Annotated in this window: 51 protein-coding genes and 6 pseudogenes (1 of these 57 running past the window's edge); 19 read left to right on the plus strand and 38 right to left on the minus strand. The window is 61.7% G+C overall.

Annotated features, from left to right (window positions below; all coding sequences use genetic code 11):
- On the plus strand, positions 1–224 hold a 224-nt coding region (locus C0Z16_RS19880), incomplete at its 5' end, for a transposase (protein WP_208638624.1).
- Positions 225–587: 363 nt separating this feature from the next.
- Here the strand turns inward: C0Z16_RS19880 and C0Z16_RS19885 are convergent.
- A pseudogene (locus C0Z16_RS19885) lies at positions 588–884 on the minus strand (type II toxin-antitoxin system PemK/MazF family toxin); the annotation flags it as partial.
- A gap of 381 nt (positions 885–1,265) precedes the next feature.
- Here C0Z16_RS19885 and C0Z16_RS19890 point away from each other — a divergent pair.
- Positions 1,266–1,415, plus strand: a complete 150-nt coding sequence (locus tag C0Z16_RS19890; protein ID WP_102633973.1) for a DUF3563 family protein — start codon at positions 1,266–1,268, stop codon at positions 1,413–1,415.
- An 86-nt stretch (positions 1,416–1,501) separates the two neighbouring features.
- A pseudogene (locus C0Z16_RS38815) lies at positions 1,502–2,099 on the plus strand (alpha/beta fold hydrolase).
- Positions 2,100–2,135: 36 nt separating this feature from the next.
- Here the strand turns inward: C0Z16_RS38815 and C0Z16_RS19900 are convergent.
- From C0Z16_RS19900 to C0Z16_RS19950, 10 genes are all read right to left on the minus strand, one after another.
- Positions 2,136–3,365: an NAD(P)/FAD-dependent oxidoreductase gene (locus tag C0Z16_RS19900; RefSeq protein ID WP_102633834.1), complete on the minus strand. Its 1,230-nt coding sequence runs from the start codon at positions 3,363–3,365 to the stop codon at positions 2,136–2,138.
- Between the two features lie 790 nt (positions 3,366–4,155).
- Complete coding sequence (locus tag C0Z16_RS19910) at positions 4,156–4,533, minus strand: BON domain-containing protein (RefSeq protein ID WP_102633836.1); 378 nt, start codon at positions 4,531–4,533, stop codon at positions 4,156–4,158.
- A gap of 30 nt (positions 4,534–4,563) precedes the next feature.
- A complete protein-coding gene (locus C0Z16_RS19915) occupies positions 4,564–5,709 on the minus strand; it encodes a porin (protein ID WP_102633837.1) in 1,146 nt (381 codons plus the stop codon).
- Between the two features lie 137 nt (positions 5,710–5,846).
- Complete coding sequence (locus C0Z16_RS19920; protein ID WP_102633838.1) at positions 5,847–7,472, minus strand: 3-(methylthio)propionyl-CoA ligase; 1,626 nt, start codon at positions 7,470–7,472, stop codon at positions 5,847–5,849.
- 50 nt (positions 7,473–7,522) lie between these two features.
- A complete protein-coding gene (locus tag C0Z16_RS19925; protein ID WP_102633839.1) occupies positions 7,523–7,879 on the minus strand; it encodes a Rieske (2Fe-2S) protein in 357 nt (118 codons plus the stop codon).
- 32 nt (positions 7,880–7,911) lie between these two features.
- On the minus strand, positions 7,912–8,478 hold the full coding sequence (locus C0Z16_RS19930; RefSeq protein WP_102633840.1) for an RBBP9/YdeN family alpha/beta hydrolase: 567 nt from the start codon (positions 8,476–8,478) through the stop codon (positions 7,912–7,914).
- An 18-nt stretch (positions 8,479–8,496) separates the two neighbouring features.
- Positions 8,497–9,345, minus strand: coding sequence for a TauD/TfdA dioxygenase family protein (locus tag C0Z16_RS19935; protein WP_102633841.1), 849 nt, complete (start codon positions 9,343–9,345; stop codon positions 8,497–8,499).
- 10 nt (positions 9,346–9,355) lie between these two features.
- Positions 9,356–10,336, minus strand: a complete 981-nt coding sequence (locus C0Z16_RS19940) for a quinone oxidoreductase family protein (protein WP_102633842.1) — start codon at positions 10,334–10,336, stop codon at positions 9,356–9,358.
- 107 nt (positions 10,337–10,443) lie between these two features.
- Positions 10,444–11,766: an MFS transporter gene (locus tag C0Z16_RS19945; RefSeq protein ID WP_102633843.1), complete on the minus strand. Its 1,323-nt coding sequence runs from the start codon at positions 11,764–11,766 to the stop codon at positions 10,444–10,446.
- 156 nt (positions 11,767–11,922) lie between these two features.
- Positions 11,923–12,978 carry a BKACE family enzyme gene (locus tag C0Z16_RS19950; protein WP_102633844.1) on the minus strand — a complete coding sequence of 352 codons (1,056 nt, stop codon included), beginning with the start codon at positions 12,976–12,978 and terminating at the stop codon, positions 11,923–11,925.
- A 243-nt stretch (positions 12,979–13,221) separates the two neighbouring features.
- Here C0Z16_RS19950 and C0Z16_RS19955 point away from each other — a divergent pair, with 243 nt between their 5' ends.
- The gene (locus tag C0Z16_RS19955; RefSeq protein ID WP_102633845.1) at positions 13,222–14,223 is read left to right on the plus strand and encodes an AraC family transcriptional regulator; all 1,002 of its coding nucleotides are present in this window, start codon (positions 13,222–13,224) and stop codon (positions 14,221–14,223) included.
- A gap of 91 nt (positions 14,224–14,314) precedes the next feature.
- On the opposite strand, the gene phaC is transcribed toward C0Z16_RS19955, so the two are convergent.
- The 12 genes and pseudogenes from phaC to C0Z16_RS20025 form a co-directional block, all read right to left on the minus strand.
- Positions 14,315–16,057 carry a class I poly(R)-hydroxyalkanoic acid synthase gene (phaC, locus tag C0Z16_RS19960; protein WP_175130631.1) on the minus strand — a complete coding sequence of 581 codons (1,743 nt, stop codon included), beginning with the start codon at positions 16,055–16,057 and terminating at the stop codon, positions 14,315–14,317.
- 14 nt (positions 16,058–16,071) lie between these two features.
- Positions 16,072–16,542, minus strand: a complete 471-nt coding sequence (locus C0Z16_RS19965) for a MaoC family dehydratase (RefSeq protein WP_102633847.1) — start codon at positions 16,540–16,542, stop codon at positions 16,072–16,074.
- Positions 16,543–16,624: 82 nt separating this feature from the next.
- Positions 16,625–17,140, minus strand: a pseudogene (locus C0Z16_RS19970) (electron transfer flavoprotein subunit alpha/FixB family protein); the annotation flags it as partial.
- Between the two features lie 101 nt (positions 17,141–17,241).
- On the minus strand, positions 17,242–19,044 hold the full coding sequence (locus C0Z16_RS19975; protein ID WP_102633848.1) for an acyl-CoA dehydrogenase: 1,803 nt from the start codon (positions 19,042–19,044) through the stop codon (positions 17,242–17,244).
- Between the two features lie 212 nt (positions 19,045–19,256).
- On the minus strand, positions 19,257–20,261 hold the full coding sequence (locus C0Z16_RS19980) for an AraC family transcriptional regulator (RefSeq protein WP_102633849.1): 1,005 nt from the start codon (positions 20,259–20,261) through the stop codon (positions 19,257–19,259).
- A gap of 519 nt (positions 20,262–20,780) precedes the next feature.
- A complete protein-coding gene (locus C0Z16_RS19995) occupies positions 20,781–21,071 on the minus strand; it encodes a hypothetical protein (RefSeq protein WP_102633850.1) in 291 nt (96 codons plus the stop codon).
- 601 nt (positions 21,072–21,672) lie between these two features.
- Complete coding sequence (locus tag C0Z16_RS20000) at positions 21,673–22,401, minus strand: cytochrome c biogenesis CcdA family protein (RefSeq protein WP_102633851.1); 729 nt, start codon at positions 22,399–22,401, stop codon at positions 21,673–21,675.
- Positions 22,401–22,787, minus strand: coding sequence for a thioredoxin family protein (locus tag C0Z16_RS20005; RefSeq protein WP_102633852.1), 387 nt, complete (start codon positions 22,785–22,787; stop codon positions 22,401–22,403). Before C0Z16_RS20005 ends, C0Z16_RS20000 begins: the two co-directional genes overlap by 1 nt.
- Positions 22,788–22,864: 77 nt before the next feature.
- Positions 22,865–23,308, minus strand: coding sequence for a GDCCVxC domain-containing (seleno)protein (locus C0Z16_RS39735; protein ID WP_455430265.1), 444 nt, complete (start codon positions 23,306–23,308; stop codon positions 22,865–22,867).
- Positions 23,309–23,362: 54 nt separating this feature from the next.
- Complete coding sequence (locus tag C0Z16_RS20015) at positions 23,363–23,956, minus strand: HvfC/BufC N-terminal domain-containing protein (RefSeq protein ID WP_244201284.1); 594 nt, start codon at positions 23,954–23,956, stop codon at positions 23,363–23,365.
- Positions 23,957–23,979: 23 nt separating this feature from the next.
- A pseudogene (locus C0Z16_RS20020) lies at positions 23,980–24,540 on the minus strand (DUF692 domain-containing protein); the annotation flags it as partial.
- A 26-nt stretch (positions 24,541–24,566) separates the two neighbouring features.
- On the minus strand, positions 24,567–25,034 hold the full coding sequence (locus tag C0Z16_RS20025; RefSeq protein ID WP_146014326.1) for a response regulator: 468 nt from the start codon (positions 25,032–25,034) through the stop codon (positions 24,567–24,569).
- Between the two features lie 879 nt (positions 25,035–25,913).
- On the opposite strand from C0Z16_RS20025, the gene C0Z16_RS20035 reads away from it, so the two are divergent.
- Positions 25,914–26,186: a hypothetical protein gene (locus C0Z16_RS20035; protein WP_102633856.1), complete on the plus strand. Its 273-nt coding sequence runs from the start codon at positions 25,914–25,916 to the stop codon at positions 26,184–26,186.
- 262 nt (positions 26,187–26,448) lie between these two features.
- On the opposite strand, the gene C0Z16_RS20040 is transcribed toward C0Z16_RS20035, so the two are convergent.
- Both C0Z16_RS20040 and C0Z16_RS20045 read right to left on the minus strand, forming a co-directional pair.
- Positions 26,449–27,009: a PAAR domain-containing protein gene (locus tag C0Z16_RS20040; protein WP_407070681.1), complete on the minus strand. Its 561-nt coding sequence runs from the start codon at positions 27,007–27,009 to the stop codon at positions 26,449–26,451.
- A gap of 43 nt (positions 27,010–27,052) precedes the next feature.
- The gene (locus C0Z16_RS20045; protein WP_102633975.1) at positions 27,053–27,364 is read right to left on the minus strand and encodes a DUF4148 domain-containing protein; all 312 of its coding nucleotides are present in this window, start codon (positions 27,362–27,364) and stop codon (positions 27,053–27,055) included.
- A 419-nt stretch (positions 27,365–27,783) separates the two neighbouring features.
- Between C0Z16_RS20045 and C0Z16_RS20050 the strand changes: the two genes are divergently transcribed.
- Positions 27,784–27,963 carry a hypothetical protein gene (locus C0Z16_RS20050; protein WP_175130633.1) on the plus strand — a complete coding sequence of 60 codons (180 nt, stop codon included), beginning with the start codon at positions 27,784–27,786 and terminating at the stop codon, positions 27,961–27,963.
- A 46-nt stretch (positions 27,964–28,009) separates the two neighbouring features.
- On the opposite strand, the pseudogene C0Z16_RS20055 reads toward C0Z16_RS20050, so the two are convergent.
- A pseudogene (locus tag C0Z16_RS20055) lies at positions 28,010–28,229 on the minus strand (hypothetical protein).
- Positions 28,230–28,963: 734 nt separating this feature from the next.
- Between C0Z16_RS20055 and C0Z16_RS20060 the strand changes: the two are divergent.
- Positions 28,964–31,723 (plus strand): UPF0182 family membrane protein, encoded by a 2,760-nt coding sequence (locus C0Z16_RS20060; protein ID WP_102633857.1) that lies wholly within the window; start codon positions 28,964–28,966, stop codon positions 31,721–31,723.
- 81 nt (positions 31,724–31,804) lie between these two features.
- Here the strand turns inward: C0Z16_RS20060 and C0Z16_RS20065 are convergent, their stop codons facing one another.
- Positions 31,805–32,581 (minus strand): maleate cis-trans isomerase family protein, encoded by a 777-nt coding sequence (locus C0Z16_RS20065; protein WP_102633858.1) that lies wholly within the window; start codon positions 32,579–32,581, stop codon positions 31,805–31,807.
- 312 nt (positions 32,582–32,893) lie between these two features.
- Between C0Z16_RS20065 and C0Z16_RS20070 the strand changes: the two genes are divergently transcribed.
- The 9 genes from C0Z16_RS20070 (at position 32,894) to C0Z16_RS20110 (ending at position 42,991) form a co-directional block, all read left to right on the plus strand.
- Positions 32,894–34,096, plus strand: a complete 1,203-nt coding sequence (locus C0Z16_RS20070) for a branched-chain amino acid ABC transporter substrate-binding protein (RefSeq protein WP_102633859.1) — start codon at positions 32,894–32,896, stop codon at positions 34,094–34,096.
- Positions 34,097–34,121: 25 nt separating this feature from the next.
- On the plus strand, positions 34,122–35,021 hold the full coding sequence (locus tag C0Z16_RS20075; protein ID WP_102633860.1) for a branched-chain amino acid ABC transporter permease: 900 nt from the start codon (positions 34,122–34,124) through the stop codon (positions 35,019–35,021).
- A 3-nt stretch (positions 35,022–35,024) separates the two neighbouring features.
- Positions 35,025–36,833, plus strand: a complete 1,809-nt coding sequence (locus C0Z16_RS20080) for a branched-chain amino acid ABC transporter ATP-binding protein/permease (protein WP_102633861.1) — start codon at positions 35,025–35,027, stop codon at positions 36,831–36,833.
- Positions 36,821–37,552 carry an ABC transporter ATP-binding protein gene (locus C0Z16_RS20085; RefSeq protein ID WP_102633862.1) on the plus strand — a complete coding sequence of 244 codons (732 nt, stop codon included), beginning with the start codon at positions 36,821–36,823 and terminating at the stop codon, positions 37,550–37,552. Before C0Z16_RS20080 ends, C0Z16_RS20085 begins: the two co-directional genes overlap by 13 nt.
- 57 nt (positions 37,553–37,609) lie before the next feature.
- Entirely contained in the window at positions 37,610–38,083 is a 474-nt protein-coding gene (locus tag C0Z16_RS20090; protein WP_102633863.1) for a ferritin-like domain-containing protein, read from the plus strand.
- Between the two features lie 97 nt (positions 38,084–38,180).
- The gene (locus tag C0Z16_RS20095) at positions 38,181–39,026 is read left to right on the plus strand and encodes an urea carboxylase-associated family protein (RefSeq protein WP_102633976.1); all 846 of its coding nucleotides are present in this window, start codon (positions 38,181–38,183) and stop codon (positions 39,024–39,026) included.
- A gap of 96 nt (positions 39,027–39,122) precedes the next feature.
- Positions 39,123–41,174 carry an elongation factor G gene (fusA, locus tag C0Z16_RS20100; RefSeq protein WP_102633864.1) on the plus strand — a complete coding sequence of 684 codons (2,052 nt, stop codon included), beginning with the start codon at positions 39,123–39,125 and terminating at the stop codon, positions 41,172–41,174.
- A 138-nt stretch (positions 41,175–41,312) separates the two neighbouring features.
- Positions 41,313–42,557: a D-amino acid dehydrogenase gene (locus tag C0Z16_RS20105; protein ID WP_102633977.1), complete on the plus strand. Its 1,245-nt coding sequence runs from the start codon at positions 41,313–41,315 to the stop codon at positions 42,555–42,557.
- Between the two features lie 182 nt (positions 42,558–42,739).
- The gene (locus C0Z16_RS20110; protein WP_102633865.1) at positions 42,740–42,991 is read left to right on the plus strand and encodes a hypothetical protein; all 252 of its coding nucleotides are present in this window, start codon (positions 42,740–42,742) and stop codon (positions 42,989–42,991) included.
- A gap of 96 nt (positions 42,992–43,087) precedes the next feature.
- Here the strand turns inward: C0Z16_RS20110 and C0Z16_RS20115 are convergent, their stop codons facing one another.
- A complete protein-coding gene (locus tag C0Z16_RS20115) occupies positions 43,088–43,963 on the minus strand; it encodes a VOC family protein (protein ID WP_102633866.1) in 876 nt (291 codons plus the stop codon).
- A gap of 486 nt (positions 43,964–44,449) precedes the next feature.
- Here C0Z16_RS20115 and C0Z16_RS20120 point away from each other — a divergent pair, with 486 nt between their 5' ends.
- The gene (locus tag C0Z16_RS20120) at positions 44,450–46,240 is read left to right on the plus strand and encodes a Rieske (2Fe-2S) protein (protein WP_175130635.1); all 1,791 of its coding nucleotides are present in this window, start codon (positions 44,450–44,452) and stop codon (positions 46,238–46,240) included.
- Between the two features lie 40 nt (positions 46,241–46,280).
- On the opposite strand, the gene nirD is transcribed toward C0Z16_RS20120, so the two are convergent.
- From nirD to C0Z16_RS20160, 8 genes are read right to left on the minus strand one after another with little or no spacing between them, the layout of a single operon-like run.
- Positions 46,281–46,601 carry a nitrite reductase small subunit NirD gene (nirD, locus tag C0Z16_RS20125; RefSeq protein ID WP_090811477.1) on the minus strand — a complete coding sequence of 107 codons (321 nt, stop codon included), beginning with the start codon at positions 46,599–46,601 and terminating at the stop codon, positions 46,281–46,283.
- A gap of 1 nt (position 46,602) precedes the next feature.
- A complete protein-coding gene (locus tag C0Z16_RS20130) occupies positions 46,603–46,971 on the minus strand; it encodes an SUF system Fe-S cluster assembly protein (RefSeq protein WP_102633867.1) in 369 nt (122 codons plus the stop codon).
- Positions 46,972–46,979: 8 nt separating this feature from the next.
- Positions 46,980–47,435, minus strand: a complete 456-nt coding sequence (gene sufU, locus C0Z16_RS20135) for a Fe-S cluster assembly sulfur transfer protein SufU (protein ID WP_102633868.1) — start codon at positions 47,433–47,435, stop codon at positions 46,980–46,982.
- Positions 47,432–48,685, minus strand: coding sequence for a cysteine desulfurase (locus tag C0Z16_RS20140; protein WP_102633869.1), 1,254 nt, complete (start codon positions 48,683–48,685; stop codon positions 47,432–47,434). Before C0Z16_RS20140 ends, sufU begins: the two co-directional genes overlap by 4 nt.
- Positions 48,682–50,007: a Fe-S cluster assembly protein SufD gene (gene sufD, locus C0Z16_RS20145; RefSeq protein ID WP_102633870.1), complete on the minus strand. Its 1,326-nt coding sequence runs from the start codon at positions 50,005–50,007 to the stop codon at positions 48,682–48,684. Before sufD ends, C0Z16_RS20140 begins: the two co-directional genes overlap by 4 nt.
- On the minus strand, positions 50,004–50,795 hold the full coding sequence (gene sufC / locus C0Z16_RS20150) for a Fe-S cluster assembly ATPase SufC (protein ID WP_102633871.1): 792 nt from the start codon (positions 50,793–50,795) through the stop codon (positions 50,004–50,006). The genes sufD and sufC overlap by 4 nt, the downstream gene beginning before the upstream one ends.
- Before the next feature lie 29 nt (positions 50,796–50,824).
- Positions 50,825–52,273, minus strand: coding sequence for a Fe-S cluster assembly protein SufB (gene sufB / locus C0Z16_RS20155; RefSeq protein ID WP_102633872.1), 1,449 nt, complete (start codon positions 52,271–52,273; stop codon positions 50,825–50,827).
- On the minus strand, positions 52,270–52,773 hold the full coding sequence (locus C0Z16_RS20160) for an SUF system Fe-S cluster assembly regulator (protein WP_102633873.1): 504 nt from the start codon (positions 52,771–52,773) through the stop codon (positions 52,270–52,272). Before C0Z16_RS20160 ends, sufB begins: the two co-directional genes overlap by 4 nt.
- A 301-nt stretch (positions 52,774–53,074) precedes the next feature.
- Here C0Z16_RS20160 and C0Z16_RS39740 point away from each other — a divergent pair.
- Together C0Z16_RS39740 and C0Z16_RS20170 are read left to right on the plus strand one after the other, a co-directional pair.
- A pseudogene (locus C0Z16_RS39740) lies at positions 53,075–53,195 on the plus strand (IS6 family transposase); the annotation flags it as partial.
- A gap of 76 nt (positions 53,196–53,271) precedes the next feature.
- On the plus strand, positions 53,272–53,796 hold the full coding sequence (locus tag C0Z16_RS20170; protein ID WP_102633874.1) for a hypothetical protein: 525 nt from the start codon (positions 53,272–53,274) through the stop codon (positions 53,794–53,796).
- Between the two features lie 510 nt (positions 53,797–54,306).
- Here the strand turns inward: C0Z16_RS20170 and C0Z16_RS20175 are convergent.
- Positions 54,307–55,377, minus strand: a complete 1,071-nt coding sequence (locus tag C0Z16_RS20175; RefSeq protein ID WP_102633875.1) for an NAD(P)-dependent alcohol dehydrogenase — start codon at positions 55,375–55,377, stop codon at positions 54,307–54,309.
- 35 nt (positions 55,378–55,412) lie between these two features.
- Positions 55,413–57,671, minus strand: the 3' portion of a protein-coding gene (gene car, locus C0Z16_RS20180) for a carboxylic acid reductase (protein ID WP_208638635.1). The gene runs 1,296 nt beyond the window's last position; 2,259 of the gene's 3,555 nt are visible here — the last part of the coding sequence; its start codon lies off the right edge, out of view — the gene reads right to left on this strand; the stop codon is at positions 55,413–55,415.

Below are 57,671 nucleotides of genomic sequence, written 5' to 3' on the forward strand. Positions count from 1 at the left end.
TGGACCGCCTGGGCGGACACATCCAGATCGCGTTCCTGCCGCCGTACGCGCCGGACATGAACCCGGTCGAATACCTGTGGGCCTGGCTGAAGCGCCACGCACTGGCCAACTACTGCCCCAACGATCTCGGCGAACTGCACGCGAGCGCCCGCAACAAGCTCAAGAGCGCTCAAAAGCGGCCTTCGATCATTGCCGCTTGCTGGATGCAGGCTACGCTGTGGTGACGTCATGAATTATGGAAGTCTCAATAGTGACCGCGTTTTGAATCGATTGCATGACCATCAAATACGCTTGTTGACCGCCCCCGGTGGGACGACGAGGCAGTGCTACGACCAGTGCACGTCGAAGTGCTTTCGACGGAGAACGACCAGTACCACGGCGAATGTTTTCTGGAACTGACTAACGAGGGCTGGATCGTGAATCCTTCGGTGCGATAGCAGCCCACGCAGCGTTAATGCGCCGTGCGACTTCACCAGAAATGAAGCGAAGTGCCGACAACAAATTGAAGGTCGTGGCGGTGCGAATCGAGCCGCAGACCGAGCACAGGCTGCTGCTCGCGGAGACAACCGGCCGCAAGCGGTCCTTCTTTGCCAGATGTGCAGGTTGTCCGACATCGTTTTATCGGCAATTGCGCCTTCTTTCTTTACCAGGCGCACCTTGTCTACGGCCCGGATCAGGTCCAACAGGATCAACCCGTGCTTTCGTTTGAACGTCACTGGGATGCGGAAAGGCGCCGAGCGTCCCTTCGAGGTCATCGGTGCCACGATGACCGTTCGCAGGTGGTCGTGCATTTCAGACGGCGACACCACAACACAGGGCCGTGTCCTTTGAATTTCGCTTCCCAATGTCGGATCAAGCGCGACGAGCCAGACGTTGCCGCCGATAGATTCGGACCCCAGGTCAGATTCGATGGCGTCTTGGGCATTTCTTAATCTACGCGGATGACTGAAACTGGTCACCATCACGCAGCACTTGGCGGCCGATTCAGAAAAGTCCCTGCCACCATCAAAGCAGTCTTCCGGTGCCACTCACCAATGCAGAGTGTCTGGCCATAAGTGTCTTTCAGAATGAATGCGTTGGCGCGTACCCGACACTTCGTATGGGCCGATTGCGGGTAACTTCGACGAGAGCCGCACGGCGCAAGGCATCCGCAAAACTGGCGCGAAAGATGCAAAGTAATCGACTCGCGCGGATCCACCCAACGCTCCGGGAGTCCGCAGCATCACACGCCACTGGAGGACAGGATGTTGATATATCTGATTTCGATGGGTCATGTTTTATTCGCATACCTAAATGAGTGCGTCGGGATAGTCCTGAATCGTGCAGAGCACGGCCGGCGCGATGCATATCTCGCGTCTTGCGCCGATATCTGCGAACTCGAGCGGCGCATGCGCGCGATCGAAAGTGACGCCTGATGCACATCTATCGAACTCGGACAAACGATACGGAATTCCGACATGCCGAGCTTGACTTCCAACAATGAGCGCACAGCTGTCATCGCTTGCATTGCTCCGGGGCTGGCGCAAATCAATGGCGTGCGCTCGATGAATTGCTCGATAGGCGCTATGCACTGATTGCGCCTGAGCATTACAGCTGCGACAGCGTCGGACCGTGGAGCGGTGAGCGCGCGTTCACACTGGCGGACGAAGCAGCGCGCACGGTCGAAATAATCGAACAGCAGCGCAGCAAGATACTCTCGTCGGCCATTCGTATGGCGGCGGCGTCGCTTTGCGCGCGGCGCTCGAACGACCGCATGGCGTGGCGAGCATCACGGTGTACGAGCCTTCGGCATTCCATCTGCTCAAAGGGATGGGAACACGCGGCGATTTCCGAGCACTGATTCACGAGCCGACGCCCCCGAGCGCCTACGCGAAACTTCGCATTCCGACGCTCGTCACGCGCGGCGAGCACGCGCCGGCGCCGACGCGTCTAATCGCGGAGACCTTGCCCTCGCTGATGCCGGCCGCGAAGCTGCTTGTTGTGCCCCGAGCAGGGCACATGGGACCGCTCACACGCATGCGCAGGCCGTCAATGCGGCGATCGCGCGGCATATCGGCGAGTGGGACGAGACCGCGGTCCGACGCGCTGCGGGTTTATAGCATGTGTTACCGTCTCGCGGCGGACCGGTGGCCGTGTCACCCGTTGATCGGCGGCGGCGCCTGCACAATCGGAGCCGCCGCGCTGAAAAGATCGGCGCGGTTGCCTGTGCGGGGCGGATAGATCCGCTCCGTGTTGATGACGCGTTTGACGTTTTTCGCTTGCTGCCCCTGTGCCGCGAGCCTGCGCTCCCAGCCTTCGGTGTAGACCGCGCCCCAGGGGCCGAGGTCCAGAATCGTCGTGTACCAGTCGATGTCGAGCGGCAGCATCGGCAGACCAAGCAAATCGCAGACGACGTTGTGTCCCGCGAAACGCCCCATCGGCCTGCTGTGCTGGCAGGACATGACGGACTCGTGCCTGCCGTCTTCGAACAGCGCACGCGCCACGTCGCCGGCTGCGAAGACGTCGGGGACACCTTCTACGCGCAGGGTTTTGTCGACCGGCACCCGCCCAAGCGCATCGCGCTCGACGGGAATGCAGCGTGTCAACGGACTGGCATGCATGCCGCCACACCAGATAATCGTCGATGCGTCGATGCGCTTGCCGCCCGCGAGCGTCATCCCCATGTCGTCGATCTGCTCGATCTCAACGCTGGTCATCATCTCGATGCCCAGTTGCGTCAATGCCTGCTCGATGACCGGTTGTGCGCCGCCCATCGCCATCGCGATCCGCGGCGCACGCTCGATTAGCATGACGCGAACCTCGCGCTCACGCAGGCGCTCACCGCTAGCTGCCAGGAAGTCGCGCACACGGTGCGGCAACTCGGAGGCGACCTCCACGCCCGTGAGGCCTGAGCCGATAACGACGAAGGTCAGGCTTCCAGCACCGTGTGAATGCACCATTGCGAGGAGCCGTCGTTCGAGGCGTTCGGCGCCTTCGTATGTATCGACGTTGAACGCATGGTCCGCGAGCCCCCGAATCGGCGCATCGGCAAGGCGGCTTCCCGATGCCAGCACGAGCTTGTCGAAAGTTAGCGGCGTGGTGCGTCCGCGGACGCTCACCGTGACCTGTTTGCCGGCGACATCGATGTCCGTTGCGGCGCCCTGGATCCATTGCACGCCGACGGGGCCTAGCACATCGCTCAACGGTACGAGCGTCGCCGCGAGATCCGCTTCGTAGTTGCGCACCCGGATGCTGTGGTGCGCGTGAGGGTTGACCATGACGACTTCAACCTGATTGCTCGCACCTTGCTCATCGAGCTTGCGGGCCGCGCCGATGGCGCTCCACAACCCCGCAAAGCCACCGCCGATCACGACGATTCGTTTCATGGCCGCTCCTGACCAGAGATGTTTGCGCGGCCGATTTGCCCGATGAGCGGCGCCGCAACGCGGATGAGATGAGCAAAACGCAACTCGCCACGAAGCAAGATATGAAGGCGGGGGCAGCCCGATGATCGTGTGAACCTATCGCAGTTGATATGGTAGGACATCGAAAGGGAAACGCGAAGATTGCTGAACGGTAACCACTGTCGGCGAGTCGGTGGACATGCGATCCGTGCTTCTCGCGGTTTTCGAATCGTGGACTCGCCATAGCTTGTTTAATTTGAGTCTGCGGATCTACCAACGGCGTTGCAGTCACTGTGACCGCTACGTTTTCCGATTCCGGCAATAGCCCGGCAAATGCAGCAATTCCCGTCGCGCATATCGCAACGAATGCGATAGCGCCAATGACGACGATTGCGTTGTTGCACGTTCGTTTCGATTCAACTTAGTACTACAGCCGTAGATACGGCAGAGGCACGCCACCGCGTCGTCGGTAATGACATTGGTGGGCGCGGTATTGACGTCGACGCCGCCTCAATGAAACGGTAAAAAAACTCCGAAATCCGCAGTGCACCTGCCTCACCCACGGATTACATCCCATGCGGCTCCCCAGCGAATGCGGCCACACGTATCTGACTCCATCGCAACGCTGCGCGGGCGAATTGTGGCTCACATCTCCAGGCGACTTCAGAGATGTCCGTATCGCTGCCTTAGTCCACGTGTTTTATGACAAAGTAGTACGAGGGATTGTTATATTGGACTCCTCGCGCCTGATCCCCCGATGCGTGAACTCTTTTTACATCCCGCCGAACGGCGTTTGCACCGTGAGCTTGTTGGTCACCGAAGTCACCTCAGGAACACCCTTCACGATCTCCGCGATCTGATTGATCTGGGAAGCGTCGGTGACTGTGCCGCTCAGCGTCACCGCGCCGCCTTTAGCGACGACGCTTATATTGCCGGCGCTGATCTCCTTGTGCTTGCCAATCGCGGCATATACCTGCCGACGCAGCGCGCGATTGGTTTGCCTCGAGCTGACGGGGGCGGCTGCGCTAGCTGACATCGCGGGTGCGCCCGAAGGTGCACTAGCCGTCTTGCCCGACTGCGGCCATGCGTTGCTCGACGCGGCCAGAATCAATATGGCAATCGCCAACGCGCGTGCCCGAATGCTTTTCATCGAATACTCCAGTTGTTATAGGTGACGTAATCAGAAGGTATGGCGGATGCCGACCATGGCCGCCGTGGTGGACACGCCAGGCGCGACCGGGGCGCCATAGACGACGGTCTGGTTCATGGTCCCCCTGTTGTTGACATAACCCACCTGCGCGTAAGCCTTGGTGCGCTGGGACAGGTTGTATTCCGCGCCTACCGCGAATTCACCGGAATGGTTCGCCGAGTTGTTCTTGTCTTTCAGATAGTAGTACCCGGACGTGATCTTGAAACGCGGATTGAACTGGTAGCCAAGGCCCCCCGAGATCATTTCGAAGTCCGCGGTGTTGTTATGGGCGGGGTTTTTGCCGGCGCCGTACGAGGCCGACACCGAAAATCCGGCGATGGTGTACATCGCACCGAAATAGTAGAAACGGTTGTTCGCAAGCCCGGTCGCAGGGATAGCGGGCGCCGCCGGGTAGGTGATCGGGTACGGGTTGGTATCATGGCCGTTGTAGTACACCGCGGACAGATTCAGACCGTAGTTCGAATACTTGAGCACGGCCGACTCGCGCGTGCCGCCCTGGAAATGACCGGCGACGCCGCCCGGCGCGTACTCGAGCGCGAGCGACGCGCCATGGAATTTCGGCGAGTTGTAGACGAGCGCGTTGCTGTCGTACAGCGCGCCGATCGGCGCGTTTGTGCTCGTGCCTGGCCAGCCGGCCGCCTGATTGATGCCCAGCCACGCGGTTAGAATACTGCCGAAATACTGCGCGCCGCGGACGTCGGTTTCCGCCATCGCGTAGATCATCGGAATGATCTGCCGGCCGGCGTCGAAGGTACCGAACGGCCCCGATGCGCCGACCGTCGCGAACTGGTTGAAGATCGCCGTGACGCCCGGCGTGTCGGATAGACCGAACTTGCCGTTCGTGGTGTTGAATGCCCCCTGCAGCTTGAAGTTGATCTTGTATCCGCCGCCGATGTCTTCGCTTCCCTTCACACCCCAGAAGCTCGAATAGATACCGCCGTCCTTCAGCTGATAAATTTTGCCCGTGTTCGGCGCGTGCGGCAGAAAGGTAGCCGCCGATGTGCTCTGATACAGCAGCCCCGTATCGACTACGCCATAAAGCGTCACTGACGACTGCGCATGAGCTGCGGTGGCAAAAATGGCCAACACGATAGCGCTGATTGACTTCAACTTCATTGTGTCTCCTTCGCGTCCGGCGGTGGCGCCAAAGCCGATGCTGCGGTCGCTTCGAATGATTGGTGGTTTTGTGTGCGCCGGGCGTACCAGGTCGCGTTGCTGCGTGAATCGAACTGCGTTGCTGCGAGGGCCGCGCGTCAGGGCAGGTAGTAGTTGCCGAACTGATCGCGTAACTGGTTCTTCAAGACCTTGCCTGTTGCGCCGATAGGCACCGTGTCGACGAACACCACTGCATCGGGAGTCCACCAGCGTGCGACCCGGCCGTTGAAGAAGGACAGCAGTTCGTCGCTGGCCAGCTCGCTGCCCGGCTTTTTCACGACCAGCAGCAGCGGCCGTTCGTCCCACTTCGGATGCCGTGCGGCGATACACACTGCAGTCGAGACTTCCGGATGCAGATAAGCGACGTTTTCGATCGCCGCCGAACTGATCCATTCACCGCCCGACTTGATCACGTCCTTGCTGCGATCGGTGATCTGCATGAAGCCGTGCCGGTCGATCGTCGCGATGTCGCCGGTCGGAAACCAGCCGTCGCACAATGGCGACTCGACGTCGGCGCCGAAGTACTGCTGCGTAACCCAGTGACCGCGCACCTGCAGATCGCCGGCGCTCTCGCCGTCCCACGGAAATTCATTACCGTGGGCGTCGACGATCCGCATGTCGATGCCGAACAGCGCGCGTCCCTGCTTCGCCTGGATCTTGTACTGATCGTCCATCGGCAGCGACTGCTGATGTGCCTTGAAGCTGCAGACCGTGCCGATCGGGCTCAATTCGGTCATGCCCCACGCGTGCAGTACCTCCACCCGATGGCGCTTCTGGAACGCCTCGGTCATCGCGGTCGGACACGGCGCGCCGCCAATCACCGTGCGTCGCATCGACGAGAAGGTCCCGCCCATTGCATCGACATGCGTGAGCAGTCCCTGCCACACGGTCGGCACGCCGGCCGACAGCGTCACGTGTTCCGTTTCGATCAGTTCATGGAGCGACTTGCCGTCGAGCGCCGGCCCCGGAAACACCAGCTTCGCGCCGACCATGCAGGCGATGTAGGGCAGTCCCCAAGCGTTCACATGGAACATTGGCACGACCGGCAGGATTACGTCGCGCGCGGAACAGTTCAGCGAATCGGGCAGCGCCGCCGCGTAGGTGTGCAACACGGTGGAACGATGGCTATACAGCACGCCCTTCGGATTGCCGGTGGTGCCCGACGTATAGCACAGCGACGACGCGCTGTTTTCATCGAGCAGCGGCCATTCGAAAACGTCGTCGTGCAATTCGAGCAGACCTTCGTAGCACATCAGCATGCCGCTCAAGTCGTTCGATTGCGGCATGTGCGCGCGATCGGTCATCGCCACGAACACTTTCGGGCTCTTCACCCGGGGCGCGACGCTCTCGATCAGCGGCAGAAAGGTCAGGTCGAAGAACACGACACGATCTTCCGCATGCTCGATGATGTACGCGAGCTGGTCGACGTGCAGTCGTGGGTTCAGCGTATGCAGCACGGACCCGGAGCCCGACACCGCGAAATAGAGTTCCATGTGGCGATAGCCGTTCCACGCGAGCGTCGCGACGCGCTCGCCGTGGCCGACGCCGAGGGTCGACAGCGCTTTGGCCAAACGGCGCGCGCGCTGCGCGAGGTGCCGGTACGAACAACGATGGATGTCTCCTTCCACGCGTCGCGAGACGATTTCCTGTTCGCCGTGATGGCGCTCCGCGTGCGTGAGCAGCGCGGAAACCAGCAGCGACTGCTGCATCATCAAGCCTTGCATCTTTCCGTCTCCTGATTGGTTGTGGCGTCGCGCGTCTGGCCTACCCGGCCTTACGTTGCCGCGCTGCCGGCTCGCGCTTGCGAAGGCGCCGCGTTCGGCGCGTCGAGAGTCACCAACACCTTTGAATCCACTATTTCGACCGGGAAGATCGTCACGCTCAATCCGCCTGTTCCCGCCATGCAGCCCGTGCGCAGGTTGAAGCGCAGGCCGTGCGCCGGACAGCGCAACATGCAGCCTTCCAGCTGGCCGCCCGACAGCGCGGCCCCGTTGTGCGGACATGTGTTGTCGATGGCGTGAAGCGTGCCTTCGATGTTGAACAGCACGATGCTGTGGCCATCGATGAAGGCCAGCTTGCGCTGGCCCGGCGCCAGCTCGCCGGCAACACCCACCACGATTCGACGCGACATCCAGGACTCCTTCTGATCCGACGCGGGCCGCGTCACATCAATACCAGGCGGCGAATCAACGTCTCCGACATCGGCCATTCGCCAAAGCCCGAAGCAGGGTTGAGGTGCCCCACTTCGCCGAGATCGACGAGGCGGCTGCCCCAATCCTGCGCCATCTCCTGCACCCGCTCGAATCGCGCGAGCGGATCGTTGCGGCTCGCGCCGACGATGCTCGGAAACGGCAGCGGCTTGCGTGGAATCGGCAGCCAGCCGTTCTGCTCGAGCGCATCCAGCTCCGGATAGCCCGCCGGCATCGGCGTCTCGAGGTCCGCGGGCGCCGCGAGCAGCGCACCGTGAATCTCGCGCTTGTGCCGCGCCGCCCAATGCACAGTGATCATCACGCCAGCGCTATGCGCGACCAGAATGACCGGGCCGTCGATTCGCGCGAGCGAGGCATCGAGCGCCGCGACGCGTGCCGCGCAACTGAGCTTGTCGTGCTCGAGCGGCGGCACCGACAGCGCTTTCGGCAGCCGTTGCTGCAGCACGGTTTGCCAATGCTCCGCGACGTGGTCGCGCAGACCCGGGACCATCAGAATGGTCGGTTTCAATTCGTAGTTCATGAGCAGCTATCGGCTAGTTCAGTACGGCTTGTCGCCGACGATGCCGGCGCGTTCCATCTTGCGATGGCACGGCGGGTAGTCCATCACCGCATAGTGCTGCGTGCTGCGGTTGTCCCAGATCGCGATGCTGTTCTTCTGCCAGCGCCAGCGCACCTGGTACTCGGGGATGTACGCCTGGCTGATCAGATAGCGCAGCAGATCGCCCGCGCCCGGATTCGCGTCCTGCCCGAAACGCACTCGCTCCGGCGTGTGAAAGTTCGTGAAATGGCTCGTGAAAGCGCTCACGAACAGCACCTTTTCCTCCGTTTCCGGATGCGTGCGCACGACCGGGTGCTCCGCGTCCGGAAATTGCGCCTTCAGCGCGAGACGCTTTTCGATCGGCATCGCGGCACCGAAGCTCGCCTCGATGCTGTGGCGCGCGCGCAGGTCCGCGACCTGAGCCTTCACGTACGCTGGCAGATTCTCGTAGGCGAGGACCATGTTCGCCCACATCGTGTCGCCGCCGACGGGCGGACACTCGACGCAGCGCAGCACGGCACCGAACTGCGGCGCTTCGCGCCAGGTGGCGTCGGCATGCCACGCGTTTTCGTAACGGTCGTTGGGCTGATCCGGGGTCTTGTAGATACGCACGAGGCCCGGATTTTCCGGATCGCTGCCCGCGACCGGATGGTCTTCCAGTTCGCCGAAGCGGCGCGCGAACGCCACGTGTTCGGCACGCGTGATGTCCTGGTCACGCAGGAACAACACCCGGTGCTTCAGCAGCGCCGAGCGGATCTGGGCAAACAGGCCATCGTCGTAGATGACGTGGGCGAGATTCACCCCTATCAGTTCGGCGCCGATCGAGTACGTCAGTTGTTCCACTCGCATGGCTAACTCCTTAGATGACGAAGATCGACGAACCCGTCGTCTTGCGCGATTCCAGATCACGATGGGCTTGCGCCGCATCTTCGAGCGCATAGCGCTGATTCAACTCGATCTTGATGCGTCCCGAGGCGATGAGCCCGAAGATTTCGTCGGCAAGCTCGTCCTTCTCGGCCGGGTCGGCGATGTAGTCAGCCAGAGCCGGGCGGGTCAGATAGAGCGAGCCTTTCATAGCCAGCAGTTGCGGATTGAACGGCGGGATCGGGCCGGAGGCCGTGCCGACGCAAACCAGCAGACCGCGGCGCTTCAGCGAATCGAGCGAAGCCTCGAAGGTGTCTTTTCCGACGCTGTCGAACACGACGTTCACGCCGACGCCATCGGTGAGTTCGCGCACGCGCTTGGCGACGTCTTCGTGGCTGTAGTTGATGATGTGGTCGCAGCCGTGGGCGCGGGCCACCTCGCCCTTGGCCTCGTTCGAAACCGTGCCGATCACCGTCAGACCCAGCAGCTTCGCCCATTGCGAAACGATCAGGCCGACACCGCCGGCGGCGGCATGCAGAAGGATCGTGTCGCCTGCCTTGAAGTCGTGAATCCGGCGCATCAAATACGCGGAGGTCAACCCGCGCATGGTCATGCCCGCAGCCGTTTCGCAGTCGATCGCATCGGGCAGCCGGATCAGCGGCGCGGCCGGAATCAGGCGTTCGGTGCTGTACGCGCCGAGTGTGTTGAGGAAGCCCGTGTAAGTCACACGATCGCCCACCGCGACGTTCCGGACGTCCGTGCCAACGGCCTCGACCACGCCTGCGGCCTCCACGCCCATCCCCGCGGGCAGCGGGACCGGATACAGGCCGCTGCGAAAGTAAGTGTCGGCAAAATTGAGGCCCACTGCCTGATGGCGCAGGCGAACCTGACTGGGACCGGGGTTGCCCACTTCGACGTCCTCGTAGCGCAGCACATCGGGACCACCGGTTTCATGAAAGCGAACTGCCTTTGCCATGTCGACTCTCCAATTCTTTACTTGATCTGCAATTTGCAGAATTCGTTGCGCCGGCGGCGCAGTTACAGGTTCCGTGCTACGCGCTGTCCGCGCGGCACCATGCGATGTCAGCGTGCGGCCTGCTCGCGCAGCGCGTTCAGCCGATCCAGATCGCCCGAGTAGTTCCGTTTGCCGACCATGAATGCGGCGGCCGCGACGAGCGGTGCGAACGGCACCAGCTGCAACGCGCCCAGCAGTCCGATGCGATCGGCGATGATCCCCGTGAGAACAGCCGCTGGTGCGAGGCCCAGCAGGTTGTTCGCGAGCGTCAGGGTCGCAAACGCCGAGGCATGAATTGTCGGCGGCGTGAGGTTCGCCACCATCGCACCCGACGGGCCGCTCGCACCGGCGCAGAAGAACATGCCGGCGCCGATCACGACGAGCTGCCACGGCCCCGCGGGCATTCGCAAGCCAATCGCGAGCAGAACGAAACAGGCGAGGCAGAAGGCGATCGCGGCGCTCCACTTGCGTTCCCGCAAGTTCTTGCTGAGCCGGTCGGCGAGGTTTCCGCACACCACCATGCCCACCCCGGTCACCAGCACGAACACCGCCGCGCACATCGCAGCCTTGCCGGTGGCCATGCCGTAGTAGCGATTCAGGAAGCTCGGCATCCATGCCCACACAGCGGCGGGAACCAGCAGATGGAGGCCGCTGCCCACATAGGCGCATACCACGGACTTCGTCGAAAACAACCCCTTCATCAGCGCGCGCAGGCTCATGCATACGCCGCGCGATTGCGCCTGCCTCGTCACGCTCGCCGGCTGCAGCGGCGCAAGACGCTTTTCAGTGACGACGAGGCGGTAGATCACGACCAGCACGACCCCCATCGCCGCCATGGCGCCAAATGCCGAACGCCAGCCGAGGTGAGCCGCCACCGCGCCGCCGAGCGCCATGCCCAGCACCGAGCCGAACGCGCCGCCCGCCATGAAGGTGCCGGTCAGCGTGGAGCGCAGCCGGACCGGAAAGATGCTCAGAACAACTGCGATACCGACACTGCCATAGGCCGCTTCGCCGACTCCGACAAAGGCACGCGCCAGCAGCAACTGCCCATAGTTCGCCGAGATCGCGCAGCCCACCGTCGCGAGACTCCACATCGCCGCCATCAGCACGATGCTCTTCACGCGGCCCCAGCGGTCGGCCAGAACCGACAGCGGGAACGTGAGCACACCGACCATGAGCGCGACCACGCTGCTGAGCGAACCCAGCTGCGCATCGGACAGATGCCATGCCGCCTTGAGCGGCGCAAACACGGCATTCAACACTTGCCGCGACATATAGTCGGAAAGCAGCAATCCGACCGTCAACGCAAACACGACCCACGCATAAGCGCGCACGTCCGTCTGAGCTGCCGAAACTTCGCCCGTCGTGGGCCCTGCATGCTGAACGAGCATATTTAGTCTCCTTCCACGCTGACTCCCTGGCGACCGCCTTTCCCGCCTGGGCCGACGAGCTGTTATGGATTCAGCTATCTGCTCCCCGATGTGCACCGGGAGCGTTAGCCATGAAGCCCGGCCTCGGCCAATGCGCCGGCCCGGGGCTCCTGGCGATCACGCCGCGCGAAGCGGCAGGTTCCTGACACCGGCTCGACGGTTCGGCGCCATACCGTTGGCGACCAGCGTCTCTTCGACCGTCTCGTATTGCACACCGATACGATAGATCTCGCGCGCTTCTTTGCCTGTGGCAATTTCGCGCCCCAGTTCGTGGGCGACGCGCACGCACTGCTCGATCTGCTGCACCGACGTGAAGCGCTTGCCGTGCTGATCGACGATCGTGTCCTCGATGCCGCAGCGCGGATGCAGGCCCATCGACATCGCCATCATGTTGAACGGCAGCACGTTCTTCAGCAGCGACTCGGCGGTGAGCGTGCAGCCGTCCGGTGCACGATGCACGAAGTTGAAGAAGTTGAATGGATTGGGGCCGTCGAAGCCGCCACCGATACCGATCCAGGTCAGGTTCAGCGGGCCCTTGTAGATACCCTTGCGCACCAGGCGCTCGAGCGTTTCGAGCGCGTGAATGCCGGTGAGCTGGAAGTGCGGCTGGATGCCCGAAGCCTGCAGGCGGCGCAGGTGTTCCTCCACCCATGCGGGACCGGCCGGAACCGTCATTTCACTATAGGCGGCCATGAACCCGGGGTTGGAAAGTGAGGTACCTGCCAGATACTCCGGATAAAGCAACTCCATGATGTTCATTTGCGTGGTGTTGATCGCGACCGTCACCTGATCGGGCTTCGGATCCAGATCGGCCAGCATATGACGCGTGTCGTCGGACAGCCACTTCGCGGCTTGTCCGTCATCTTCCGGCGCAAACGAAATCGAGCCACCGACCTGAATGATCATGTCGGGCACTGCCGCGCGCACGCCCGCGATCAGTTCATTGAACTTCGACAGGCGCTTCGAGCCCTTGCCGTCCAGTTCGCGCACGTGCAGGTGCAATACCGCGGCGCCGGCGTTGTAGCAATCGACGGCCTTCTGGATCTGCTCGTCCATCGTCACGGGGATGTCTTCAGGGAAGTCCTCCGGCATCCATTCCGGGCCGTAAGGGGCGGTGGTGATGACTACCTTGTCCTGATTTTCAGGGTGCAACGAATCGTCAAGAAATTGCATTTGATTGCCTCCATCCAGTTTTGAAGTGACGGTGTTCCGCTAGCGCGAGGTCGCATGAAAATTTGCTGGAACACTTCTAACGACATGTGCCCACGATACGGCAATCACGCGCTACACTTTTGTGATCGGACGCCATCCTTTTAGCGATTCGTGCCACTGCGCGTTAACACCAATACGTGCGCGAAGCAAATTGTTTAACGACTAGAAAAATACTCAGCGTATGGATCGTCCGGAGAAACTACGATGGAAACGATGGTGACGTCGGTAGCCATGAGCGGTTATTTTGAAGTGACGCGACGGCTTGGACTCAATCCGGTTGCGCTCGCGAAACAGGCCGGCATCGACGCGGGCGCGCTCGCGAATCCGGACGATCGCGTATCGGCCACCGCCTGTTGCCGGCTACTGGAAATGACGGCCGAAAAGGCGTCGTGCCCGACCCTCGCGCTGCAAATGGCGGAAACGCGGCAGACCTTCGGTAGCGGCGTGATCAATGTCCTGCTCGCGCACAAGCGCACGCTACGCGAAGTGTTGCTGGCGGCGGCCGAATACCGCCATCTGCTCAACGAAGCGCTGGCCGTGTACGTCGAGGACGCGGACAATACGGTCACCATTCGGGAGGAACTCGTCGTCGAACGGGGTACTCCGACAAGACAGGCAATTGAACTCGCGCTCGGTGTCCTCGCGCGGCACTCCGGTGCCCTGCTCGGCAAGTTCTGGAAACCGCGCGAGGTCCACTTCACGCATCCGGCGCCCGCAGACCTGACGTTTCATCGACGATTCTTCGGCTGTCCGCTAGTGTTCGGCAGCGACTTCAACGGGTTCGTCTGCGCGAGCGCCAATCTCGACTACCCGAATCCGCTGGCCGACCCCGAACTCGTGCGCTACGCGGAGAGCCTCGCCTCTCCGCTGAACGCGAGCGCCGCGGAATCGGCCGCGCTGGAAGTGCGCAAGGCGATCTACCTGCTGCTGCCGCTCGAGCAGGCGAACACCGAGCTGGTTGCCCGTTATTTGCATCTGAGCGTGCGCACCATGCAACGGCAGTTGAGTTCGGCCGGCACCAGCTTTTCGGATCAGGTCGAAGAAGTCCGCGGCGAACTCGCCGTGCGCTACATGAGCAATTCCACCTATCCGATCGGACGGGTCTCGGCGCTTCTCGGCTACGCGCAACAGGGATCGTTCACGAACTGGTTCGTGTCGCGCTTCCACATGACCCCCCGCGACTGGCGCGCGAACCATGCGAAGTAATGGAGCGGTGGAAGAAACGACGAAAAAAAACGGAGGGTGATGCGCTTAACATTCCCTCCGTTGTTGCTGCGCCCGCTATCGCGATGCGGGGTCACTCGGCGCGAAGCCTCACATATCGGCCCGGTGCGCTCTCGATTGCCTTGTACTTCCTATTGCCGAGCTTCGTGCGCGCCTCGACCTGCTCGCCGGAATGCTGCTTGACCCAGTCGATCCAGTGATTCCACCAGCTGCCGCGCTGCTGAACCGACGTTGCGAGCCACTCGTCGGCGTTCTCGCCGGAGGTACCGTTGGTTCGATAGCTGCGCTTGTTCTTCGACGCCGGATTGATCACACCCGCGATATGGCCGCTTGCCCCCAGCACGAACTCGGTTTGACCGCCCAGTAGTTGCGTCGACTGATAGGCGGATCGCCACGGCACGATGTGATCTTCCTCGGCAGCCATCAGATAGCCTGGAATATCGATGTTGCCGAGATCCACCGGCGTGTCGCAGAACCTCAGTTTGTTCGGCACGCGCAGACTGTTTTCGAGGTACATGTTGCGCAGATAGAAGCTGTACATCGGGCCGGGCAGATTGGTCGTGTCCGCGTTCCAGTACAGCAGGTCGAACGCGGCCGGGGTTTTGCCTTTCAGGTAATTGTTCACGACATACGGCCAGATCAGATCGTTGGCACGCAGCGACTGGAATGCGAAGCCGAGTTCGCGTCCGGGATAGAGCCCCCCGCCACCGATCGTATGCTCGCGCATCGCCACGCCCTGCTCGTCGATGAACACGCCGAGATCGCCCGGGTCGGTGAAGTCGAGCAACGCGGTCAGTAGCGTCAGGCTGGCCACGGAGTCGTCGCCGTTCGCACGCATGACCGCCAGCGCCGACGACAGCATCGTGCCGCCCACGCACCAGCCCAATGGATTGACCTGGTCGGCCCGGCAAATCGCACGCGCGACGCTGATCGCCTGCATCACGCCGGCCTCGAGGTAGGCGTCCCACGTGGTCTGCGCCATGTCCTGCTGCGGGTTACGCCAGGAGACGACGAACACCGTCAGGCCCTGCTCGCAGGCGAAGCGCACGAAGGAATTCTCGGGCTGCAGATCCAGGATGTAGAACTTGTTGATGCACGGAGGAACGATCACGAGCGGCCGCGCGGCGACCTTCGGTGTCAGCGGCTCGTACTGGATCAGCTGAAACAGATCGTTTTCATAGACCACCGCGCCACTGGACGTGGCGACGCTGCGGCCCACTTCGAACGCGCTTTGATCGGTGATCGAAATCGAACCGCTGCCCAGATCGTCGAACAGATGCGTGGCGCCCGCGAGCAGGCTCGTTCCGCCCGATTCCACCGCCGCCCGGATGACTTCGGGATTCGTCGCGACGAAATTCGCGGGGCTGGCAAAGTCGACGAACTGGCGCATGAAAAAGCGCAGCTTGTGCTTGCCTTTTTCGTCGAGCGCGCTCGCATCGACGAACTCCGCGAGCGCCCGGGCGTTGATCAGATAGCTCTGTTTCAGAAGGCTGTACCAGCCGTTGCTGGACCACTCGTCGGCGTGAAAGCGCCGGTCTCCCGGCTCGGGCTGGGCGACCGCCTTCAACTCCGTGCGGCCGCCAATCAATCCGGCGACGGCGTCGCTCCACAGTTGCGCCTGCTGTTGCAGATAGTGGGCGCTCGTGTGGGTCACGGCGCCTGGCGCAAACGGCCCGTTGAAATCGAAAGTCCGAGCCTCGGTGTCGGGCACCGTCGTAGCGGATTCATCCTTGAGCGGCGAAAAACGCCATAAATCGAGGCCGGCATTGACCCAACCCGTGGACAACTCGTGTGGCATGCTGAAGGGCATTCTCATGGCGGGGCTCGCTATCATGCTTTGCTGACGGCGCAAGCCGCGTCCGCGACGACACGGTCGCGGCAGGTTGTCGGCATGACCACGGCGTCGCCTTCGATCACCACCTTGCCGCCGACCGTGCAAACGGTGGACAGCACCACGCGGCGCTTGTCGTGAATCAGTTCCTTGACGGTAACTTCAGCTTGCACGGTGTCGCCGGGTCGAACCGGCGCCTTAAAGCGCAGATTCTGGCCGAGGTAGATCGTGCCCGGGCCCGGCAGCCGCCCCGCGATCGCCGCGGAGATGATGCTAGCGGTCAACATGCCGTGAGCGATGCGCCCCTTAAAGGGTGTGGTTTGCGCAAACTGCTCGTTGATGTGAACCGCGTTGAAGTCTCCCGACGCGCCCGCGAAGAGCAGAATGTCCGCCTCCGTGATGGTCTTGGCGAACTGGGCACTCATGCCCGGTCGCAGGTCTTCGAAATCGTATCCGTTAAGCTCATTCATGATTATTCCGCTTGCTGGGCGCGCATTTGCCCTCTTCTGACGCAAACTGCGCGTTGTGCCGGACGCTAACCGCTGGATGCGTTTAGCCGAGCGCCTGCTCGAGTTCCGGCACAAGGGTGAACAGATCGCCAACCAGGCCGTAATCGGCCACACTGAAAATCGGCGCTTCGGGATCCTTGTTGATCGCGACGATCACCTTGCTGTCCTTCATGCCCGCGAGATGCTGGATCGCGCCCGAGATACCGACCGCCACATACAGTTGCGGCGCGACGATGTTGCCGGTCTGGCCGACCTGGTAGTCGTTCGGTACAAAGCCTGCATCGACGGCTGCGCGCGATGCGCCCAGCGCCGCGTTCAGTTTGTCGGCCAGCGGCTCAAGAACCTTCGTGTAGTTTTCGCCATTGCCGAGACCCCGGCCGCCCGGCACGATGATCTTCGCCGACGTCAGTTCCGGACGGTCGAGCTTCGTCACTTCACGGTTGACGAACTGCGAGATGCCCGAGTCTGCGGCAGCTTCGATCTTCTCCACCGATGCGCTGCCGCCTTCCGCTGCAACGGCATCAAAACCGGTCGTGCGCACCGTGATGACCTTGATCGTTTCCATCGGCTTTTTCTTCGCCTTCATGATGTTCGGCAGCGTCACGTAACGCGGCTCGTTCAGGCGCAGATCGGTCGTCACCACGGCGGGCAGTGTCAGCATCAGAACTGGTCTTCGCGCAGCGCCAGCGCGCCTTCGCCATCGCGAGCACCGCGAACCGCCGCTTCCAGCGCGATTGCACGAGGCAGCACCTGCGTCGCGTAGCTATGCGCGGTCGCGATCTTCGCGTCATGGAAGGCCGGATCTTCGTCGCGCTTGTCGGCCGCCAGCACGAGCGACCGGGCGAGTTGCCAACCCGCGAGTACGATACCCGCGAGCATCAGATAGCACACACTGCCGGCGCACGCCGCATTGGGATCGCTTTTGGCGTTCTCGACGACGAAGCGCACCGCGCTGTACAACGCCTCGCGGCCGGCGGACAGATGACGATGCATCGCCTGAAAAGCCGCGCTCGAACCATACGAGGGGTGCGCTTGCACCGCGACCAGGGCCGCGTCGATCTGCGCGAGCAGCATCCCGGCCACCTCGCCGTTGTCGCGCATGGTCTTGCGGCCGACGAGGTCGTTGGCCTGGATCGCCGTCGTTCCTTCGTAGATCGGCAGAATGCGCGCATCGCGGTAGTACTGCGCCGCGCCGGTTTCCTCGATGAAGCCCATGCCGCCGTGCACCTGCACGCCGAGACTCGTCACCTCCAGCGACATCTCCGTGCTCCAGCCCTTCACGATCGGCACCAGGTATTCGTAGATCGCCTGATGATTCGCACGCGTCGCGCCGTCCGGATGACGATGCGCGAGATCGCAGTGCGACGCCGACACATAGGCCAGAGCGCGTGCGCCTTCGGTCAGCGCGCGCATCGTCGAGAGCATGCGCCGCACGTCGGGATGCTGGATGATCGCGACCGGCTGCTTCGCGGAGCCATCCACGGGACGGCTCTGCACGCGCTCCTTCGCGTACGCGACGGCCTGCTGGTACGCGCGGTCCGAGATCGCCACGCCCTGTACTCCCACGGCGAAGCGCGCGGCGTTCATCATGACGAACATGTACTCCAGACCGCGGTTCTCCTCGCCGACGAGCTGCCCGATAGCGCCGCCGTGATCGCCGAACTGCAGCACGGCGGTCGGGCTCGCCTTGATGCCGAGCTTGTGTTCGATCGATACGCAGTGCGCGTCGTTGCGCTCGCCGAGCGAACCGTCTTTGTTGACGAGGAACTTCGGCACGACGAACAGCGAAATGCCTTTCACGCCTTCAGGCGCGGCCGGCGTGCGTGCGAGCACCAGATGCACGATGTTTTCCGTCATGTCGTGCTCGCCCCAGGTGATGAAAATCTTCGTGCCGAAGATCCGGTACGAGCCGTCGCCCTGCGGCTCGGCGCGGGTGCGCACGAGCGAGAGGTCGGAGCCGGCTTGCGGCTCGGTCAGATTCATCGTGCCGGTCCATTCGCCGGAGATCATTTTCGGCACGTAGCGCTGCTTCAGCTCCTCGCTACCCGCCGTTAGCAGCGCTTCGATCGCGCCGTCGGTCAGGAGCGGGCACAGCCCCAGCGACAGGTTGGCGGCGTTGAGCATTTCGATGCAGGGCGTCGACAGCAGCTTGGGCAGATCCTGACCGCCGTATTCGGACGGATGTTGCAAACCCTGCCAGCCGCCTTCGCTGAACTGGCGAAACGCGTCCTTGAAACCGGCCGTGGCGGTCACCACGCCGTCCTTCCAGGTGCTCGGGCTGCGGTCGCCGTCGACGTTCAGCGGCGCGAGCACGTCTTCGTGCAGCCGCGCGGCCTCTTCGAGCACCGCACGAGCGGTGTTGGCGGTTGCGTCCTCGTAGCCGGGCAAGGCCGCCAGTTGGTCGATTCCGGCCAGATCCGTGAGTGCAAACAACATTTCCTTGAGAGGCGCGACGTAGCTCATTACCATTCTTCCGATCAGACAGGCCGTAGGGAAAGTCACCCGTCCTGGCACCGATGTGGTCGGGTAACGTATGGCTGAATCGTAGCGTCGGACAGGCCCTGCCCGGTTGTCCAAACCGGACGATCTATTGACATCTTTGGCCATGTCGGGGAGAGCAAGCGCCCCGTGGGAACTGCGTCAGCGGGTGTTGCCGACGCATCGATATGACGCGATCAGCCAGCCCGGCGATAGGCCGCCGGGGTGCTGCCGGTCCAGTGACGGAACGCTCTGTGGAATGCGGTGGGGTCGCCGAAGCCGACGTCGCCCGCGATGATGGCGATGGGCTCTTGCGTGCCCGTCAGGCGCTGAATCGCTATATCGCGGCGCAATTCGTCCTTGAGCGCCTGGAACGCCGTGCCCTCGGCGGCAAGATGACGGCACAGCGTTCTGACCGAGCAGTGCAGACCTTCCGCCGCCTCTTCGATAGACGGGACGTCGGGCAGCCGGGACGCAAGATGTTGCCGCACGCGATGACTGAACAGCTGCTCGTTGAACGAAACGAAGATCCAGTCTTCCGGCGCGCGAGCGAGAAACCCGCGCAGGTTCGCCTTGCGCTGACGCACGGGCAGGTCGAAATAGCTACTGCTGAACTGCATCGAGGTCTGAGCGCAGTCGAACTTCGCCGGTCCGGGAAACAGATAAAGATACTCGAGCGCGTGAGCGGGACGCGGAAAGGCGAACTGCACCTGCAACAACGCAATCCGCTGACCGATCAGCCAGGACGCGATCCCATGCGCGAGCTTCAGCACCAGTTCCTGGCCCAGCGCGCCGAGTTGCGCTCCGGTGCTTCCCGGACGCAGCGCCAGGCTCGCGACGAGGTCGCCGCGGCGCGACTCGAAGCGGAAGTCGTCCAGCACGAGATGGAAGAACTGGCCAAACCGGTGCATCGCGGTTTCGAGATTTGGCGCATCCAGCAGGCTCAGGCAGAGAAACTTGAGCGCGCCGCTGCGCAGCGGGCGCGAGAAAACGCCGGGCATCTCATCGTCGAGTTCGATCGCGAGCGAGCGGTAAAGCGCGGAGAACTGTTCCTCGGTGACGCGCGCTCCAGGTTGGTCCAGAAGCGCGCGCGGGATGTGCGCGGCCGACAGATGCCGGTCGACGATATCTGGCCGCGTTCCGACGCTGCCCAGGAACCCATTGACGAGCGAGATCGGTACGGTTGCGCCAGGAGCTTGCATGAGAGGGTTCCGCGAGGCGAAGACGCATCAGCATAGCGCCTCCCGCCGCATCGTGGCGAGGGTTCAGCGAATCGCTACGCGAGTGCCGCGTTCGGAGCCCCGTGGTTCCGGTAGCTTGCCGCCTATTGCGCCGATGCGTGCGAGCAGACATGGCACGTAGCCGTTCTGAATCTTCAGGATCTTCTCGGCGCACTTGCCATAGTCGTCGCCCTTCAGCTGTCGGGCCGCTACATGCCGCGGCACTGCGCGAATAGCGACAGCGTCGCGCCGCCCGTGCTCCTGTTCGCGCGGGTCGCTGAGAAAGCGGCTTTGTCCGAATCGTCGGGCACTGATGAGCGGGCTGACGATGCTTGTCGCGAGTGTCGTAGCTGGTGAACTCTGGGACCGCCCCCGAGCGAGTACGACGTTTTTATGCCGGGGCAGGATTCTGTATCGCCACGCTGTTCGCGCTAGCGACCCATGCAGCGATACGCAGCAGCAGAACATGACTTGGCTACTCTATGATCCACCAGTGGCAAATCAGTCGTCGTCTTCATGACGATGGTGTTCCCATCCACGGTGCCGGCCGTGGTCATGCCATCGGCGCTCGTCGCGGTAATCGCCGTCATAGCCGTATCTGTAGCCGTAACCATAGACCGGAGCAGGAGCGTAGACCACCGGGGGCGGCGCCTCGTACACGACCGGAGGTGGCGCGAGATACACCGGACCGGGAACGCCTAGGAAAACTCCGATATCCGCGTGAGCGAAAACCGCGCTGGATGCACAGGCAGTGGAAATTCCCACTGCGAGAAAAAGGGTAGCACGCTTCATGGAGTCCTCCTGTCCGGCCCCGCTCTGGCGGATGCCAGACACCGACGAACGACGCGGATTGTAGGGGCACCAAGCCGCAGCAGGTACAGCCGGATTGTCAATTCTGTAACCGGCAGTAACCGTAAACGTCCCGCCGGTTTTGGAGGCTGATTACGGCGCGCTCAGTGAGTCGCCCGAGACATGGCCGCGCTCACCGGCCTGGACCGGCGGCTGAGCCGGAGTGTTGAAGTTCCGGTGGCTACCATCCAGCATCTTGACCTGCAAACACCTCGTTGCTCGTACTTCCAGCCATAGGACCGGGCACCAGTGCGTCAATGGCTGGCGTTTGGCGCAGGCAGCCCTGCGCTTGATGCGCTCGCGGACTTGTTCTTCGTGCAGTAGCAGTAGCAGTAGCAGTCGTCGCCACCGCGACCTTAGCGTTGTGGCTCGCGCGGCCGGTCTGCGAGTGGCCGCCCACAGGGGTCCATTGCAACTGAAGCATCAGCGGGCACCGACCAGAACAGGTGCTAGGGTTTGAGGCGCCGCCGCAATCAACCACGCTATCGGGTGGCTCACACCCGTTCTCGACGACGCTGTCAGTCGCGGTCCCGAACGTTGCCGGTCACAAAGCGGTCGTTAATGCAATCAGCCACGGTGGACTTGCCGAGAGAATTGCAGTCTCGAGCGCCCTGTCCAGGCCGGTCAGGGCAAGCACGCCGAATGCAACGAACAATGCTCCAAAGATGGCCTTACCGACCCTCGCCGCCGAACCAAGTCCGCCGCGCCATCTCGCCATCGACGCTCGCGAAATCACACCCAGTATGACCAGCGGAAAGCCGGCACCAGCGCCAAACACCATCATCAACATCGCAACATCGCCAAGGCTTTGTCCCTGGGACGCGAGCGTCGTGGCCGCTCCCAATGTCGGACCCACGCAGGGTGTCCAGACGACCCCTACGAGCAGTCCAATAGCGAACTGACCGGGCACGGTGTCCCCCCTTACCTTGCTCAACCACTTCTGGCCCGCGCTGCCCAAGCGTGCGGTCGCACGGCTGAACCCGGCCTGCAAGCGGGCAGAGAGCATCACCAGTCCAAACAGAATCATCAACAGCGCGGCAACGTTGCGAAAGAGGCTTTCGTCGAAACCGAGTGATGTGCCCAGCGCCGCCAGAAAAATGCCGATGACTGAAAAGGAAGCACCCAATCCGAGCGCGAGTGCGAAGACTGCCATCCGGTGCGTCGACAACGCCGACGCAACGAGAACCGGCACCAGCGGCAGCACACAGGGGGACAACGTCGACAGCGCGCCCGCCGCGAGGCTCAGTCCGAATGTCCCCAGTCCGAAGTCCATCACAAGGCCTTTGCGAACGTATCCCTGATGTCCCGCTCGCGGGTTTGCCCTGTCGACCGGGCGACTTCGCGGCCACCTTTGAACACGACGAAGGTCGACTGCTGCGTCACCTTCATGGCGTGCTTCAGGGCGGCTTCCTTGTCGTAGTCGGCCACGAAGATAGTCACCGGCTTCATGTCCGGTTGCGCTGCAAGGCGGTCCACAATCGGCTGCTGAACCTTGCAGGTCGGGCACCAGGTCGCATGGAAGTAGACAATGACCGGCTTGCCGGCGGCGTTCAACTGGTCAAACTGCGTCTTGCTGAACGTCTGTTCGCCGCCGACAGCACCGGCTGCAGCAAAGGCAAGCGTTGCAACAAGAAAAATGCGCGCTATCGTTTTCCACATGCTCATTCTCCGGATATCAGCGGTGCACACCTGTTATTGATTTGACAGCAGAGACCATTACGCGTTTCGTCGGCAAATCAGCGGGTGCAACACGCACCCACCTGTTGCACCGGGGGGCACGCCGTCGTGCCATATGAGCAGTAAACGCAGCAATCCCCGGCCTTCGGCTTGAGAACCGTCTTGCAGCGCTCGCACTGGTAAAACCACACACAAGTATCGACGGGCATCATTTCTCGTTTGGCGTATCCGCACACGGGACAGATGATGGTCGACTCACGTTTGACTGTCTTCATCACTTCGCAAGCGCAAGGACCGTATACGGCACGCGCTCCAGCCATCCAACGACATGTAGTATGCGGCCGTTCAGCGTCGACCCGCGAAAGGCAGATTGAAATTCTCTTGTCATGTGCGCGGGCTCCCTGTTGTCGGACCGAACGTGCCGGCATCGACAAAGCAACCTGATGCCAGGAGCGACGCAAGCCACACGCGCGCGTCCCTGTGCGGCGCTTCGGCAAGCGCATCGTGCAATGCGTGTCCGGCAACCAATGCCGTTGTAAATCGCCATTGCCACTCGTCTATCTGCCTGACCTGCACACCGGTCGCGCTCCGGCAAACAGACGGAGAGTATGAGTCTTTGCAGCCAGACCGGGTCGGTGTCCAGTCTGATCCGCCAATGCACTGTCGTCGTGGGTCAGCACCGCGCGCCAGATTGCATCCACCGGAAAATCTGACTTAAGCAGTCGGACAGCAGGGCTCGACACAAAACGCACAGACTGCAACCCGTCTTCGTTCAGTCGCTCAAGGTGTCGAAGGTCGAGCGGCTTTGCGTCCGGTGCATGCAGCACCTCGTTCACGGCCCATTCGAGGCGCGCGGTGTCCCGCAGATAGTCGAGCGACGCCGCCTCTGGCATCTGTGCGAGGAAATCCGGGAATGTCGCGCCGTAGCTATCGAGTTGCGCATGCGACGGCGGGCATTGTCCGATGAACAATCGAGCCGCCCCTTCGAAGAACGCTTCCCCGACCAAGGCCTCTATGGCCGGATAGGAAAGCTGCAACGCTTTGAGCAGGGTACTGTTCACCGTATTTCGATAAATGGCGAGCCGTGCCTGGGGGGCCAGCCCTTCGGCGACTACGTATTGAGCCGCGACACCGTCAGCAAGATCGAGCATTTCACTGCGGAGCGCGTTGCAACTCAAGCAGCGTCGGCGCACATGTCGTCATTCTGCTGCTCCTCCATATACGCCTGCGCCATCGCCGCCTCCTCCATCAGGACTTCGAACGCCGGCACGTCCGTGTCCCACTCGATGAGGGTGGGAACGGAGCCGAAGCGCTGGAGAGCCTGTCGAAACAGGGTCCACACTGGCGGGGCGACGCGCGAGCCGTGGTCGTCGATGCGAATGACCTGTCCATGGTCGAGCTGCCGCACGCGATGACCGGCCAGATGAATCTCCGCAACTGCCGCTGATGGCAGAGCCTCAAGGTAATCCAACGCATTCCAGCCGTGATTGCGGGCGCTGACATAGATGTTGTTGACGTCACAGAGAATGCCGCATCCTGTGCGATGCGCGAGTTCCGCCAGGAACTCCCACTCCGGGATGGTCGAGTGGTTGAAGCGCAAATAGGTCGACGGGTTCTCTATCGAGATGCGCCGCCGCAAATACGCCTGGAGGTAGTCGACATGCGCACAGACAACTGCGAGCGCCTCTTCCGTCAGCGGTAATGGCAACAGGTCCGCAAGGTAGGTGCCACCGCTCGTGAGGAACGCGGATGTGGCGCACTTCAATCTGAGAGCAAAGACTCGAACTGTTCAAGCGATAGCGGCTTCACAAGCTGGCCATCAAAGCACGACATGTCGAAGCGCTCGCGGACGTCGTCATACGCGGTCATTGAAAAGATGCGCCGGGACGCATATTTCTCGGATGCACGGAGCCGCAGGCACAACTCGTGGCCGTTAATGTCGGGCAGTCCAATGTCGACGAGAATGAAATCGAAAGCGCCGTCACCGCCAGCTGCAACCAATGCGTCAGCACCGCAATACGCTTTCGTCACAGCGTGCCCCATCGAGCATGCGACGTCGGCCAGCAGGTCAGTTGTAGCGCTGTAGTCGTCTACCAGAAGAACTTTCATTGGAAAGTACTCCAACTTGCAGAACATGCGAGGGCCGTCGCCCCACCTTGCGATGTCATGCAGTTCTGTGCAGCGATCAACATCCACGCGGAGTACCATCGCATCCGTGCTCGCGCCCAAGGGGCTTACCCTTCCTGGAATTCGCTACAACGTCGGACGTCTCCCTCGTCGCGCGAGAGGTGGACTCAACGCGCTTGGAGCATTTTTCAGCTAAAACCTCTGCCACATAGCCAGTATTGACACTACGCTGGTGGCACGACAATCACATCGACATGGCGGCTCAGCGTGGGAGTTTGGCGTATGTTGATTGTTGCTGCGCTCAAAACAGCGCCGAAAGCGGTCGCAGTCGCGCCAAAGGGAAAGGATTCGCCTTGGTGAACCTGACCGAGCACTACCGCTAGCTTGATAAAACTGCGCTTGGCGCGATAGGTCTGTCGGACTAACTTGAGTACTTCGCCAAGCTGCGCATGCTCGTTCAGTAGCGCTCGCAGCCTCCCATAGTCCGCGCGACGTCGAACGCCTCCTCATAACGGGCATTACGCGTTCCACCTTCGGCGGCAACCAGCAGCTGGCGGTGATACAGGAGGATGGCGTCGTCCGGATGGGGTTCTTGAGCGAATGGATGCCATCGTTGCCCACAAGTGTGTCGCTACCGGGACCGCCGAAGAACGTCTTCCATGCCGTGTCGTGTTCGCGCCCAGCGAGGAACAATTTGACCCGTTCGGTCCAACCTGTCGATTTGTCAGCGACCCAGAACCGCCGATGCATGGTGAGGCGACAGTGAGTCGCGGGCGCGCAGATTTCGGCGGTCAGGGTACGAGCCGGACTGTGCCGTCGGCCTTCCAGCCTCTGGCAATTCTCTGAGGCTCACTTGCCTCGAAATATCCGGTTTCAGAAATCACAAATCCCTGGTCAACACTGCGGGCGTCGGCGGCGTTAAGGAGATGAACGGTGAAAAGCCGTCCAGTTCCCTGAACGGAAAACCTGCTGGAGCGGAACATGAAAAACACCAACGAGCAGTCCCTTCGTTGTCAGGTCGAAAAGTGGCTCGCTCCCACCATGCACGTTCATGTAACCAGATTCGGTCGCACCGCAGGGAATGGGAGACGCTATGTGTGCGTCGAAACGTCGTCACCAGCCGCAGCGCGCGCGTTGTTTTTCTTCAGGGACGATGACGGCAGCTGGAGCGTGTTCCCGCCCACTACCAACAGGCGGAAGTCGACTGCAGAGCACGCTCTGGCGCAGGTGAGCGCCGCCACCACCTTTCGATGACGGTCACGAGTTCGCCGCGCTCGATCGCGGCGCTCGGGATTCAATCTGGTTTTCGGACTGGTCCACGGCTATTGAGCCGCATTTTCGCAGCATGGGAGAAGTCCAAGGACACGTGGGTTGCCCGTGCACGGCGCGTCGGTCTCAAACGCTCGTTGCGAGCACGTCAGAAAATACGCAGGACTTCTATACATGGCTCTGGCAGCGTTGCACGTTCCCATGTCCATTTCGTACTGGGCATGACATTCGGCCTCATCCTCTTCGCTCACGCCTCGTGCAGCCAGCTGCATGACATCTTCACGACCCGTCGGGCTGCCCGCATAGGCCAGGGGCGCCGTCCGTGCCTAGCCTGTCGCGCTTGGTCCGCCGCCAGCGGTGCGGTGGCAGTTGCAACTTGCGCCGGGTACACATGGGCCGTTGCCTGCAGCGCGGCCGCGTCTGCCGGTGAGCTTTCCCTCGACACGGACATTGTGCTTTGCGAGGCGATAAGGCGAGGCAACGGATTGCACCGGCACAAACATAAGTCGTCATTCAATGCAGTCCGGCTCCCATGGGGACTTGCCTTGGGCCAGCGCGGACTGTTGCAGAGGATCTTGCCGGTGCTGGTGCAGGCGGGACACGCAACCGCATCACCTTCAAACGCGAGGGGCAAGCCATCGCATTGCATGACCAGCGAGCCTTCTGTCACCGCGCCGGCCGCTGTAGTCCTGTCGCCTTTGCGAATGTAGTAACGCTTGACCCTATGCGCCTTCCGTTTTCGTCGGACGAAATCGAATGGCACGTCGCGGAACGCGAAACGGCAAAGGGCGGCGAAAGGCCATGACACGTCGACGCCTCACGTACGTCAACGGGTCATAGGCCCCCGTTTCTCAGCGACGCTGAGCTTGCTGGCACTCGGTTTGGAACCAATAATCGACGAGGCGCTGTGCCGCTTGTAGATCATCGGGGTAGTACGGGTCGTCATACCAAGGGGACGGGTCGTAGCCAGCTTTCCTGAGCGCAGCAAGTTCGCTCTGGTGTTCAGCCATCGTTGGGGGCGCATTGGTTTTGAGCGCAGCGAGGTCGCGACATTCTGTGGGGCTTAGGTGGGGTCCATTGTATGGGATGCCGGCGGCGACACAACCGGCAAGCATAAGAGCCGCGGTGGGCAGCAGCACCCATGCTGTCCGCAGTCTGGCCATATTATCGATCCCCCGCTGCAATAGCCCCATCGCGATCACCGGCCTGTGCTGCTGCGAAGTTGCGCCGGCAGCCTCATGCCTTGAGACAGATCTCCAACGCCTCGGGAGCGGCCAGCTAGTCGTCGCCACTGCCGAGCTCGCTGTGCTTGTGTGAATGCGTTGCGCCGTGAACGATGCTGGACGTTTTCACCGTCTCGCCGGGTCTGTGTTGCTCTGCCATAGCGCCTCCTTTTCCGGAAAAACACCAGCGATCGAGCAATTTGCACGCCCGCCTGCGCGATAGCTACGGTAGCTGCTCCAGACCGTTGCCTCGCCGCGCGTCGCCTGGCGAATCGCAGTGGCAATCTGAAGTCTCCGGCGCTAAGCGGCAAAAGCCGGCGGGAGCGCCCCCGATCTTCGCCTTCAATTGGGAGACGCACGTGGCTGCCCATTCAATTGCATCGCTGTCGATCACATTCGGGGTGGATTCCATCGCGGTGCGCCTCTACTCGGCCACGGAAGCATCCGAGACCATCAGCTTCAACCTGCTAGGCCCCGATGGCTCGCGCGTCGGAACGGCCCCGTCGAAAACCGGACACGAGGTAACGCTTAAATTTTAAGAGAGTCTTCCGCCTATGTTTAAGCCTAACTCCAAACACAGTCGTACTACGCGCCATGCTCGTCGCACCACTGGATCGCCCAGCGCTGCGCCGCTTCGAAAGCATCCGCGTCAGAAGGATAGTCGCCCAGGTCGCCCGAATACTTCACCTCGACGGCATCGCCACCCGCCGATGCGCGCCGGTAGATCTTCGCGCGCCCGAAGTAGCGCCCCCCCTTCATCGAGCGGCGACGCGTCGATATAGAACTCCTTGTAGTCGAACTGCATGGCTGTCTCCAAAAGATTGCTCTACTCGTCGTCGCTCTGGACAAGCTTCGGGCGCCCCGTCGCGTCTCGACCTGTGTCTACCAGATTGTTCCGGTAGTCACAGGCCGGACAGAGGAAAAAGAATCCTTGTTCATCGAGTTCCTGTTCGACCTGTCCAAAGTCGAACGACACATTGCAGTTTCGACAGGTCCACATAGCGACCTCCGTCGGTGTCCTGGAGAAATCCTAGCATGACATATCCGCTTTACATCGTGGCCGGCACGGGCCGAAATCATTTGATTTCACGACGCGATAGCAGCAAGAATCATCGAAACGACGTGCTGAACGACATCGGGTCGTTTGCCGTATTCCGGAGTTGAGTGCGAATCGCAAGCCGGCAAAGTATCCGGCTTTGTGATGATGGGACACGGCGCTCCTCACGCCGTGCATTAAAAGCCATGGCGGCCTATCGCACGTACGCAAACGGGCGAAACACGTGAGCGTCCTCACTGCGATGCGGGGTGACGAACGCATCTCGCCTACCTTCGCCGATGCCCCATCTCACACGGACTACAATAATTCAACTGATCTGAACCCGCCTCATTCGGGCTCGCGTCCCGCAGGTCGCAGAGCGGCTAGCCGCGGGTCATCAACGCTGCGTTGACAACGGTTCAGCCACGCTCGCGGCAGGCCCGCGGTGCGCAATTGATCCGATCGTAGCAGGGCATGTGCGACGGGCCAATCAAGGAGGGACTATGCGCTCGGAGGTGCAGTCCGGCGTGCGCCTAAGACGTTATGCGATCACGGCGATGGCCGTGATCGCCAGCCTGATTGTCGTCGGACGCATCACCGGCATCCTGGGCGACTGGCTGTGGTTCGATTCGATCGGCTATAGCGGCGTTTTCCGGACAATCCTTTCGGCCAGGGCGCTGCTGTTTACCATCGTGTTCGCAGTCTCGGCGGGCGCGATATGGCTGTCGGGGATCGTCGCGCATCGTTACGCGAGGGGTGTCGATACCTCGCGAGCAGGAGCAGCCAGTCAGTCGGATACCACGGAAACCACCGGCGATCTGTCCGAACTGGTCGCGCCTCGCGTTCGCTGGCGCCTTAGTATCGCCTGCGCCGCGGTCATCGTAGGGCTGCTTCTCGCTGCCACCGAAATCTCGAGCTGGGACATCGCGCTTCGCTTCGTTTATCAGGTACCTTATGGCGAGCACGATCCGATCTTCGGCAAGGACATCAGTTTCTATCTCTTTTCGCTACCCGCGTACGTCACGCTCAAGAACTGGCTGCTGCGAGTGGTCTTCTGCAGCGTGATCGTGGCAGGTGCCGTCTACGGGCTGCGCGGCGATATCGCACTGGAGCGGCCACCACGGAGTCTCTCGCCGGCCGCGGCCACTCATGGTTCGGCACTGCTCGGTTTGTTCTTTGCCGTAAAGGCCTGGTCCTGGTGGCTCGACCGCTTTCTGCTGCTCTATGGCGACAACGGCGTCGTGGTCGGCGCCGGCTATACCGATGTCCACATCAGGTTACCGGTCCTGTGGATGCTCGTGGGCCTTGCCACAGCCTCAGCCGTCGCCCTCTGGGTCAACATGCGCTGGCGGAGCTATCGGCTGCCCGCCGCCCTGGCGCTGCTCGTATTCGGCAGTTCGTTTGGGTTCGCCGTGATCTATCCGGCGCTGTTTCAGCGCTTCTATGTCAAACCAAGCGAACTGCGACTGGAAACACCTTATATCAAGCACAATATCGCGCTGACGCGACAAGCTTACGGCCTCGCGCAGATTGCGGTCCAACCGTTCGACGCCGGGCAGGGACTGACTCTCGACTCGCTGCAGGCCAATCGCGCGACCATCGACAACATCCGGCTATGGGATGTGCAGCCGCTGATGGATACGTACGCACAGTTGCAGGAGATCAGGACTTACTACAAATTTCTCTCGGTGGACATCGATCGCTATCAGCTTGACACCGGTTACCGGCAGGTGATGCTGTCAGCGCGCGAACTGGACCCTGCGATGCTTCCGGCCAACGCTCAAACCTGGGTGAACCTGCATCTTATCTTCACCCACGGCAACGGCGTCGTGATGTCGCCGGTCACCGAGAAGTCCATCGAGGGCTTACCCTCCCTCTATCTGTACGATATTCCGCCTGTCGCCACCGGCGGCCCGGCCATTCACGAACCGCGGCTCTATTTCGGTGAAGGCGGCCAGGACTACATCATCGTGAAAGCCAGCGTAGCCGAATTCGACTATCCCAAGAGAAAGGACAATATCTACACCACGTACAGCGGGCGCGACGGCGTCGCCATCGGCAGCGCGGCGCGACGCAGTCTCTTTGCCTGGCAGTTCGACGATCCCAACATCCTGCTGAGCGGCTATATCACGGACGAGAGCCGCATCCTTTTTCACCGTAATATTCAGGACCGCGTGCGCACGATCGCGCCGTTCCTTACTCTCGACCATGACCCCTATGTCGTCGCAAGCAAGGGGCAGCTGTTCTGGGTGCAGGACGCCTACACCGTCAGCCGGTGGTTTCCTTACGCCCAGCCGGGTTTCGGCGACGGCGCCAATTACATCCGCAACTCGGTCAAGGTTGTGGTCGACGCGTACAACGGCACAGTCGACTTCTACGTCAGCGATCCGGCCGATCCGCTCCTGCGCACATACGAGCGCATCTTCCCGGGTTTATTCAAGCCTTTTGACGCGATGCCCGCCGACCTTCGGCAGCATGTCCGCTACCCCGAAGATCTGTTCCTGACCCAGGCGCAACTCTACCGAACCTATCATATGGATGCGCCGGAGGTCTTCTACAACCGCGAGGACCTGTGGCAGTTTCCGCGGGAACTGGGCGCTATGGATGGCGGCAGCGCCGCCATCACGATGCCGCCGTACTACACGATCATGCGACTCCCCGGCGACGCACGCGCCGAGTTCGTCCTCATGCTGCCGATGGTGCCAAGCCAGCGTGAGAACATGATCGCCTGGCTCGCGGCGCGTTGCGATCCATCCGAGTACGGCAAGCTTATCGTCTATACGTTCCCGAAGGACAAGCTGGTCTATGGACCGTTTCAGATCGAAGCGCGCATTCAGCAGAATACCGGGATCTCGCAGCAGATCTCGCTGTGGAACCAGATGGGCTCACGCGTCATTCGCGGTCATCTTGTGGTTGTGCCGATCGAGAACTCGATCCTCTACGTCTCCCCGCTGTATTTGCGCGCGGCGTCCGGTCAGTTGCCCGAGTTAAAGCGGGTGATCGCCGCCTATGGCGACCGTGTGGTAATGGAGGAAACGTTGGATGAAGCCCTGGCGGCGCTTTTCAAGGAGACCACGCGAGCGGGAGCGGCATCGCCGGCCCGAGGCACGGTGGACGCGCGCGCCCGCGAGGCACTGGCCCACTATGACCGCGCCATCGAGCGACTGAAGGCGGGAGACTGGACCGGCTTCGGCACGGAACTGGATGCTCTGCGGCCGTTACTCGAAGCGCTCGGTGCTGGCCGTTCCAAGGACCAGAAATGACCTGGGTGAAATCCAACGGGGCGTCTATTCAACCCGCCACGCTGTCGCCACACCTCGCGGCGTCGCGTTTAACGTACAACATCACAGCGCAAACAGTTGCCCAAGATGAGGCTCACAATCTCTCACACCGGCAAGTCGCAACGCGTGCCAGGCCATCGCGTAGTTGCTCGATATCACCGGCTTGCTGATTGCCGCCTCAAGCTCAGGAATCAACGCGGCAATGCGCAGACTCGTGCACGATACGAAAATTGCATCGACGTCATGATTGCGGGCAAGTCGCTCAACGCCAGTTCGCAACGACGCCGCGTCAATCCGCGCCACTTCGTTATCGTTCGCATGCTCGAACGACGCCATGCGCGTAATGCCCTGACCACGCGACTCGATATAGTCGCGCATGTAATCGTTGATCGAACGCACGTAGGGCGTAAGCAGTGCCGCGCGCTGAACGCCTAGTGCACGAAGCGCTGCCAGCGCTGCGGTGATCGGCGTAGTACACGCGACACCCGGGCGCGCTTCGTGAATCCGTGCGAACACCTTTTCCTCCCCGATCACCATCGACGCGGACGTGCAGCCAAACGCCACCACATCGATGCGCTCGGCCGGACGAATCAGCTCGACCGCAGGTGCAATGCGGTCCTCCATCTCCGCCAGCCGTTCGGGCGTGATCTCCGCTGAGTTGTACACACGGCTTTCATAGAACGCAACGCCGTCCTGCGTCAACAAGCCCCGCCACTCATGCTCGATCGTATGATCGGTAGCAAGCACCACGAGGCCGATGGCGGCACGCCTGCAGATACCGTCGTCCAGCGTGAAGTCGAGCGTCGTATACGGGTCACCCTGCTGTGCAATCGCACTCATTTCAGTGTCATCCTGTCATGCAGCGTTCGAGTTCGCGGGTGCCTCCGGTCACTGCCCTTTAAAGGTAGAGGATTGCCTGCACGTTTTGTGTAACGGCTTATACGCAAATACCCTATACCGTCCCAACGCACACCGCCTCCTATCATGAAAGAAGCGCTTTCGTGCCAGCACGCACGCGGGCGAAAACCAGCAGTCAGTCTATTGACCTTGCAGGTAATCACTCGCAGGTGCCACGTCCGTCCGTTTTCTGATGTCACCTATAAATCCGTGTGGCGGCTCGCCCGATCCCTTTCACAATAAGGAGTGACCCACATGAATGCTCAGAAGAATGGCTGCCCTGGTGCAGATCGGGGCGTGCGGCACATGCCAATCAGGGCTATCACGGCCGCTCTCGCCCTGCTTGTCGGCTTGGCTCCCGGTTCTGTCCAAAGCCAGGGCACCACCATCAAGATCGGCGTACCCGTCCCGTTGTCGGGCAGCAGTGCCAACGCCGGCACGGACATCGTCAATGGCGCGAAGCTCGCCGCCGCCAGAATCAACGCGGCCGGGGGCGTGCTTGGCAAGCAGATCGAGCTGGTGCCAGAGGACGACGCCTGCGATGCGCAGACAGCGGTGCAGGCGGCACAGAAACTCGTCGATGCGGGCGTTGTCGCGGTAGCGGGCGGCTATTGCTCAAGCGCAGCGCTGCCGGAATCGACAACCTTTCATCGTGCGGGAATTCCCTACGTGCTGGATGCGTCGACCAATCCTCAACTGACTGAGATGGGGTACGACAACGTGTTCCGCACGATCGGCCGTGACGACCAGCAGGGCCCGTTCGCCGCAAGCTTCATGAAAGACGTCCTGCACGCGAAACGCGCGGCGGTGATCGACGACAACACGACCTACTCCAAGGGCCTCGCTCAGAACACCGTGGAAGCTCTGAAGAAGAACGGCGTCGATGTCGTTTACGCCAACTCGATCACGCCCGGTCAGATGGACTACTCACCAACGCTGACGCGGGTCGCCTCGCTGAAGCCGGACGTGATCTACTACACAGGCTATTTCTCCGAAGCCGGCTTGATGGTGAAGGAGGCGCGGCAACTGGGCCTGAAAATGACCCTGATGGGCGGCGACGCCACCAACGATCCGACGCTGATGAAGACGGCCGGCCCCGCCGCCGACGGCATGATCATCACGACGGCGCCACTCGCGCAGTTCCTGAGCGGTGCGCACAGCTACGTCGATGACTATACGAAGGCTTACGGACAAGGGCCAGGACCGTACTCGGTGTACGAATACGACGCCGTCGGGGTCACGGCGAAAGCGATCGCGGACGCAAAATCGGTGCAGCCCTCCGCGATCACCGCCGCTCTACACAAGATGTCGGGCTACCCGGGTGCGACCGGGACGATCGGCTTCAATGCGAAGGGAGACCGAAACAAGGCCGTGTACATCACCATCATCGTGCATAACGACAAGTTCGAGCCCTACCGGAGGCAGGATGCGGAAGGACACTGGGCAGCGATGAAGTAGGCGCTGGCGCACGCTACGCTCAGTCATGAGCGACTTCTTCCAGTTCGTCGTCGAAGGGCTGACGACCGGCTCGTTCTACGCCCTCGTCGCCCTCGGCTACACGATGGTGTATGGGATCATCCGGCTGATCAACTTCGCTCATGGCGACCTGTTCATGGTCGGCGCGTTCATCGGCTGGACCGGTTTGATGGTGCTTGCCGCCGCGCACCTGCCGCTCTCCCTGGCGCTGCTGATTGCCTTTCTGGCCTCGATGGCGGTCACGGGTGCTCTCGGCCTCGCGATCGAGCGGCTGGCGTATCAGCCACTGCTGCGCGCGCCGCGGCTGTCTATTCTGATCACGGCACTGGGTGTCTCGCTGGCGCTGCAAAATGGGGTGCTGCTGATCTACGGCCCGGGTTTTCGCACCTATCCACATGTGCTGAGCCAGGCTGGATTTGAGATCCACGGCGTGCAGATCACTTTCGCGCAGATCGGCATTGTCACGGCGAGTCTGGCGCTGATGCTGGCACTGTATTTCTTCGTTCATCACACTTTCCTTGGCACCGCGATGCGCGCGCTGGCGATCGATCAGGACGCCGCGCGTCTGATGGGCATCGACGTCGAGCGCCTGATCCAGTTGACCTTCCTGCTGGGTTCGGTACTGGCCGCCGTGGCGGGCGTCATGGAGGGGTTGTACTACACGCAGATCAATTTCTTCATGGGCTTCGTGCTAGGCCTGCGTGCGTTCACCGCCGCCGTGCTGGGCGGCATCGGCAACATTCCGGGCGCGATGGCGGGCGGCATCCTGATCGGCTTGCTCGAAGCCTTCGGCGCGGGCTATGTCTCGTCGCAATGGACCGACGTGTTCGTCTTCGGCGTGCTGATCGGCGTACTCGTGATCAAGCCGACGGGGCTGTTCGGCGAACGCGTCGTCGAGAGAATGTGATCCATGAGCGCCCGGGAAGCTTCCGCGCGTTGGGCCCCGCCTGCCGGCGTCGCGCTGCTTGCAGCCGCCGTCGCGCTGCCCGCGGTCGCCAGCAACTATCTGATCAATGTCGGCCTGACCATCGTCACCTATTCGATCCTGGGTCTCGGGCTGAACATCGTGGTCGGTTATGCCGGACTGCTCGATCTGGGCTATGCGGCCTTCTTCGCGATCGGCGCATATACGACGGCGCTGCTGGAAACCTTGCTGCACTTCTCGTTCTGGGAAACGCTACCGTTCAGTCTTGCGTTCGCCGGGGTGTCGGGCATCGTCATCGGCTACCCTACCCTGCGCCTGCGCAGCGACTATCTGGCGATCGTCACGCTGGGGTTCGGCGAAATCACGCGCATCGTCGCCACCAATCTCGACATCACGGGCGGACCGAACGGCATTTTCGGTATCGCCAGCCCCAGCCTGTTCGGTTTCGAAATCAGTTCGCCGCTGGCGCTCTACGAACTGGGCATGGCGTTCCTCGTGCTGGTGCTCGTATTCGCCATACGGCTCGGCCAGTCGCGGCTGGGCCGCGCCTGGACCAGCATCCGCGAGGACGAGGCGGCCGCCGAGGCCGTCGGCGTGCCGACGCTGCGCGTCAAGCTGCTCGCCTACGTCATAGGCGCATTGATCGGCGGGCTGGGGGGCAGCCTGTTCGCCGCCCGCTTCGGCACCATCGACCCGACTGGCTTCACCTATCTGCAGTCCGTCACGATCCTGATCGTGGTCGTGCTCGGCGGCCGGGGGAGCATTCCCGGCGTGATTCTCGGGGCCATCATCGTCGCCGGCCTTCCGGAAATGCTACGTTTTCTCAACCTCTGGCGCATCTTCGCTTTCGCGATCGGGCTCGTGATTCTGATGTTGCTGCGGCCGCAAGGGCTTTGGCCAGCACCGCTGCGCCGGGTCGCGCCGGCGCGCAAGGGCGCTGGCGCCGATCAAGCTCCTGCGCCCAGCCACGCTGTCACCGAGGAAATCGTGCTGGAGGTGCGCGAGATGCAACGTCGCTTCGGTGGCGTGCTGGCAGTCGGCGGTGTCAGCTTCATGGTGCGCAGCGGGGAGATCGTGAGCCTGATCGGTCCGAACGGCGCCGGCAAGACAACTGTTTTCAACTGCCTTACCGGCGTGATCCGCCCGACCGGCGGCCAGATCGTCTGGTGTCGGGAACTGCTCGCCGGTGGGACACCTCATCGCATCGTCCATCAAGGCATGGCGCGGACCTTCCAGGGCATCCGTCTGTTCGCCCACATGACGGCCTTCGAAAACGTCTTGATCGGCATGGATCATCGGCTCCGCACACCGCTCGCAGCCGAGCTTTTAGCGTTGCCGTCCGCGCGTGCCGATGCCGCAGATCATTCGACCGAGGGCCTGCGCTGGCTCGCCTTCGTCGGTCTCGCGGGCCGGGCTGGCGAACGCGCCGCCGATCTGCCCTACGGCGACCAACGCAGGCTGGAGATCGCCCGCGCGCTCGCCAGCAACCCTCGCCTGCTGCTACTGGACGAGCCTGCAGCGGGCATGAACCCGACCGAGAAACGCGCGCTGATGGAACTGATCCGGCGGATCCGGAACCATGGCGTCACGGTGCTGCTGATCGAACATGACATGATGCTGGTCATGGGCGTATCGGACCGGGTCATTGTGATGGACCACGGCGTCATCATTGCCGAGGGTCAGCCCACCGCAATCCAGGCGGACCCGCGTGTGATCGATGCCTATCTCGGCGCAGCCGGGAAAGACGAGGCGGCCGACGATACTGCCGGGGAGAAATCGCTGTGGGACTCCTAGAAATCCGCGATTTACATGTTAGCTATGGGAACGTTGAAGTTCTGCACGGCATATCGCTAGACCTCGCGCAGGGCGAGATCGTCGCCTTGCTCGGCAGCAATGGCGCGGGGAAAACGACCACACTGCGGGCGATTTCCGGACTGATCCGTCCGCGGGCAGGCGAGATCGTCATGGATGGGCAACGCCTGACGGGATTGCGCGCACACCAGATCGTGGCGCTGGGTCTAGGGCATGTGCCGGAGGGGCGGCGCATGTTCGGAGCACTAACGGTGGAGGAAAATATGCAACTCGGCGGCTATCTGATCCGGCGTGACGGTGCGGCGCTGCAACAGCGAAGGGAGCAGCTCTATGAGACATTCCCGCGGCTTGGCGAGCGACGCGGCCAGCTGGCAGGCACACTCAGCGGCGGCGAACAACAGATGCTGGCGATTGCCCGTGCCCTGATGCTGCGCCCGCGCATCGTCGTACTGGACGAACCGTCGATGGGACTCGCGCCGAAGCTGGTCCGTGCGATATTCGGCATGATTGCCGACATCTGCCGCGAAGGCACCTCGATTCTGCTCGTCGAACAGAACGCCCGCCAGGCGCTGCGCATCGCTCAGCGGGCCTACGTGCTGGAAAGCGGGCGCATTGCGCTTGCAGGGTCCGCCCACGATCTGGCTCAGGATAACCGGGTCCGCGCTGCCTATCTCGGCGGCAGTGCTGTCGCGGCCGAGTAACTCGCCAATCGATTCAATCAGCTTGCTTGAAACGGTTACTACGCAATGGAGGAAAACATGTCAGAGGTCGAAAAGGAAAAGGTCGTTGCAGTGCTGAACCGGATTCTGGAGTCGGAACTGGCCGGTGTGGTTCGTTATACTCATTATTCATTCCTGGTATTTGGATTCGGCCGCATTCCCATTGTGGCGTGGCTGCGGCAACAGGCCGACGAATCGCTTGCGCACGCTCAGCAGGCCGGCGAATGGATCACTACCCTGGATGCCTACCCGTCTCTGGCGATCGGTCCGCTTCTCGACTCGCACATCTTCGACATTGCGTCCATTTTGCGTGAATCGCTCGAAGCCGAGAAAGTCGCTCTCGACCTGTACCGGGAGCTGTTGGCGCTGACGGAAGATCGTTCAGTCGCGCTGGAAGAATATGCACGCCAGATGATCCTGGTCGAAGAACTTCACGCCGGCGAGGTGGACAAGATGCTGCGTCGCCCCGGAACGATGACGACACCGCCTGAGCGCGGCACGGCGCCGGCCTGAGTTCTCGAACTGACCGGATATTTTCTGCCGTTCGATCTGTCGCTTGACGACGGTCGTCGGCAAGCAGGAAAGCCTGTTTTCCAAGGAGGCATCCATCATGCTGAATTACCCTGCTGCCTATCAATCCACAAAAGGCTCCGCGCTCGACGTCGACAAAACTTTCTATGAGCGCATCGCTTCACTGCAAGATACCCGCACGCTGGTTGAATCGATCGTCGTGCCGATCCGCTCGGGGCGAGCATGGACCGTGCCGGCCGGCCACGTGTTTCGCATTGTCACCATCGAAGGCCCACAGGTTGCCGACCTGAACATATGGAACCGGCACAACCCGCGCGAGCGCATGTGGGCATCGCGTACGCGCCAGTTGCAGCAGGCGCACGTCAGCACGTTCGATCGCCTGTGGTCGACGCTGCCGTTCCTGCGGCCAATGGTGACCATCACCGATGACAGCCTTGCAGCCTACGGCGTCGACGAGCACGGCGGCCGGGTCCACGATCTGCTCGGCACCCGCTGCGACCCGTATGTGAACCGCATGCTGACCGGCGAGGATTTTCATTTCCACTGCCACTCCAACCTGACACGCGCCATCGCCCCCTATGGGTTGACTGAGTACGACGTGCACGACGTACTGAACGTGTTCCAATGCACCGGCCTGAATCTCGAAGACAAGTACTTCATGAAGGCCTGCCCGGCAAAGAAAGGCGACTACCTCGAATTCTTCGCGGAGATAGACTTGCTATGCGCGCTGTCGACCTGTCCGGGCGGCGATCTGTCAGTGCCAATGTGGGGTCCCGACGCGCGCGATCCGCTGGAGGTGTGCCGGCCGCTTGGCGTCGAGATCTGGCAACTCGCGCCACAGATGCTGGATGGGTGGACGCCGCCGGCCGTGGCCGCCTACAAGGGGCAGCACGGGATGGTGCTGGATCAGCCGCAATGGAAGTGAGACTGCTGCATCCCGAATCGTACGATTACCCCGCGTGACACGCAGGCTGATTTTCACGAATAATGGCCCCACACCCGTTACTGCGCGAGGGCGAACATGCGTTATAGCCCCGATGCCATCCGCACCATTGCCCTGGTCGGGCATGCTGGAAGCGGCAAGACCTCGCTTGCCGAAGCGCTGCTGCACCATGGCGGCGCGCTCCACGCGCCCGGCAGCGTGGAGCGCGGGACTACCGTCTGCGATTTCGAGCCGCTCGAACGCAAATACCACCACTCGCTAAACTCGGCCGTCGTTCACCTGCACTACAGGGATACCCGCATCTATCTGCTCGATACGCCCGGCTATCCAGACTTTTCCGGGCCGTCGATCAGCGCCTTGCCCGCTGTCGAGACTGCTGCCATCGTCATCAATGCGCAGACCGGCATTGAAATGACCACCCGGCGCATGATGGCCCGGGCGGGTGAACGTAAGCTTTGCAGAATGATCATCGTGAACGGCATCGATGGAGAAAAGGTCGACCTGCCGGGGTTACTGGCTCAAATACAGCAGAACTTCGGCACGCAATGCCTGCCCATCAACCTGCCGGCGCAGGGTGGCCGTCAAGTGGTGGATTGCTTTTTCAACCCTGCCGGCGAGGCCGACTTCCTGGCCGTGGAAGCAGCGCACAATGCGCTGGTCGATCAGGTAATCGAGATCGACCCGGCCTTGATGGAGCTTTACCTGGAGCAAGGCGAGGCCATCCACCCCGAGCAGTTGCACGAACCCTTCGAGCGGGCGCTGCGCGAAGGTCATCTGGTACCCATCTGCTTCACGTCGGCGGTCAACGGCACCGGCATCGCAGAGCTGCTCGACCTGTTCGTCCGGCTCCTGCCGAATCCCATGGAAGGCAACCCGCCACTCTTTTACCGTGATACCGGCGGTCGCCGGGAAATCGTGCGCGCGGAGCCCGACGCCGACAAGCACGTGTTGGCCCACACCTTCAAGATCTCGATAGACCCTTACATCGGCAAGCTGGCCGTGTTTCGCATCTACCAGGGCACGATCGTGCGCGATAGCCAGCTCTATATCGGCGACAGACGGCAGCCGTTCCGGGTCGCCCATTTATTGATGTTGCAGGGCAAGGAGCACGTGGATGTCCTGCGTGCCGGACCCGGCGATATTTGCGCCGTGGCCAAGGTCGACGAGATCGGCCTCGATGCCGTGCTGCATGACGCCCCCGAGGACGGCAACATCCACCTGGTCCCGCCGGACTTGCCTATGCCCATTTACGGCTTGGCGATCGAGCCGGCGCGCCGCGGCAACGAGCAGCGTCTCTGGGAAATTCTGCAGAGGCTGACCGCGGAAGACCCGTGTCTGCGCATCGAACACCAGGCCGGCACCAACGAGACCGTGGTGCGCGGTCTCGGCGAGTTGCACCTGCGCTACATGCTGGAGCGGCTGTCAGACCAGTTCAAGCTCGAAGTCGTGACGCGGCCGCCGAAAATTGCCTATTGCGAAACCATCGGCGGCTGCGCCGAGGGGCACTGCCGCCACAAGAAGCAAACCGGCGGCGCGGGACAGTTCGGTGAAGTTATGCTGCGCGTCGAGCCGCTGCCGCGAGGCGCGGGGTTCGAGTTCGTCGACGCCGTCAGGGGCGGCGCCATCCCCGGTCAGTTCATGCCCGCTGTGGAAAAGGGCGTTCTCCAGGCCATCGAGAGCGGGCCGCTTGCCGGCGTCCCGATGCAGGACGTGCGAGTCACTGTCTTCGACGGCAAAAGCCATTCGGTCGACTCGAAGGAGGTGGCATTCGTCACCGCCGGGCGCAAAGCCTTCATCGATGCGGTGCTCAAAGCGCAGCCAGTTGTGCTCGAACCTATCGTGGACATCGAGGTGACGACGCCAGAACCCGCGATGGGCGACATCATCAGCGATCTGTCTTCGCGGCGCGGCCAGGTTCATGGCGCTCGCACCGTCGCCGGGGATGCCGTGGTCGTCGCCGGGCAAGTGCCGCTTGCCGAACTCAACGACTATCAGTCGCGTCTGAACGCCATCGCTGGCGGACACGGCAACTACAGTATTCAATTCAGTCACTACGCCCCGGTGCCCCCTGCGCAGCAGGAATCGATGGCGGCGCAGCACAAAAACCGCAGCGACGCAGCGACGCCATGAATGACTCACCGCACGACGAAAAATCGGCAGGCGAGGCACGTGTCCGGCAAGCGGGTGGACGGCTCGCCCCGGGCAAGCGGCAAGACGGACGGTGCGAACTTCACTCGGGGGTCGGCGCAAACGACATCTGGGGACATCATGAAAGTTATCGTGCTCGGCGGGGGGGTCGTCGGTGTGACGACCGCGTACCAGTTACAGAAGGATGGCCATGAGGTCGTGATCGTCGAGCGGCAGCCTGTAGTCGCGGCGGAGACCAGTTGGGGTAACGCAGGGATGATCGCGCCCGGACATTCGTTTGTGTGGTCCTCGCCCAAAGCGCCGATGATTCTCCTCAAATCGCTGGTGTTGAAAGATCAGGCGTTGCGCTTCAGGTTCTCGGCAGACCCCCGGCTGTACAGCTGGTCGTGGCGCTTCCTGATGGAATGCACGTCGGAAAAGGCACGCCGGAATACCCTGCTCAAGCATCGGCTCGCAGCGTACTCGCAATGCGTCCTGCAGGATGTGGTTGCTGAGGAAGCCATAGAGTACGATCGGAACGACCGCGGAATTCTGTATCTCCATCGGAACCAGCAAGCGCTAGACCGCGGAGTCGCGCACATGAAGTTGCTGGAATCGGATGGCCAGGTCATCAGGGTTCTCAGCCGCGATCAGGTCGTCGCGCTCGATCCGTCTCTGGCTTCGGCAAAAGACAAGATTGCGGGCGCCATTCACTGCCCGACCGATGAGACCGGAGATCCCGCGAAGTTCACCCGCGCCCTTGTCGAAAAGGTTGTCGCACGCGGCGGTACCCTTCTGACGGACACCACCATTAGCGGCTTCGAAACCGCAGGGCAGGACGTCGTGGGCATAAGAACGAGTCGAGGTGGGGTAAAAGGCGACGCGTATGTGCTCGCCCTTGGCTCCTATAGCCCGGTTCTTGGCCGTCAGCTCGGCATCGAGCTTCCGATCTATCCGATCAAGGGATACTCCCTCACCATTCCGATCGACGGCAAGCCCTTGCCACCCACCGTTGCAGCGGTCGACGAGCAGAACCTGGTCGCAATCTCGCGCTTCGGTGACCGGATCCGGGTCACCGCGACAGCCGAGTTTGCCGGCTACGATACGAGCCACAAGCCTTCTGATTTTGCATTTATGAAGAGAGTCACGCAGGAACTCTACCCTGCCGGCGCAAACTACGCTCGCGCCGAGATGTGGGCCGGGCTCAGGCCGATGACGCCGACGAACCTGCCGTTTTTTGGCCGCAAGAAGTATCGCAACCTCTATCTGAATACCGGTCACGGTCATATCGGCTGGACCATGTCCCACGGATCGGCTCGCATCACGGCCGACCTGATCGCGGGACGAACACCGGCGATTCCGATGGAGGGGCTGCTGCGGGATTGATGGCGACGCATGTTGCATTGTCGACGTCGTGCGGCGGTCCTCGCTACTCGCCCGCCTCACGTGTCGCCCAGCATTTGATTTGGATACCTCATTACATTCCGAATGCCTCGCGCTCTCCTGCGAGGTCAAGATCGCCAGCCATTGCATGCTACGATCTCCGGAAAACCGGCACGGAGGCTGCCATGTGGGACAAGATCGAACACGAAGGCTTTGAAATCTGGGTACTTCCGGTCCTTGCATATGGCCCACCGGCGCCCGGCACGCTCTATCACTTCATTGGCTACGTTTGCCGCCACGGTGCAAACGCACACATTGCCGGCCAGAGCAAGCGGTTCCAGGAATTCGCGGAAACATTTCATAGCGAGGACGAGGCACGCGATGCCGGGTACCGCGCGGGGCGACATGTTCTTGCTACGTTCGTTGGAAATGGCTGAATTCAGATCGCGCAGAGCCTTGCGATGCGCCCAGTTCCCGCTCGCGATATACGACGCCAGCGTTGCTGGTTGCATCGACAAAATTGCGCACGCCGACTAGAACACGCCTCTGCGCACATCGTCGCCCGTGCGGTAATTCCGGTTACTTTGATCAGGATTCCGGTTCACCAGAGGCCGTGCGTAGAGCGGATGGCGCAGACTACGTATCTCATGTTCGAGCCTGAAGCAAAGCGCCCCGCTCACGGGGTCGATGATGTCGGTAAAGCGATATTGATGAGGTTCCTCGCCATAGGTCAGCCCGCGCCCAGCGAGCCGCGTATAGGGTTCCGAGAAGTTGCCGACATAGAGCTGGATGTGATGCCCGTCGTATTCCGGGTTTGGCGCGAGCGTTTCTGCATAGACAAGTTGCTGATGCGTCCCGACCGCGATCAGCGCCTGCCGCGAACCGTTGTGGTCGCGGATCTCGACGGGCGCATTGAACACGTCGTGGTAAAAAGCGGCAATCGACCCGGCGCAACCGACCGGCACATCAAGTTGCACATAAGCGATGCCGAGATCGATGCCCGACCACGGCGCATCCGCCTGATACGCATCCGGATCGAGGCAGTCGTAACGGTTTCCCCATGGACAGGTGAGCGCTACGCGGTCGGCCCGCTCGGTCCATCCGAACGCGGTCCCATCGAGCAGGGGCCGAACCGCGCGCAGCCGTGCGATCAGCGATTGGCGCCTGCCCACGACCAGCGCGACGTGGCCGCGCAGGCGCTGCGCGTCGCCGTGCGGCAAGTGAATCTGTGAACGACCGATGTTGATCCACATATTGGTCACGCCGGTCATCAGATAGGGATCGCGCGTGAGTCCGAGTCCGCTGACATAGAACGCAGTCGCGAGACGCTGGTCCGGTATCGTTAGGTTCACATGCTCGAGCAGCACCAGATTGCCTGTGTCGTCATGTACGTAATTGGAACGTTCCATCTGTTCGCCTTTGAAGGATTTGACACGCCAAGCGACGTTGGATCAGGAAAACGCATGGCTGGCGATCATTCGATCGCTGACGCGGTAGCCAGCGTCGAAGGCTTCCTGCCAGCGACATCGAGACTGATCGACTGGCCAAACCGCTGCGTCTGCGTGTCAATCAGCTGCTGCCGCTGCGCGCTCTACCTTGATGGAACCACAGGCATGTTATGAACTCAGCCATCGCAATCTCCTTTCAGAAACACGCGCCATTAACTGGCTCTGAGGGCAGCATCCCAACACCCACGCCATCGAGACAGTCGGCATGAGTCGATAATAGCCTGGCTGTCGAGTTCGACACGCGCGAAAGCTCGAATCCCAAAACATCGGATCGGCGAAACAGCTGGTGGCTCGCAACTAGCTGCCACGGCGGCCTTTCGCGTTTTGCACAAGAGTATGCTTATGTCGACAACGTCCCTGAAGGGACGAGTGCCGGAGGGTATAGACATGGACGCGCCGAACAAGGAATTCGTGCTCGTGGGGAGCCTTGAAGAACTGAAGGCGAAGGGGCGGCTCGTTGTGCAAGGTGGCCATCGTCCGATCCTCGTCATCTACGACCGCGGGCGCGTCTTCGCCCTCGACAATCGTTGCCCACACATGGGCTTCCCGCTCGAGCGCGGCACCGTCGAGGACGGCATCCTGACCTGTCATTGGCACCACGCCCGCTTCGATGTCGAAAGCGGCTGCACCTTCGACCTGTGGGCAGACGATGTACCGGTCTGCGCAGTCGAGGTGCGCAATGGCGACGTCTGGCTGACGACCACGTTCGGTTATCCCGATCCTGCGGCGCACTGGCATCAGCGGCTTGCGGACGGCCTCGCGCACGACCTCGGACTCGTCATCGCCAAGGCTGTGCATGGTCAACTCGCGGCCGAGGTACCGGTGGCCGATATCGTGCAACAGGTGGCGCTGTTCGGGGCGCAGAACCGTGATGGCTGGGGCGTCGGTCTGACGATACTCACGGCGCTCGCCAATCTGTTGCCCGTGCTGCCAGAGGACGAAGCCTATCTCGCCCTGTTCCAGGGCGCGCGCCGCGTGGCGACGGACTGCGAAGGCGAGGCGCCGCGGCGGCGGCGCGCGCCGCTGGCAAGCCGGCCAGAGCCCGCCGTGTTCAAGCGTTGGCTGCGCCTTTGGACCAACGTGCGCCATCGCGAGGCGGCCGAGCGCACGCTGCTGACGGCGATCGCCGCGGGTGCTTCACCGGCTGTGCTCGCCGACGCCCTGCTTTCGGCCGGGACCGAACGGGCGTTCGCCGACGCCGGTCATTCGCTTGACTTCATCAACAAGGCGTTCGAGTGCCTCGACCTGATCGGCTGGGAGCACGCGCCAGCTTTGCTGCCTACTATCGTCGGTCAGATGGTGGCGGCCCGTGGTGCCGAGGAATCGACCGCGTGGCGCCAGCCCGTTGATCTTGTTGCGCTGTGTGACGAATCAGCCAGCCAGATCTCGGACCTGTTCGCTGAGGGGCGCCGCTCGCAACGCTGGTCGGACCACGCGGCGCTCGCCCGGGAGCTGCTCGGTGACGATCCAGCGAAGATCATTGACGCGCTCAAGGCGGCGATCCGCGCAGGCGCCGCTCCGGTTGATCTTGGTCGATCCCTCGCTTACGGCGCGGCGCTCCGGGTGGCTCACTTCGGCAATGCCAACGAGCATGCCGACTGGGAGACGGCGCACCACGTCTTTACCTATGCTAACGCGCTCCACCAGATGCTCAGGCGGATCGGGACCGTGGACATCGACGGTTACATCACGGCCGTGCGCGGCATCATGCACGGAGCCATGGCGCTCTACCTTGCCCGCTATCTGAATGTGCCAGCGGCCCGCATCCCCGGCGATGGCAATGACCAGCCCGACGACCTCCCTGCCGATGCTGATACGATCCGCACCGCCTTGCTCGACGCCTTCGACCGCCAGCGACAGGTTGATCTTGCAGCACGGCTGGTAGCGCGGCATCTCACGCTCGGCCATCCGCCACAGGCGCTCATCGCCACGCTTGCGCTTGCAGTGCTGCGCGAAGATGCAGGCTTCCACGCCTATCAGATGCTGGAGGCCGGGGTCCGGCAGTTCGCTGTGTGGAGCGATACTGGCGAAGGCCGCCACATTCTCATTGCGGTCGCCCGCTATCTCGCCGCCCATTCACCCACTGAACGCGGGACGCTGCAAACGGCCGACATCGCCCGGCGCTTGATGCAAGGCGGCGAGCTGCATCAGGGGGCCGGGCGTCGTGACGGCGCATGAGGGCGCTGTCGTGAGAACGAGAGCCGGTCGACAGCGCACCTCAATCCCACCGCTCGTCACGTACCTGAACGACGCCCGCCTCGATCCGCACCGGAAACGCCACCACATCCTCATATGCCGGCGGCGCCAGCACCTTTCCGGTCCTGATGCAAAATCGTGCACCGTGGCGCGGACAGACGACCACGTCGCCTTCCACCACACCGCCCGTCAGGATGCCGCCGTCGTGCGGGCAGACATCCTCGATTGCATAACAGGTGCCGTCGACGTTGAACACAGCAACCTGCGCGCCATCGACCTCGACGCTGCGAACAGACCCGGCCGGAAAATCCCCGATCGCGGCGACATCGACCCAGTCGGACATGTCAAAGCATCCCCAATTGCAGGCGCGCCGCATCCGACATCCGGTCTCTCGACCACGGTGGATCCCACACCAGCTCAACGTGCACGTCTTTCACTCCGCTCACCGAGAACACCGCATCCTCTACCGTCGCCGGGAAGGTCTGCGCGACCGGGCAGCCCGGCGCGGTCAGCGTCATGCGGATCCCAACGCGGCCTTCGGCTTCGTCCACGTCAAGACCATAAACTAGCCCCAAATCGTAGATGTTGACCGGAATCTCCGCGTCGAATACGGTGCGCAGCGCATCGATCACGCGTTCTTCAAGACGTTCTGTTGTCGTGCCACTGCCGGGTTGTGCCGCCTCGGCATGCTTCAGCCAGTCGAATGTGCTCATCGTCTGCCTCACTCTGTCGAAACGGGGCGATGCTGGTCGTGCAGCGCGGCGTGCAGCGTATGCCAGGCCAGCGTCGCGCACTTCACACGCTCGGGAAATTCACGTACACCGGACAACACCGCCAGCTTGCCCATCTCCGGCGCGGCTGCGGCCTCCCCTGCGGCGGCCGTTGTCACCATGTCGTGAAAGCGCCCGAACAGCGCCTCGGCCTCTGCTTCCGTTTTGCCTTTCAGCGCCTCGGTCATCAGCGACGCTGATGCTGTCGCAATTGCACAGCCTGCGCCTTCGAAACACGCCTCTTTGACGATGCCGTCCTCGATTCGCAGATAAACCGTAATCCGGTCGCCGCACAACGGGTTATAGCCCTCGGCCGTGTGATTGGCACCGGACAGTCCATGACAGTTACGTGGCCGCCGGTAGTGGTCGAAGATGACTTCCTGATACAGATCGCGCAGATCGCTCATGTTCCGAATATCTCCCTGACCGTGCCGAGACCTTCGATCAGCGCGTCGATATCCTGCTGCATGTTGTAGAGGGCGAGCGACGCGCGCACGGTCGCCGGTACGCCGAAGCGCTGCATCACCGGCATCGCGCAATGATGGCCCGCACGCACGGCGATGCCGTGATGATCGAGAATCGTGCCGACATCATGGGCATGCACGCCGTCGAGCACGAACGACAGAATGCTTGCCTTGTCGCGTGCGCTACCGATGAAACGCAAACCCGGTATCGCCCGCAGTGCATCCGTTGCATAGGCGAGCAGTTCGTTCTCGTGCGCGGCGACGACTTCCATGCCGAGGCTGTCGACATAGTCGAGCGCCGCGCCCAGCGCAATCGCGCCGGCAATGTTCGGCGTACCCGCCTCGAACTTCCATGGAATCGCGTTGTATTCCGTTTTCTCGAACGTTACGGAGCGGATCATGTCGCCGCCGCCCTGCCACGGCGGCATCGCTTCAAGCAGTGCGGCCTTGGCGTATAGCACGCCAATGCCAGTCGGTCCGTACACCTTATGCCCGGAAAACGCGTAGAAATCGCAATCTATCGCGCGGACGTCGACCGGCAGATGCGCGATTGCCTGCGCGCCATCCAGCAGCACCGGCACGCCGCACGCGTGTGCCGCTGCAACGATGCGCTCCACCGGATTGATGCTGCCGAGCGCGTTGGCCAGGTGCGTCATCGCGACCAGCCGCGTACGTTCACTTAACAAGCGCTCGTACGCGTCGGCATCGAGCGCGCCCGTATCGTCGATCGGCACGACTTTCAGCGCCGCGCCCGTCTGCTCGCAGACGAGCTGCCACGGCACAATGTTCGAATGGTGCTCCATCGCGCTAATCAGGATTTCGTCGCCGGGCTTGATCCGCGGGCGAGCATAGCTCTGGGCGACGAGATTGATCGCTTCGGTCGTGCCACGCACGAACACGATCTCCTCCGGACGCTGCGCATTGACGAAGCGTGCAATCTTCGCGCGTGCGGCCTCGAATGAATCGGTCGCGCGCTGCGAAAGCAGATGCACGCCGCGGTGCACATTGGCGTTGCTATGCCGGTAGTAAGCGTTTTCTGCGTAGATGACCGAGGCGGGCTTTTGCGTAGTGGCGCCATTGTCGAGATAGACCAATGGCCGCCCATGCACGCGCTCACCCAGAATCGGAAAATCGGCTCGCCAGTGCGCGACGTTGCGCGGATCGGGCGCCTGCATCTGTTCGATCGGCTTCATAGCAACTCCCTGATGCGCTCGCCTTCCGGGGTGCGCGCGAACAGCAGGTTTTCGAGTCGGCCACGCAGCGAATCGATGCGCACACGTTCGACAATGTCGCGCGCAAATGCGTATGTCAGTAGCGCCCGCGCCATGCGCTCTTCGACACCCCGAGCACGTAAATAGAACAGCTGGTTGTCGTCCAGTTGACCGACCGTCGCGCCGTGTGTGCATTTCACGTCGTCGGCGTAGATCTCGAGTTGCGGCTTCGTGTCGATTTCCGCATCGCGTGACAGCAGCAGGTTGTGATTCGCCTGATGCGTGTCCGTTTGCTGCGCGTCGCGATGCACGATGACGCGCCCGTTGAACACGCCGCGCGCAGCGCCGTCGAGCACCCCGCGGTAATATTCGCGACTCGTGCAATGAGGCTCTGTATGATCGATGCGCGTGTGGTGATCGACGTGCTGCCGATCCCCGATGAAATAGAGACCGTTCAACGTCGCTTGCGCGTTCGCGGCGTTCAGGCTTGTGCCGATACCAGTGCGCGACAACGCGGCGCCGAACGCGAACGCATGTGAGGTAAAACAGCTGCCGCGTTGCTGCGCAGCGGCGACCGACGCGATATGGAAAGCCTTCGGGCCCTCTTGCTGCAACCGATAGTGCTGCACGTCCGCCTGCTCGTCTGCGACGATGCGGGTAACGGCGTTGGTCCAGTACGCGTCGTCGCTCAGTCCTACAAAATGCTCGACGATCGTGCAGCCCGAGCGTGCTCCCGCAAGCACGACATTGAACGGCTGCACCGCAAGACCCGCTTCGTCGGTCAGGAACAGGATCTGCAGCGGTTGATCGATGACTTCGCCAGGCGGCAGCACGATGGCAAACCCATCCGTCATAAACGCCGTGTTCAGCGCGGCAAAGCCATCTGTATATGCCTGCGAGGCGATCGCCGCCTCAAGCCGTTGCGGCATTTCTCTCAACGCCCGCGTGAGCGAGCCTACAAATACCCCATGCGGCAAGCCATTCAGCTTCGACGGCCGCGGCACATGCCGACCGTTGACAAAGACCAGTCGATGCCCGGCCGGGTCCAGCTTGAACTCATCGATGACGTGCCGCACGTCGCTATCGTCGGTGCGTTGTGCCCTGAAATGCCAGGGACGCTTGCCAATCGCCGACACGTTCGTGTATTTCCAGTCCTCGTGCCGCGTAGTCGGCAAACCCAGCGCGTCGAACTGGTCGAACGCGCTTCGGCGCGCGGCACGCAGCCACGAAAATTCAGCGCCGGGCAACGTCTTCGCGAGTTGCCCAAAAGCCTGATGGAAATGGTCGAGAGATTCGTCTTTCATGGATGCCCCGCACTTTCCTGGCTTGCTCTATTTTCTGGTTGCACCGCTTCATCGTCGATCCAACCATAGCCTTTACGCTCTAGCTCCAGCGCCAGTTCACGGGACCCCGACTTCACGATCCGGCCATTCGCCAGCACATGCACGCGGTCCGGCACGACGTAGTCCAATAGCCGCTGATAGTGCGTCACGAGCACGATCGCCCGTTCGGGGTTGCGCATGCTGTTGACGCCCCGCGCGACAATCTGCAATGCGTCGATGTCGAGTCCGGAATCCGTTTCGTCGAGAATGGCGAGCCGGGGCTCCAGCACGGCCATCTGCAGAATCTCGTTGCGTTTTTTCTCTCCGCCCGAAAAACCTTCGTTCACGGCGCGATACAGCAGACTCTCGTCCATCTGCATCAGCGTCATCCGCTCCTTGACCCGTTCCAGAAACTCCATCGCATCGAGCTCCGGTTCGCCACAATACCGCCGCTGCGCGTTCAGCGCCGCCTTCAGCAGATAAACGTTGCTCACGCCCGGTATCTCGACGGGATACTGGAACGCGAGAAACAGTCCTTGGTGCGCGCGCTCCTCGGGTGCGAGCGCCAGCAGGTCGCGGCCGAGATACGAGACCTCGCCGCCCGTGACAGCAAAGTCCTCGCGCCCGGCCAGCACCTGGGCAAGCGTGCTCTTGCCCGAGCCGTTCGGGCCCATGATCGCGTGCACCTCGCCGGCCTTTACACCCAGATCGATGCCGCGCAGAATTTTTTTGCCGTCGACTTCGACCTGCAGATTGCTGATTTCAAGCATGGTCCGAATCCCTCGCGAATCGCTGTGGGTTATCCGACGGCGCCTTCCAGGCTCACGCCGAGCAGCTTTTGCGCCTCGACTGCAAACTCCATCGGCAGCTCCTTGAACACCTCCTTGCAGAAGCCGTTCACGATCATCGACACCGCATCTTCCTTCGACAATCCACGCTGCCGGCAATAGAACAACTGGTCTTCGCCGATGCGTGATGTCGACGCTTCGTGTTCGACCTTCGCGGTCGGGTTCTTGACCTCGATGTAGGGGAACGTGTGAGCGCTGCAACGGTTTCCGAGCAAAAGCGAATCGCACTGCGTGTAGTTGCGAGCGCCTTCCGCCGCACGGCCGACTTTCACGAGGCCGCGATACGCGTTCTTTCCGCGGCCAGCCGAAATGCCCTTGGACAGAATCGTGCTGCGCGTATTGCGGCCGAGGTGAACCATCTTCGTTCCGGTATCGGCCTGTTGGTAGTGGTTGGTCAGCGCCACCGAATAGAATTCACCGAGCGAGTTATCTCCCTGCAGGATCACGCTCGGATACTTCCACGTAATCGCCGAGCCGGTTTCCACCTGAGTCCATGAAATCTTCGAATTCGCCTCGCGGCAGTCGCCACGTTTGGTCACGAAGTTGTAGATGCCGCCCTTGCCCGACGCATCGCCCGGATACCAGTTCTGCACGGTCGAATAGCGGATCTGTGCCCCTTCCAGCGCGACCAGCTCGACCACGGCGGCATGCAGCTGGTTTTCGTCGCGCATCGGCGCGGTGCAGCCTTCCAGATAGCTCACATACGCGCCTTTGTCCGCGACGATCAGCGTGCGCTCGAACTGCCCGGTGTTCTGTGCGTTGATACGGAAGTAGGTCGACAGTTCCATCGGGCAGCGCACGCCCGGCGGGATATAGCAGAACGAGCCATCGCTGAACACGGCAGAATTAAGCGCAGCGAAGAAATTGTCGGTGTGCGGCACGACCGAGCCGAGATACTTTCGCACCAGTTCGGGATGATGCTGTACGGCATCCGAGAACGAACAGAACACGATGCCGAGTTCCGCCAGCTTTTCGCGGAACGTAGTCGCTACCGACACGCTGTCGAACACCGCATCCACCGCTACGCCCGCCAGCAGTTCGCGCTCCCTCAGCGGCACACCCAGCTTTTCGTAGGTACGCAGCAGTTCCGGATCGACTTCATCCAGACTCTTCGGACGATTCTTCTGCGTCATCGGCGCGGAATAATAGATGATGTTCTGATAATCGATCGGCGGGTGTTCGACCGTCGCCCAATGCGGCTCGATCATCGTGAGCCAGTGGCGATAGGCCGCGAGTCGCCATTCGAGCATGAACGCCGGCTCGTCTTTCTTCACCGAAATAAGCCGGACCACGTCCTCGCTGAGGCCGCGCGGAAGCGCATCGGCCTGCACATGAGTCACGAAACCGTGCTGGTATTCGCGGCTGATCAGCTCATCGAAACCGGTTGTGGATGCGCTCATGCGTGGCCTCCGTCAGTCGACTTACGCGCAGGCATCGCGCCCGCGCGATAGTTTGGGATACTACGCGCGCGGATCGCGCTGATATCGACCGCGCGCAAGGTGGGGCCAGCCATGTCCGCCAGCGTGACCTGCTGCAACGCTTCGTAAATCAGGCGATTGACCTTCTGCCAGTTGGCGCGCACCCCACACGCCGCCTCCTGGACACACAGGCCGGGCGTAGTGCTGCATTCGGTCACACCGATCGGGCCGTCGACGACGGCGATCACCTCCGCCAGCGTGATCCGCGCGGGCGGCCGAGGCAGCAGGTAACCGCCGTTTGTGCCACGCAGCGACTGCACGACACCACCCCGCGTCAGCACTTTCAGCACCTTTGACACCGTAGGCATCGCGACCCCGGTCGCCGCCGCAATACTGCTTGCGCTGTGCACGGCATCGGGATCGCGCGCCATCGCGGTCATGATCACCGTGCCGTAATCGGCAAGTTTGCTCATGCGCAACATCGGAACACCTCCCGCTTTAATCAGGACCCATTTGGTCCAGATTAAATCGAAACGAAATCCGCACGTTCGGAGCGAGCGGCATGTTCTGTATTGGGAGTCCTTACCACGTCGCGAATCGCTTTCCGTTCTGGGAAAAGTATTCGCGAACGGCCCAACGCCGATTCCATTCTAGACTTGTATATATAACCTTGTCAGCGTATTGGTCTTTGTGACGAACCGCTCTGGCGAGCCACGCTCCACCGACCGGGAGTACCCACCCGCCCGAGAGACATCAGTTGTTTGATATCCAGGGATATCGTTTAGCCTGCGCGATCTGGCCGAGACGATGGCTGAACGGCGTCTATCGCTGGCGCACACGGGGATCCTCCGCTGGGTGCGGCGCTTTACGCCGGGAGTTCGTCAAACAGTGGACCGCTTTGGCAGGCCCACGCGCTTGCATCCGGCAGGATCGACTGCTCGACCTAAAATGAAATATCCGGATCGATTGGGAGAGAAATTGTGGAACTTCACCTGGATTCTCATCATTTCACGCATCGTCAGCCCGACTGGCGGGCAGCCGCCCTGGCGGGGATTATCGCCGGGGCGATATTCCTCATATTGGGGGTTTTTCTGATGACGCTCGTGACCGGCCAGAGCCTGACGGAACCTCCACGAATGATCGCCGCCATCATCTTGGGGCGTGGCGCATTGCGATCGCCGCATGCGTTCTCGGTCGGCATTGTCCTTGCAGCCTTCATCGTCCATTTCGCCCTTGCAATCGTTCTCGCGCTCATCCTCAGCCTGATCGCGGTGTCGTTCAGCCTCGACTCGAGCGTGGGGATGGCAACGCTCGCGGGTGCCGTTTTCGGCGGGATCGTCTACATAATCAATTTCTATGGCATGACCCAATTTTTTCCGTGGTTCGCGGAGGCGCGGAACTGGGTCAGCGCGCTGGCTCACATTATCTTTGGTATCGTGGCGGCGAACATGTACATGAGACTAGAACGCAGGGCACCCAACGTGGCCAAGGACGGCTCCTCGTAACTGATTCGTCAGGCCAGAAGTGAGGGCAAAATGCGCCCTGCCCTGACCGAATCACCGCACACGCGGCACGGCCGCGTCGGTGATTCTGCGCCGTCGCGCAGCTCGCCCAACGCTCGGCTCGCATCCGTGACGTGCGTAGCGCCTCGTTTGGATTTCGAGCGCTACGTCGCCGGAAAGCGCACGAACGCGCGACCGTCGGCGTGTGTGAGTTGGCAGACGAGCAGACGCGCCGTTCGCCCGCAACATGTCATACGGCGACGATGACAGGCTCAAATGCCGACGATGCCACCCTTAGCCTCGGTCTTGAGCGGCACGGAGATCCGGCTTCGCAATGCCTGGCGCAGGGTTTCCGGCTGACTAGGTGCCCGACCGGTTCTCCATACGCCAATGCGAGTTACGCAATGGCTCACCATAGGAGAAGAATGACAGAATGCCAAGGAGTCGCGCACGGTTCGATGCGGCGGCGGTACACCGGGGCCGTCATCAGCACAATGAGCGCGGCTCGAGTAATCATTCAGCCGGTACCCGCGCTTTCAGTGAGCCCATGTCAATCACAAAGCGATAACGCACATCGCTTTTGAGCAATCGCTCATAGGCGCGATTGATGTCTTGCATCCTGATCATTTCCACATCGCAGTTGATGTCGTGCGCAGCGCAGAAGTCCAGCATTTCCTGCATCTGCTCTACCCCTCCGATCGCGGAACCAGCTACGGACCTCCGTGCAGTCACCAGCAAACCGCTGTGAACGGGTGGCGCAATGGGGCCGATCAAGCCAACCAGCACAAGCGTACCATTCAACCGTAACGTAGACAGGTAGGGATTGAGGTCATGCGGGGTCGGGATTGTATCGAGAATGAGATCGAAACGCCCCGCCGCAGGGCCGATCTGCGCAGGATCGCTGGACACGAGCACATCGTCTGCACCGAGGCGCCGAGCCTCCTGCTCCTTGCCTGCACTACGCGTAATTAGCGTAACCTCGGCTCCCAGCGCCTTGGCGAACTTCAATCCCATATGGCCTAGGCCACCTAGACCGACAACAGCAACTCTCTGACCGCGCCCGACGTTCCAGTGGCGCAAGGGTGAATAGCTCGTGATCCCCGCGCACAACAACGGCGCGGCTGCCTTCAAGTCCAGACGGTCCGGAATTCGCAGCACGAACTTCTCCGCGACAACGATCCGCTCCGAGTAACCCCCGTACGTCGTTGATCCATCGTGGCGGTCGACACCGTTGTAGGTTGGGGTAGGCCTATTCAAGCAATATTGCTCTTCACCTTCGCAGCACGGCGGACAATCCCCGCAGGAATCAACCAGGCAGCCAACGCCAACAATATCGCCCGTCCTGAAACGGCTCACCGACGCGCCGACATTGATGACGCGGCCGATGATTTCATGCCCTGGTACGACCGGATAGCGAGTATTGCCCCAGTCGTTATGTGCCTGATGGAGATCCGAGTGGCACACGCCGCAGTACTGGATTTCAATGACGACATCGTCGACCCGCGGATGGCGCCGGGCAAACTGGAAAGGTGCGAGCGCGGCACCCGGAGCGGCGCACGCGTAGCCGTTGATAGCATCGGTCATGGAATCTCTCAACGATAATTTGTTACGACGAACTTTCAGTTCATCAGTCGAAGATGGCGCATATCCGCAAGGTACTTACCAATGAAGTCCGCGGAGATATGGGGAATCCGCCCATCGCCTGCGACCATGAATTTGCGCACATCGTCCTCGAATCTAACGGTTGGCACGCTGGTGCCGGCGACGCGCGGCGAAGGGACGCGCAATTGATGAATAAGCGGTAGAGAAGACTGCTGGCGCACCTTCTCCGGAAGAGCACGCAAAGCCGTTTCAAAGCGCGCGAGCCAGTTGGCATACTCGTCGATACGCCGGATCTGGCAGCCGTGAACGGTTGCCCAATCGACGAATGTATCCATCGAAATGCCGTCGTCATGTGGGTTCACAACATGCCACGTCCTGTATCCCGCTAATGCATCCGCAGTTAGCGCAGCGATCGATTTCGCGGTGAAGTCCACCGGCAAACCATCGTAGTGCGCATTTGCATCACCTTCTGCGTAAAAGCTTCGAGGTGCCAGACCGGTCATAGCGATGCTCAAAAGCCACCGTGTGAACATGTCTGGAACATTGAGCTGGCCAATGAACTGGCTATGGGCGAGGATCATGCCCGACCGGAATACGGCGACCGGAAGACCAAATCGCTCGTTGGCGTCGCGCAGAAGCGCTTCACCGGCCCACTTGCTGTTCGCATAGCCGTCGGCGTAGCGGTCGCCATCGAGAGGACGAACCGGCGTAGCCGCGCGCACATCTGCATCCTCATCGATCAAACCACCCTCTGGAATCGCCGCGGCAGCGACGGTTGAGACGAAGCTGATGGGCTTGGTTCTAATCGTCAACGCGAGACAGATCAGTTCCGCGGTGCCGAGCACGTTCGGCCCGAAAAGTTGCGAGTATGGGAGCACGTGATTGACAAGCGCGGCCGGGTGAACGATCAGATCGACTTCGTCTGCGAGGCGTTGCCAATCGGCGGGACTCAGTCCGAGATTGTGCTCACCCAGATCACCCGCAAGAACTTCGAGGTGCTCGGCGGCGAGCGCTTCAAACTGCTTCTGAAGATTCGCGTCGCCAGTCTCGAAGACCTGCGCGATACGTTCCCTGGCCGCCGATGCATCGCGGCCTCGCATAATACAGATCACCTTACCGCCCACTGCGGCCACACGCTGCAGCCACTCAAGACACAGAAAACGGCCCAGGAAGCCGTTTGCACCCGTGACTAGCACAGTCCGGATATGGGCCCTGGCCGGTTTCAAATCCGACGCACGCGCGAGCGTTTCGGCATCCAGAAACTTGTCGATGGTCAGGTCGCTGGCGCGAATCTGCGTGGCGCCTCGACCGTGGATCGAAGCGAAAGTCGGGCGCTGGTGAGCGCCTTGTCTTGCGCGCTCGATGTACCGGGACACATGCAGCAGACCGCCGGCCGGGTTATTGATAACGCCTACTGGCACCTCGACACCGTAAATCTCCTCAAGGAGAAGGGAGCATGATAGTGCCGATAGTGAGTCCCCTCCCAGTTCCGTGAAGGTCGCATTCACTGAAAGATCCGGCACGTCGATGCCCAACGTCGCACCTGCGATTCGGGCAACCACTTGTGCTACCGGTGCATCCCGGCCTTCGCGGCGCAATGACTCCAGTTCGTTGGTCTGACTTGCGGCGATCTCGATGTACAGATCTTCCAGGCGCGCGCCGTAGCGCTCCTTGAACCTGGGCCGCTGATACTTTCCGATACCAGCCAACAGGCCGTTTTCAACGCTGAACGGCTCACGCTCGATGATGAAATCCCGCGGCACCTCGTACCCGTTTAACTGCTCGGTACGCGCCACCTCCTTGATGGCTTTCCGGATTGCCGAGTGGATCGCCCGATCGTCGCCGGCAATTCCTTCTTCCGTTAGGACGTCTTCATTCGGTACGAATACGCCCAGCAGAAATGAGCGCTCGCTAGTGCCGTACAAATAGACCTGACGAATCAAAGCGTGCCCGTTGGTATAAAGGGCCTCCAGTCGCGATATCGCTACGAACTCGCCCTGTGCGAGTTTCAGTACGTTATTACGCCGGTCTACATAGACCAATTGGTCTTCGCCGATCTCGGCCATGATATCGCCAGTCTTATAGAATCCGTCCGCATCGAACACGGACGCAGTGACCTCGGGCCGCTTGAAATAGCCAAGCATGAGGCTGTCCGTCTTGATGAGTAGCTCGCCACGCGGATAAGGACGATCCGTTTTGAAGTACCCGAGTTCGGGGACATCGTCGAGCTTGTAATCGACGACCGGTGGCCGCATGACATACGTATTGCGTACTGC

The sequence above is a fragment of the Paraburkholderia rhynchosiae genome, assembly GCF_002879865.1.
GTDB classification, from domain to species: domain Bacteria; phylum Pseudomonadota; class Gammaproteobacteria; order Burkholderiales; family Burkholderiaceae; genus Paraburkholderia; species Paraburkholderia rhynchosiae.

Coding starts and splice junctions, on each gene's coding strand:
- C0Z16_RS19890 (WP_102633973.1), top strand. CDS start 1,266: ATGGGTCATGTTTTATTCGCATACCTAAATGAGTGCGTCGGGATAGTC.
- C0Z16_RS19900 (WP_102633834.1), bottom strand. CDS start 3,365: ATGAAACGAATCGTCGTGATCGGCGGTGGCTTTGCGGGGTTGTGGAGC.
- C0Z16_RS19910 (WP_102633836.1), bottom strand. CDS start 4,533: ATGAAAAGCATTCGGGCACGCGCGTTGGCGATTGCCATATTGATTCTG.
- C0Z16_RS19915 (WP_102633837.1), bottom strand. CDS start 5,709: ATGAAGTTGAAGTCAATCAGCGCTATCGTGTTGGCCATTTTTGCCACC.
- C0Z16_RS19920 (WP_102633838.1), bottom strand. CDS start 7,472: ATGCAAGGCTTGATGATGCAGCAGTCGCTGCTGGTTTCCGCGCTGCTC.
- C0Z16_RS19925 (WP_102633839.1), bottom strand. CDS start 7,879: ATGTCGCGTCGAATCGTGGTGGGTGTTGCCGGCGAGCTGGCGCCGGGC.
- C0Z16_RS19930 (WP_102633840.1), bottom strand. CDS start 8,478: ATGAACTACGAATTGAAACCGACCATTCTGATGGTCCCGGGTCTGCGC.
- C0Z16_RS19935 (WP_102633841.1), bottom strand. CDS start 9,345: ATGCGAGTGGAACAACTGACGTACTCGATCGGCGCCGAACTGATAGGG.
- C0Z16_RS19940 (WP_102633842.1), bottom strand. CDS start 10,336: ATGGCAAAGGCAGTTCGCTTTCATGAAACCGGTGGTCCCGATGTGCTG.
- C0Z16_RS19945 (WP_102633843.1), bottom strand. CDS start 11,766: ATGCTCGTTCAGCATGCAGGGCCCACGACGGGCGAAGTTTCGGCAGCT.
- C0Z16_RS19950 (WP_102633844.1), bottom strand. CDS start 12,978: ATGCAATTTCTTGACGATTCGTTGCACCCTGAAAATCAGGACAAGGTA.
- C0Z16_RS19955 (WP_102633845.1), top strand. CDS start 13,222: ATGGAAACGATGGTGACGTCGGTAGCCATGAGCGGTTATTTTGAAGTG.
- phaC (WP_175130631.1), bottom strand. CDS start 16,057: ATGAGAATGCCCTTCAGCATGCCACACGAGTTGTCCACGGGTTGGGTC.
- C0Z16_RS19965 (WP_102633847.1), bottom strand. CDS start 16,542: ATGAATGAGCTTAACGGATACGATTTCGAAGACCTGCGACCGGGCATG.
- C0Z16_RS19975 (WP_102633848.1), bottom strand. CDS start 19,044: ATGAGCTACGTCGCGCCTCTCAAGGAAATGTTGTTTGCACTCACGGAT.
- C0Z16_RS19980 (WP_102633849.1), bottom strand. CDS start 20,261: ATGCAAGCTCCTGGCGCAACCGTACCGATCTCGCTCGTCAATGGGTTC.
- C0Z16_RS19995 (WP_102633850.1), bottom strand. CDS start 21,071: ATGAAGCGTGCTACCCTTTTTCTCGCAGTGGGAATTTCCACTGCCTGT.
- C0Z16_RS20000 (WP_102633851.1), bottom strand. CDS start 22,401: ATGGACTTCGGACTGGGGACATTCGGACTGAGCCTCGCGGCGGGCGCG.
- C0Z16_RS20005 (WP_102633852.1), bottom strand. CDS start 22,787: ATGTGGAAAACGATAGCGCGCATTTTTCTTGTTGCAACGCTTGCCTTT.
- C0Z16_RS39735 (WP_455430265.1), bottom strand. CDS start 23,308: ATGCGCTTGCCGAAGCGCCGCACAGGGACGCGCGCGTGTGGCTTGCGT.
- C0Z16_RS20015 (WP_244201284.1), bottom strand. CDS start 23,956: ATGCTCGATCTTGCTGACGGTGTCGCGGCTCAATACGTAGTCGCCGAA.
- C0Z16_RS20035 (WP_102633856.1), top strand. CDS start 25,914: ATGAAAAACACCAACGAGCAGTCCCTTCGTTGTCAGGTCGAAAAGTGG.
- C0Z16_RS20045 (WP_102633975.1), bottom strand. CDS start 27,364: ATGGCCAGACTGCGGACAGCATGGGTGCTGCTGCCCACCGCGGCTCTT.
- C0Z16_RS20060 (WP_102633857.1), top strand. CDS start 28,964: ATGCGCTCGGAGGTGCAGTCCGGCGTGCGCCTAAGACGTTATGCGATC.
- C0Z16_RS20065 (WP_102633858.1), bottom strand. CDS start 32,581: ATGAGTGCGATTGCACAGCAGGGTGACCCGTATACGACGCTCGACTTC.
- C0Z16_RS20070 (WP_102633859.1), top strand. CDS start 32,894: ATGAATGCTCAGAAGAATGGCTGCCCTGGTGCAGATCGGGGCGTGCGG.
- C0Z16_RS20075 (WP_102633860.1), top strand. CDS start 34,122: ATGAGCGACTTCTTCCAGTTCGTCGTCGAAGGGCTGACGACCGGCTCG.
- C0Z16_RS20080 (WP_102633861.1), top strand. CDS start 35,025: ATGAGCGCCCGGGAAGCTTCCGCGCGTTGGGCCCCGCCTGCCGGCGTC.
- C0Z16_RS20090 (WP_102633863.1), top strand. CDS start 37,610: ATGTCAGAGGTCGAAAAGGAAAAGGTCGTTGCAGTGCTGAACCGGATT.
- C0Z16_RS20095 (WP_102633976.1), top strand. CDS start 38,181: ATGCTGAATTACCCTGCTGCCTATCAATCCACAAAAGGCTCCGCGCTC.
- fusA (WP_102633864.1), top strand. CDS start 39,123: ATGCGTTATAGCCCCGATGCCATCCGCACCATTGCCCTGGTCGGGCAT.
- C0Z16_RS20105 (WP_102633977.1), top strand. CDS start 41,313: ATGAAAGTTATCGTGCTCGGCGGGGGGGTCGTCGGTGTGACGACCGCG.
- C0Z16_RS20110 (WP_102633865.1), top strand. CDS start 42,740: ATGTGGGACAAGATCGAACACGAAGGCTTTGAAATCTGGGTACTTCCG.
- C0Z16_RS20115 (WP_102633866.1), bottom strand. CDS start 43,963: ATGGAACGTTCCAATTACGTACATGACGACACAGGCAATCTGGTGCTG.
- C0Z16_RS20120 (WP_175130635.1), top strand. CDS start 44,450: ATGGACGCGCCGAACAAGGAATTCGTGCTCGTGGGGAGCCTTGAAGAA.
- nirD (WP_090811477.1), bottom strand. CDS start 46,601: ATGTCCGACTGGGTCGATGTCGCCGCGATCGGGGATTTTCCGGCCGGG.
- C0Z16_RS20130 (WP_102633867.1), bottom strand. CDS start 46,971: ATGAGCACATTCGACTGGCTGAAGCATGCCGAGGCGGCACAACCCGGC.
- sufU (WP_102633868.1), bottom strand. CDS start 47,435: ATGAGCGATCTGCGCGATCTGTATCAGGAAGTCATCTTCGACCACTAC.
- C0Z16_RS20140 (WP_102633869.1), bottom strand. CDS start 48,685: ATGAAGCCGATCGAACAGATGCAGGCGCCCGATCCGCGCAACGTCGCG.
- sufD (WP_102633870.1), bottom strand. CDS start 50,007: ATGAAAGACGAATCTCTCGACCATTTCCATCAGGCTTTTGGGCAACTC.
- sufC (WP_102633871.1), bottom strand. CDS start 50,795: ATGCTTGAAATCAGCAATCTGCAGGTCGAAGTCGACGGCAAAAAAATT.
- sufB (WP_102633872.1), bottom strand. CDS start 52,273: ATGAGCGCATCCACAACCGGTTTCGATGAGCTGATCAGCCGCGAATAC.
- C0Z16_RS20160 (WP_102633873.1), bottom strand. CDS start 52,773: ATGTTGCGCATGAGCAAACTTGCCGATTACGGCACGGTGATCATGACC.
- C0Z16_RS20175 (WP_102633875.1), bottom strand. CDS start 55,377: ATGACCGATGCTATCAACGGCTACGCGTGCGCCGCTCCGGGTGCCGCG.